This is a genomic window from Polaromonas sp. P5_D5, from assembly GCF_054049435.1.
Genome location: NZ_JBFUMJ010000004.1, coordinates 280,017 through 337,687, shown reverse-complemented (window position 1 = coordinate 337,687; position 57,671 = coordinate 280,017). Strand labels below are relative to the sequence as shown.

42 protein-coding genes and 1 riboswitch (1 of these 43 only partly in view) are annotated in these 57,671 nt (G+C 64.2%); of the genes, 20 read left to right on the top strand and 22 right to left on the bottom strand.

The window, feature by feature from the left end; genetic code table 11:
- Positions 1 to 35 precede the first annotated feature (35 nt).
- The 4 genes from ACXJKE_RS17935 to ACXJKE_RS17920 form a co-directional block, all read right to left on the bottom strand.
- Positions 36 to 1,073, bottom strand: coding sequence for an SPFH domain-containing protein (locus ACXJKE_RS17935; RefSeq protein WP_457281947.1), 1,038 nt, complete (start codon positions 1,071 to 1,073; stop codon positions 36 to 38).
- 64 nt (positions 1,074 to 1,137) lie between these two features.
- Positions 1,138 to 13,221 carry a YDG domain-containing protein gene (locus tag ACXJKE_RS17930; RefSeq protein ID WP_457281946.1) on the bottom strand — a complete coding sequence of 4,028 codons (12,084 nt, stop codon included), beginning with the start codon at positions 13,219 to 13,221 and terminating at the stop codon, positions 1,138 to 1,140.
- A 32-nt stretch (positions 13,222 to 13,253) separates the two neighbouring features.
- Positions 13,254 to 14,993: a ShlB/FhaC/HecB family hemolysin secretion/activation protein gene (locus ACXJKE_RS17925; RefSeq protein ID WP_457281945.1), complete on the bottom strand. Its 1,740-nt coding sequence runs from the start codon at positions 14,991 to 14,993 to the stop codon at positions 13,254 to 13,256.
- Positions 14,994 to 15,643: 650 nt separating this feature from the next.
- On the bottom strand, positions 15,644 to 16,759 hold the full coding sequence (locus tag ACXJKE_RS17920; RefSeq protein WP_457281944.1) for a 5-methyltetrahydropteroyltriglutamate--homocysteine S-methyltransferase: 1,116 nt from the start codon (positions 16,757 to 16,759) through the stop codon (positions 15,644 to 15,646).
- Between the two features lie 144 nt (positions 16,760 to 16,903).
- On the opposite strand from ACXJKE_RS17920, the gene ACXJKE_RS17915 reads away from it, so the two are divergent.
- The 11 genes from ACXJKE_RS17915 to ACXJKE_RS17865 all read left to right on the top strand — a co-directional run bounded on the left by ACXJKE_RS17915 (position 16,904) and on the right by ACXJKE_RS17865 (position 28,440).
- A complete protein-coding gene (locus ACXJKE_RS17915) occupies positions 16,904 to 17,998 on the top strand; it encodes an aromatic ring-hydroxylating dioxygenase subunit alpha (protein WP_457281943.1) in 1,095 nt (364 codons plus the stop codon).
- 107 nt (positions 17,999 to 18,105) lie between these two features.
- Entirely contained in the window at positions 18,106 to 18,810 is a 705-nt protein-coding gene (locus tag ACXJKE_RS17910; RefSeq protein WP_457281942.1) for a GntR family transcriptional regulator, read from the top strand.
- Between the two features lie 109 nt (positions 18,811 to 18,919).
- Positions 18,920 to 19,906 (top strand): PDR/VanB family oxidoreductase, encoded by a 987-nt coding sequence (locus tag ACXJKE_RS17905; protein WP_457281941.1) that lies wholly within the window; start codon positions 18,920 to 18,922, stop codon positions 19,904 to 19,906.
- Positions 19,907 to 20,162: 256 nt separating this feature from the next.
- Complete coding sequence (locus ACXJKE_RS17900) at positions 20,163 to 21,335, top strand: ABC transporter substrate-binding protein (protein ID WP_457281940.1); 1,173 nt, start codon at positions 20,163 to 20,165, stop codon at positions 21,333 to 21,335.
- 128 nt (positions 21,336 to 21,463) lie between these two features.
- Positions 21,464 to 22,336: a branched-chain amino acid ABC transporter permease gene (locus ACXJKE_RS17895; RefSeq protein WP_457281939.1), complete on the top strand. Its 873-nt coding sequence runs from the start codon at positions 21,464 to 21,466 to the stop codon at positions 22,334 to 22,336.
- The gene (locus tag ACXJKE_RS17890; protein WP_457281938.1) at positions 22,337 to 23,305 is read left to right on the top strand and encodes a branched-chain amino acid ABC transporter permease; all 969 of its coding nucleotides are present in this window, start codon (positions 22,337 to 22,339) and stop codon (positions 23,303 to 23,305) included.
- Complete coding sequence (locus ACXJKE_RS17885) at positions 23,302 to 24,081, top strand: ABC transporter ATP-binding protein (RefSeq protein WP_457281937.1); 780 nt, start codon at positions 23,302 to 23,304, stop codon at positions 24,079 to 24,081. The genes ACXJKE_RS17890 and ACXJKE_RS17885 overlap by 4 nt, the downstream gene beginning before the upstream one ends.
- Complete coding sequence (locus tag ACXJKE_RS17880; protein WP_457281936.1) at positions 24,074 to 24,790, top strand: ABC transporter ATP-binding protein; 717 nt, start codon at positions 24,074 to 24,076, stop codon at positions 24,788 to 24,790. The genes ACXJKE_RS17885 and ACXJKE_RS17880 overlap by 8 nt, the downstream gene beginning before the upstream one ends.
- A 241-nt stretch (positions 24,791 to 25,031) precedes the next feature.
- Positions 25,032 to 27,362 (top strand): NADP-dependent malic enzyme, encoded by a 2,331-nt coding sequence (locus ACXJKE_RS17875; protein WP_457281935.1) that lies wholly within the window; start codon positions 25,032 to 25,034, stop codon positions 27,360 to 27,362.
- Positions 27,363 to 27,540: 178 nt separating this feature from the next.
- A complete protein-coding gene (locus ACXJKE_RS17870) occupies positions 27,541 to 27,936 on the top strand; it encodes a ribonuclease domain-containing protein (RefSeq protein ID WP_457282089.1) in 396 nt (131 codons plus the stop codon).
- A 54-nt stretch (positions 27,937 to 27,990) separates the two neighbouring features.
- A complete protein-coding gene (locus tag ACXJKE_RS17865; protein ID WP_348050784.1) occupies positions 27,991 to 28,440 on the top strand; it encodes a barstar family protein in 450 nt (149 codons plus the stop codon).
- A gap of 270 nt (positions 28,441 to 28,710) precedes the next feature.
- Here the strand turns inward: ACXJKE_RS17865 and ACXJKE_RS17860 are convergent, their stop codons facing one another.
- From ACXJKE_RS17860 to lptD, 4 genes are all read right to left on the bottom strand, one after another.
- Positions 28,711 to 29,412 (bottom strand): glycosyltransferase family 25 protein, encoded by a 702-nt coding sequence (locus tag ACXJKE_RS17860; protein WP_457281934.1) that lies wholly within the window; start codon positions 29,410 to 29,412, stop codon positions 28,711 to 28,713.
- 18 nt (positions 29,413 to 29,430) lie between these two features.
- On the bottom strand, positions 29,431 to 30,210 hold the full coding sequence (gene rsmA / locus ACXJKE_RS17855; RefSeq protein ID WP_457281933.1) for a 16S rRNA (adenine(1518)-N(6)/adenine(1519)-N(6))-dimethyltransferase RsmA: 780 nt from the start codon (positions 30,208 to 30,210) through the stop codon (positions 29,431 to 29,433).
- Positions 30,211 to 30,337: 127 nt separating this feature from the next.
- Complete coding sequence (locus tag ACXJKE_RS17850; protein ID WP_457282088.1) at positions 30,338 to 31,756, bottom strand: peptidylprolyl isomerase; 1,419 nt, start codon at positions 31,754 to 31,756, stop codon at positions 30,338 to 30,340.
- The gene (gene lptD, locus ACXJKE_RS17845; protein WP_457281932.1) at positions 31,749 to 34,205 is read right to left on the bottom strand and encodes an LPS assembly protein LptD; all 2,457 of its coding nucleotides are present in this window, start codon (positions 34,203 to 34,205) and stop codon (positions 31,749 to 31,751) included. The genes ACXJKE_RS17850 and lptD overlap by 8 nt, the downstream gene beginning before the upstream one ends.
- Before the next feature lie 117 nt (positions 34,206 to 34,322).
- Between lptD and ACXJKE_RS17840 the strand changes: the two genes are divergently transcribed.
- From ACXJKE_RS17840 to ACXJKE_RS17830, 3 genes are all read left to right on the top strand, one after another.
- The gene (locus tag ACXJKE_RS17840; RefSeq protein ID WP_457281931.1) at positions 34,323 to 35,504 is read left to right on the top strand and encodes an aminoglycoside phosphotransferase family protein; all 1,182 of its coding nucleotides are present in this window, start codon (positions 34,323 to 34,325) and stop codon (positions 35,502 to 35,504) included.
- Between the two features lie 102 nt (positions 35,505 to 35,606).
- Positions 35,607 to 36,371 (top strand): 16S rRNA (uracil(1498)-N(3))-methyltransferase, encoded by a 765-nt coding sequence (locus ACXJKE_RS17835; protein ID WP_457281930.1) that lies wholly within the window; start codon positions 35,607 to 35,609, stop codon positions 36,369 to 36,371.
- Positions 36,368 to 37,537 (top strand): MFS transporter, encoded by a 1,170-nt coding sequence (locus tag ACXJKE_RS17830; RefSeq protein ID WP_457281929.1) that lies wholly within the window; start codon positions 36,368 to 36,370, stop codon positions 37,535 to 37,537. The genes ACXJKE_RS17835 and ACXJKE_RS17830 overlap by 4 nt, the downstream gene beginning before the upstream one ends.
- A gap of 152 nt (positions 37,538 to 37,689) precedes the next feature.
- Here the strand turns inward: ACXJKE_RS17830 and ACXJKE_RS17825 are convergent, their stop codons facing one another.
- Complete coding sequence (locus tag ACXJKE_RS17825; RefSeq protein WP_457281928.1) at positions 37,690 to 38,619, bottom strand: alpha/beta hydrolase; 930 nt, start codon at positions 38,617 to 38,619, stop codon at positions 37,690 to 37,692.
- A gap of 73 nt (positions 38,620 to 38,692) precedes the next feature.
- Positions 38,693 to 40,168, bottom strand: coding sequence for a M20 family metallopeptidase (locus ACXJKE_RS17820; RefSeq protein WP_457281927.1), 1,476 nt, complete (start codon positions 40,166 to 40,168; stop codon positions 38,693 to 38,695).
- A gap of 211 nt (positions 40,169 to 40,379) precedes the next feature.
- On the opposite strand from ACXJKE_RS17820, the gene ACXJKE_RS17815 reads away from it, so the two are divergent.
- On the top strand, positions 40,380 to 41,246 hold the full coding sequence (locus ACXJKE_RS17815) for a DUF72 domain-containing protein (RefSeq protein ID WP_457281926.1): 867 nt from the start codon (positions 40,380 to 40,382) through the stop codon (positions 41,244 to 41,246).
- On the opposite strand, the gene asd is transcribed toward ACXJKE_RS17815, so the two are convergent.
- A complete protein-coding gene (gene asd / locus ACXJKE_RS17810; protein WP_457281925.1) occupies positions 41,243 to 42,097 on the bottom strand; it encodes an archaetidylserine decarboxylase in 855 nt (284 codons plus the stop codon). The two genes, ACXJKE_RS17815 and asd, sit on opposite strands and share 4 nt — an antisense overlap.
- A gap of 74 nt (positions 42,098 to 42,171) precedes the next feature.
- Positions 42,172 to 42,360, bottom strand: a complete 189-nt coding sequence (locus ACXJKE_RS17805) for a heavy-metal-associated domain-containing protein (RefSeq protein WP_457281924.1) — start codon at positions 42,358 to 42,360, stop codon at positions 42,172 to 42,174.
- A gap of 167 nt (positions 42,361 to 42,527) precedes the next feature.
- Here ACXJKE_RS17805 and ACXJKE_RS17800 point away from each other — a divergent pair, with 167 nt between their 5' ends.
- From ACXJKE_RS17800 to alkB, 4 genes are all read left to right on the top strand, one after another.
- Positions 42,528 to 44,969 (top strand): heavy metal translocating P-type ATPase, encoded by a 2,442-nt coding sequence (locus ACXJKE_RS17800; protein WP_457281923.1) that lies wholly within the window; start codon positions 42,528 to 42,530, stop codon positions 44,967 to 44,969.
- Entirely contained in the window at positions 44,962 to 45,375 is a 414-nt protein-coding gene (cueR, locus tag ACXJKE_RS17795) for a Cu(I)-responsive transcriptional regulator (protein ID WP_457281922.1), read from the top strand. The genes ACXJKE_RS17800 and cueR overlap by 8 nt, the downstream gene beginning before the upstream one ends.
- Before the next feature lie 100 nt (positions 45,376 to 45,475).
- Complete coding sequence (locus ACXJKE_RS17790; RefSeq protein ID WP_457281921.1) at positions 45,476 to 46,219, top strand: 2OG-Fe(II) oxygenase; 744 nt, start codon at positions 45,476 to 45,478, stop codon at positions 46,217 to 46,219.
- Between the two features lie 10 nt (positions 46,220 to 46,229).
- Positions 46,230 to 46,883 carry a DNA oxidative demethylase AlkB gene (gene alkB / locus ACXJKE_RS17785; protein WP_457281920.1) on the top strand — a complete coding sequence of 218 codons (654 nt, stop codon included), beginning with the start codon at positions 46,230 to 46,232 and terminating at the stop codon, positions 46,881 to 46,883.
- A gap of 15 nt (positions 46,884 to 46,898) precedes the next feature.
- On the opposite strand, the gene otnI is transcribed toward alkB, so the two are convergent.
- From otnI to ACXJKE_RS17750, 7 genes are all read right to left on the bottom strand, one after another.
- Positions 46,899 to 47,732: a 2-oxo-tetronate isomerase gene (otnI, locus tag ACXJKE_RS17780; RefSeq protein WP_457281919.1), complete on the bottom strand. Its 834-nt coding sequence runs from the start codon at positions 47,730 to 47,732 to the stop codon at positions 46,899 to 46,901.
- A 5-nt stretch (positions 47,733 to 47,737) separates the two neighbouring features.
- Positions 47,738 to 49,615: a SulP family inorganic anion transporter gene (locus ACXJKE_RS17775; protein ID WP_457281918.1), complete on the bottom strand. Its 1,878-nt coding sequence runs from the start codon at positions 49,613 to 49,615 to the stop codon at positions 47,738 to 47,740.
- 51 nt (positions 49,616 to 49,666) lie between these two features.
- Complete coding sequence (gene chrA, locus ACXJKE_RS17770; protein ID WP_457281917.1) at positions 49,667 to 51,058, bottom strand: chromate efflux transporter; 1,392 nt, start codon at positions 51,056 to 51,058, stop codon at positions 49,667 to 49,669.
- Complete coding sequence (locus ACXJKE_RS17765; protein WP_457281916.1) at positions 51,055 to 51,936, bottom strand: chromate resistance protein ChrB domain-containing protein; 882 nt, start codon at positions 51,934 to 51,936, stop codon at positions 51,055 to 51,057. The genes chrA and ACXJKE_RS17765 overlap by 4 nt, the downstream gene beginning before the upstream one ends.
- 116 nt (positions 51,937 to 52,052) lie before the next feature.
- Entirely contained in the window at positions 52,053 to 52,661 is a 609-nt protein-coding gene (gene metW, locus ACXJKE_RS17760) for a methionine biosynthesis protein MetW (protein WP_457281915.1), read from the bottom strand.
- A complete protein-coding gene (gene metX, locus ACXJKE_RS17755) occupies positions 52,658 to 53,818 on the bottom strand; it encodes a homoserine O-succinyltransferase MetX (RefSeq protein WP_457281914.1) in 1,161 nt (386 codons plus the stop codon). Before metX ends, metW begins: the two co-directional genes overlap by 4 nt.
- A 135-nt stretch (positions 53,819 to 53,953) precedes the next feature.
- Positions 53,954 to 54,511 carry a TMEM165/GDT1 family protein gene (locus tag ACXJKE_RS17750; protein ID WP_457281913.1) on the bottom strand — a complete coding sequence of 186 codons (558 nt, stop codon included), beginning with the start codon at positions 54,509 to 54,511 and terminating at the stop codon, positions 53,954 to 53,956.
- Positions 54,501 to 54,703, bottom strand: a riboswitch (yybP-ykoY riboswitch). Its footprint overlaps the gene before it by 11 nt.
- Before the next feature lie 159 nt (positions 54,704 to 54,862).
- Here ACXJKE_RS17750 and ACXJKE_RS17745 point away from each other — a divergent pair.
- Positions 54,863 to 56,065 (top strand): ammonium transporter, encoded by a 1,203-nt coding sequence (locus ACXJKE_RS17745; protein ID WP_457281912.1) that lies wholly within the window; start codon positions 54,863 to 54,865, stop codon positions 56,063 to 56,065.
- Between the two features lie 45 nt (positions 56,066 to 56,110).
- Here the strand turns inward: ACXJKE_RS17745 and ACXJKE_RS17740 are convergent, their stop codons facing one another.
- The 3 genes in view from ACXJKE_RS17740 to bufB are tightly spaced (at most 42 nt apart) and all read right to left on the bottom strand, a layout consistent with a single transcriptional unit that may run on beyond the window.
- Positions 56,111 to 56,599, bottom strand: coding sequence for a DoxX family protein (locus ACXJKE_RS17740; protein ID WP_457281911.1), 489 nt, complete (start codon positions 56,597 to 56,599; stop codon positions 56,111 to 56,113).
- A gap of 42 nt (positions 56,600 to 56,641) precedes the next feature.
- Positions 56,642 to 57,499: an HvfC/BufC family peptide modification chaperone gene (locus ACXJKE_RS17735; RefSeq protein ID WP_457281910.1), complete on the bottom strand. Its 858-nt coding sequence runs from the start codon at positions 57,497 to 57,499 to the stop codon at positions 56,642 to 56,644.
- Positions 57,496 to 57,671 carry the end of an MNIO family bufferin maturase gene (gene bufB / locus ACXJKE_RS17730; RefSeq protein WP_457281909.1) on the bottom strand. The gene runs 709 nt beyond the window's last position, so only the last 176 of its 885 coding nucleotides appear in the window; its start codon lies off the right edge, out of view; the stop codon is at positions 57,496 to 57,498. Before bufB ends, ACXJKE_RS17735 begins: the two co-directional genes overlap by 4 nt.

The window sequence follows — 57,671 nt, the reverse complement described above, 5'->3', positions numbered from 1 at the left end:
CAGTACACGAAGTGACAAGCGTGGGGGCCACATACTTAAACTAACTTTTTGAGCAGCTCGGCCTTCTTGGCGTCGAACTCTTCCTGTGTGAGGATGCCCTTGGCCTTGAGCTCCCCGAGCTTCTCGAGCGTTGCCATGACATCGTCGGGCTTGACCGCCGCAGCCGCCGCAGCCGAAGCCGCCTGGGCTGTGTTGCCCTGCAAGCCCTGCTGCAGGTTTTGCGCCAGCACCTGGCCCAGCGCCACACCGGCACCCAGGCCCATGGCGTCACCGGCAATACCGCTGCCGCCCCCGCCGCCTTCGGCGAACTTCGGGATGGCCTGCGCCGTCTGGTACTGCATGAACTTGCCCATGTCGTTGCCGACCATGCCCATGCCGATTTTCTGGTCGAGGATTTTTTGCAGCTCTTCGGGCAGCGAGAGGTTCTGCACCGTCATGCCCTCGAGCTTCAGGCCGATCTTGGCAAATTCGGGCACAAGCTGCGCCGCCAGCGCCTGGGCAAACACGAGCTGGTTCGCGGCCAGGTCGAGGAAGGCAATGTCGCTGGCTGCAATGGCGGCGGAAATATTCTGCAGCACCAGGCCCCGCAGCTGTCCGTCAAGGTCGGCCGTGGTGTAGCGGTCGCGTGTGCCTGAAATTTCGGTGTGGAAAAGCTTGGGGTCGGCAACACGGAAGTTGTAGTTGCCGAAGGCGCGCAGCCGGACAGCACCGAAGTCCTTGTCGCGAATGGTGATGGGCTGGGGCGTGCCCCACTTCTGGTCGATCTGCTGGCGGGTGCTGAAGAAGTAGACGTCGCTCTTGAAGGGAGACTCAAACAGCTTGTCCCAGTTCTTGAGGTAGGTCAGCACCGGAATGGTCTGCGTCGTCAGCTTGTACATGCCGGGACCGAACACATCGGCGATCTTGCCCTCGTTGACGAAGACCGCCATTTGCGATTCGCGCACGGTGAGCGAGGCGCCGTACTGGATCTCCATGTCGGCCATCGGGAAACGCCAGGCCAGTGTGCCGTCGTCGTCCTCGGTCCACTGGATGATGTCGATGAACTGTTTCTTGATGAAGTCCATTAAGGCCATAGCGCGCTCCCTTGAGTGGTTGTCGGCCACATGATACCCGCCGATAACGACGTTTTTACGTTATTTACTGGCCCTGACCGCCTCCAGCGCAGTTCAGGCCGCGGCCCTGCTCCGCGCAGTCCTGCAGGACCAGCCCGGCACTGCGCGGATCAGGGAACCCAGCCAGGCGGAAAGTCGGCACATCGGCCGCAACGCCGCCTTCGGCATCCTTGATGCCGGCGGCGCGCAGGGACTGCTGACGGCGCTCATCGCCTTCCAGGACTGGCAGCGCCGTACCGTTCACAATCCGCGCGTCACCGGTACGCTCCGCGGTACTGGCAGGGGCCGGCGTGATATTGGCTGTCGTGGCGGCCGTCGCATTCTGCAAGGTGTAATTGCCGGCGTCGGCACCTGACAGGGTGATGCCGGTAATGCTGACGGGCTTGCCATTGCCGACGGCAGGCGAATCGAAGTTTCCGGTAGCCGCCCCCACGGTGAGAACGTCCGCGCCTATGCGCCCGGTAAACGCAGCACCGCCCGTTGCCAGCGTAGCTGATGTGGTGCCGTCCTGCACCTTGTTCGCGGCGGTGATGCCGCTGACATTCGCAATCGAAGCCGGCGTGATATTGGCCGTGGTGGCGGCCGTGCTGTTGACGCTGTAGTTGACCGCATCGGTGCCGGTGATGGCAATACCGCCGACGTTGACGGTTTTACCCACGCCCGCATTCTTGTCGGCAAAGCTGGCCGAGGTGTTGCTGGCCGTGAGTACATCGCCGGCGACCCGGTTGTCGGCCAGTGTCACGGTTGCGGCAGTGCCGCCGTCGTACACCTTGTTTTGGGCCGTGGCACCCACCGTCAGGGCGCGTTGCGTGATGTTGGCGGTGGTGGCGGCCGTGGTGTTAAACGTGTAGTTTCCGGCGTCGGTGCCGGTGACGGCTATGCCGCTGACGTTCACCGTCTTGCCGGTGCCCACATTCTTGTCGCCAAAGCTGGCAGCCGTGTTGGTGGTGGCGAGCACGTCGCCGGCAACACGGTTGTCGGCAAGCGTCACGGTGGCGGCGGTTCCGCCGTCATAGACACGGTTTTGGCCTGTGGCGCTGACCGTGAGGGCTCGCTGCGTGATGTCGGCCGTGGTGGCGGCCGTGGTGTTGTACGTGTAGTTCCCGGCGTCGGAGCCGGTCACGGCAATGCCGCTGACGCTCACCGCCTTGCCTGTACCCACATTCTTGTCGCCAAAGCTGGCAGCCGTGTTGGTAGCCGTGAGCACATCGCCGGCGATCCGGTTGTCGGCAAGCGTCACGGTGGCAACGGTTCCGCCGTCATACACACGGTTCTGGCCGGTTGCGCCGACCGTGAGCGCGCGCTGCGTGATGTTGGCAGTGGTGGCTGCCGTGGTGTTGGCGCTGTAGTTGCCCGCATCGGCGCCGGTGAGGGCAATGCCGCTGACGTTCACGGTCTTGCCGGTGCCGACGTTCTTGTCGATAAAGCTCGCGGCGGTATTCGTGGCGGTCAGCACATCGCCGCTGAGGCGGTTGTCGGTCAGCGCGACGGTGGCCGCAACGCCGCCGTCATAGACACGGTTCTGGCCGGCGGCGCTGACCGTCAACGCGCGCTGCGTGATGGTCAGCGCGCCATTGGTCAAGGCCAGGGTGTAGTTTTCGCTGTTGGTACCTACGCCGGCAGTGATAGCCACCGGTCCGGCCGCCACGGCCGTCCGGTCAACGGCTGTGGTGGTGTAGTTCACGCCCAGGCTGGCGATGGTGTCGCCGTCGATCAGCCCGCTTACCACCCCGGTCAGCAGCGGGTTGGTGTCGCCATACACCTTGGTCTTGTTGTCGGCCGTAACCGTCAAGGTCGGCGCGACGCGGTAGAGGAAAGTATTTGCGCTGCCGGCCGGTACATAGCTGGCGTCGCTGTTGTAGCGCTTGCTGTAGCCGGCAACGCCCTCAAGCGTGGTGCCGGGGTCGCCGCTGTAGACCAGGTAGCGGCCAGATGCGGCCACGATGCCGCCCGCGCCCACATTGTTGACGAGCTGGCCGCCGGTGCTGACGCCGGCTGCATTGGCGCTGCCGGCCTTGAGGACGACGGCATCGCCGGTGGCGGAAGAATTCACGGCATTGTTCAACGTGAGATTTGACGCCGCGCCGGTGGTTTCAATTTTGACCGCGCCGGTGGCCGTTACGCCTGCTGTCGCGCCGACCGTGCCCACAACCAGTGCGCCGGCCTGCCTGTAGTCCACGCTGCCGGTGCTGGCGGCGAGCGTGGTGACGGCATTGCCCGCGTTTGCCAGGGTATAAGCACCCGTTCCCCCCGTCAGCGCGAGCCCTGAAGCCAGGATGGCGCCAGACTGGCTGACAGCCCCGCCTGCAGACAGGGTGGCATTGCCGGTTGTCGCAACGGCAGCCACGTCGAATCCGGCCGCGCTGCTGTACTGGATGGCCCCCGCCGCATTGGCCGTGTCTGCGGCATTGCGGGCCTGCAGGTTGATGGCGGTGCTGGTGTTGCCGCTGTTGTTGAGCGTGATGCCACCGCCGGCGTTGACCAGCGTTTTGACCTGCAGCGTGCCGGCCGTGATGTTGCCGGTACCTGCCGTCTGGGTGACCGCGCCCAGTGCTGTCAGGTTCAGTGTGCCGCTGCCGAGGTTTGAGGCCGTGCTGCCCACACCCAGGTTGACGGCGCCCGCGCTGCGCACGAAGGCGTTGGCATTGCCGGTGGTGTTGACGCTCAGGTTGCCGGCCCCCACGTCGATGCCGTTGCTGGCGTCGGTGCCGATCTGGCCGTTGGCATTGAGGGTGAGGTTCTGCGCGGTGATGGTTTGCACGCCCACATCGGTGATGGAGCCGGCATTGAGCGTCAGGGTCTTGCCGGCCAGGCCGACCGCGCCGCCTATGGTCATGGCGCCAGTGCTGGCCGTATCGCCGATGACGATGGGGCCGGTGGCGCCCGTGGCGAAGGCGCTGACTTCCGCGGCCGTGAGGTCAAAGCCCGAAGCGCCCGACAGGGACATGGTGCGGCTCGCGGTTTTGGCCTTGAGCGTCAATGCGCCACTGGTCGCCAGCGCGTTGTTGCCTGTGTTCGCGGCGATGGCGACCGTGTCGGCCGTGATCGTGATGGGCCCGCTGCCGGCAACCACGTCGACGTTGTTCTGCGTGTACGTGCCGGTGCCGGTGTCTATGGCGACAGCGTTGTTGACGGTGCTGATATTGCCAGCCACCGTTGTGCTGTTGTTGCCGTTATTCAGCGTGAAGCCGCCCGCCGCCGTGATGGCATTGAGGGTGGCGATGTTGTTGGCCTGGGTGCCGAGGTTCAGCGAGCCTGCACCCGTGCCGGCCACTGCCAGTGAGGCCGCCGTCACAGCGCCCGACTGCGTGATGTTGCCGCCGGATTGCAGCGTCAATGCCCCTGTGGTGTTGACAGCGGCCACATCGAAGCCGGTGGCGTCGCGATAGCTGACTGCCCCATTGGCATTGGCCGTGTCGGCGGCATTGCGGGCCCGTAGATCGACCGTGGCGACCTCGTTGCCGGCATTGTTCAATGTGATGTTCGCCGTGCCGGCGGACAGCGTTTTGGCCACCAGCGTGGGCGCGGTGATGGCGCCCGTCTGGGTGATGGTCGCGCCGGCCACCACTGTCAGGCTGCTATTGGCAACGGAGGTACCCAGCACCACGGCATTGGCATCGCGCAGCGAGACGTTGTTGCCGCTGGTGACGGCCACGCTGGAGAAGTTGTTGGCCGCATTGGCCAGCGTGATGTCGTTGGCTGCGCCGGCGGCCAGCGTGGTGGCACCTGTGACCGTCACCGCGCCGGTCTGTGTGATGGCGCCGGCCGTATTCAGCGCCAGAGAACCCGACACCACTGAGGTCCCCATCACCAGCGCATTGCTGTCGGTGATGCTGACGTTATTGCCCGTGGTGACAGCCACCGCCCCCGTGAAATCGTTGCCGGCGTTGGTCAGCGTGATGTTGTTGCCGGCGCCGGCCGCCAGGGTGGCGGTGGTCGCCTTGATGGCGCTGGTTTGCGTGAGTGCGCTTCCGGCCGTCAGGGCCAACGCACTGACGTTGAGCGCGCCATTGAGACTGATGTCGCCAGTGTCGGCGCCGGCGGTGGTGGCCGTCAGCGAGGTGGAACCGGTAACGCCCACCGAGGCACCGCCCATGGCGCCCACGGCGATGTCGTTGGCGGTCACGGCCAGCACCGACAAGGCCAGGCTGGCGCCCGTGGTGCCGGCAATGCTCACGTCGCCGTTGCCCGCCTGCAGGATCAGCGTACGGCCCGAGGCCTGGCTGTTGACCGCTCCGTCGAACTGGATATTGGCGCCGGCACCCGCGCCGGCATTGCCGCCGCGTGAGTCCACAGTGATGCTGGCCGTATTGAGCAGTGCGTCATCCTTGATACGGACAACGCCGCCAGCACCGGAGACCGCGCCGCCGACCTGGTTGCCACCCAGCGCAGTAAGCCCGCCGGCAAGGGTGATGGTGGGCGTGGCGCCCGCTGCGTCGAGTGTGATGGCGCCTGCGTTACCGCCCGCCGCCACGCCTGTGCCGCCGTTGCCGCCGGTGGTGGTGATGGCGGCGACCGATACATTGCCGCCGGTGGAAGCCATCGACACCGCGGCGCCCTGACCGCCGGCCTGGTTGCCGCCCGCACCGTTGCCGCCAACGGCGCTGATTGCACCGGTGCTGCTGATGGCCCCCGTGGAATTGACGGTGACCGCGCCACCATTGCCACCCGAGCCGACGGTGCTGCCGTTGGTGCCGTTGGCCGTGATGGCCGCCGTGGTGACGCCCGCGCCGGAAATGTCTACCGTGCCGGCATTGCGTCCGTTGGCCGGGCCGGCAGTCGTGCCGCCGCTGGTGACTATGGCGCCAACCGCCACTGCGCCGCCGGATCCGCTAACGCTGATGTTGCCGCCATGGCCCGAAGTGCCGCCCGTAGTGGTCAGCGTACCTGCCGTGAGGTTGCCAGCCGTGTTGCTTAGGGTAATGCTGCCTGCCGAGCCGCCTGCGCCCGTGCCGGCTGCATTGCCGCTTTGCGCAGCCAGTGCACCCACCGTGACAGCACCCGCAACGGTGTTAGCCACGCCGATGCTGCCCGCATTGCCGCCGTCGCCGTTGGTGGTTCCGCCCGCACCCCCGCTGGCCGTCATGCCTGCGGTAGTGACCGCCCCCGTGGAGGTGATGCTGACGGCGCCGCCGCTGCCGCCCTTTTGACTGGACGTGGCCGCCGCCGCGCCGCCGCTGGCGGTGATGGTGCCGGTGCCCATGTTGAGGCCGGCGCCGCTGATGGTGACCGTGCCGGCATCACGGCCTGCCAGACCGCTGACCGTGGTGCCGCCGCTGGCGATGATGTTGTTGTTGAGCACCGACACCTGGCCGGCAGCAGAAAGGCTGACGTTGCCGCCGTTGCCCTTGGCACCACCGGTGGTGGTGACGGCCCCGGTGGACAGCGTTCCCGCTGCGGCGGTGTTGCTCACGGAAACACCGCCGGCCGTGCCGCCCGCGCCGGCGCCCAGCGCGTTACCGGTTTGCGCCGTCAGCGTTCCGGTGGTGATATTGCCGCTGCCGCTGTTGTTGACCGTGATGCTGCCGGCATTGCCACCGGCCGCATTGGTGCCGACCGCTGCGCCGCCGCTCGCCGTGAGATTGGTGAGCGTGAGGCCGTTGTTGCCGGTAATGGAAATCGCCGCACCGTTACCGCCGGCCTGGTCACCCGTCAGCGTGCCATTCGTGCCGCTGGCGGTCACGGTGGTGCCGGTCAGCAGGCCTCCTGTGGCCTGCAGCGTGACGGAACCTGCGTTGCGTCCCGCCGTGCCCGCGTTGGCGGTGCCGCCGCTGGAAACAACCGCGCCTGTCGTCAAAACGCCGGCCGTCGAGGTGACGCTGATGTTGCCGCCGTTGCCGTTGGCGCCACCCGTGGTGGTAAGCGCACCGACTGTCAGCGCCGTTCCGTTCAGCGTGATACTGCCGGCCGTGCCGCCGGCGCCCGTTCCGGTGGCGCCACCCGTTGAGGCCGTCACTGCCGCGGTGCCCAACGTGCCGCTGCCCGTGATGCTCACCACACCGGCATTGCCGCCGGCCTGGTTGGTGCCCAGGCCCGCGCTGCCACTGGCGCTGACCAGACCCGTGACCGAGCGGTTGACGCCCGTCACCGTGATATTGCCCGCATTGCGGCCAGCGCCGGTGCCACCGGCCAGCGCCGTGCCGCTGGTGTTCAGCGTGCCGGTGACCGTCACGCCGCCCTGCGAGGCCAGTGCGACCGAGCCGCCGTTGCCGCCTGCCGCGCCGCTGCTGTCTATCGCACCGGTCCCGATGTTGGCGCCTGCCGCGTTGTTGGTCACGCTGATGCTGCCGGCCGCGCCACCGGCGCCGGTACCCACTGCCGCGCCCGTACGTGCCGCGAGCCCACCCAACGCAATCGCGCCTGCCGTTGTGGAATTGTTCTGCACCGTGATGCTGCCGGCATCACCACCGTCACCGTTGGTGGTGCCACCCGCGCCGCCGCTGGCGGTGAGGGCGCCGGTGGTCACGGCATCGGTGGTCGTGATGCTGACGGCCGCGCCGCTGCCGCCTTTCAGGTTCGACGTGGCAGCTGCCGCGCCACCGCTGGCCGTGATGGTGCCCGTTCCCATGTTGAGGCCACCGCCGCTGATGGTGACGGTGCCGGCGTTACGGCCGGCCTGGCCGCTGACCGCAGTGCCGCCGCTGGTGGTGATGTTGTTGTTGACGATGGACACCTGGCCCAGCGCCGACAGATTGACATTGCCGCCGTTGCCCTTGACACCACCGCTGGTGAGAATGGCCGCGGTGGACAAGGTACCGCCGGCCGCCGCGTTGGCCACGCTGACGCTGCCGGCCGTGCCGCCTGCACCTGTGCCCACCGCATTGCCGGTTTGCGCCGTCAGCGTTCCAGTGGCGATATTGCCGCTGCCGCTGTTGTTGACCGTGATGCTGCCGGCATTGCCGCCGGCCGCGTTGGTACCCACGCCTGCGCCGCCGCTGGCCGTGAGGTTGGTCACCGTGATGCCGCCGGTGCCGGCAAGGGAAATCGCCGCGCCATTGCCGCCGGCCTGGTCGCCCGCCAGTGCGCCGTTGGTACCGCTGGCCGTAATGGTCGTGCCGGTGAGCAGGCCGCCCGTGGCCTGCAAGGTGACCGCTGCTGCGTTGCGACCCGCCGTGCCGGCATTGGCCGCGCCACCGCTGGTATTGATGACGCCGGCCGTCAAAACGCCCGCCGTGGACGTGACACTGACGGCGCCGCCGTCGCCGTTGGCGGTGCCTGTGGTCGTCAGCGCGCCAGCTGTGACGGCGCTGCCCGTCAGCGTGATGCTGCCGGCGTTGCCGCCGGCGCCCGTTCCTGTTGCGGCACCTGTTTGGGACGTGATGCCGACCGCGCCAAGTGTGCCGCTGCCGGTGATGCTCACCGCGCCGGCGTTGCCACCCGCCTGGTTGGCACCCAGCCCCGCGCCGCCGCTGGCGGTGATCAGGCCCGTGACCGAGCGGTTGACGCCGCTCAGGGTAATGTTGCCGGCATTTTTTCCTGCGGCGGTCACCCCGGCGCCGATAGCACCGCCGCTGGTGTTGATCGTTCCGCCGACCGTGAGAGCGCCCTGCGAACTCAGGACGACGTCGGCGCCGGCGCCGTTGGTGCCGCCATTGGCCGTCACAGCCCCTGCGATGGAGAGGGCTTGCCCGGCCGCGCTGTTGGTCACCTGCACAGCGCCGGCGGTGCCGCCCGTGCCGGCGCCGAAAGCAGCCCCGCTGTTGGAGCTCAGTGCTCCCAGCGAGATGGCGCCAGTGGTGGCCGAATTGTTGATGACGGTGATGCTGCCCGCGCTGCCGCCGTTGGCCGGCGTGGCAATGCCCGCACCGCCCGTGGTGTTGATGGCGCCGGCGGTGATGCCGCCCGCGGCAGCCGTGATTTGCACATTGGCGCCGTTGCCGCCGCTTTGGCCGGCGCCTATGCCTGGCGTGCCGTTGGCCGTGATGTTTCCGGTACCGGTGCTCACGCTTGCGCCTGAGAGCGTGACGGTGCCGGCATTGCGGCCTGCATTGCCCGTCAAGGTGACGCCGCCGGCCGTATTGATCGCGCCTGCAGCACCAGTGGACAGCGCACCCTGGGCACTCAGGGTGACGGCACCGCCGTCGCCTTTGGTGCCGCCGGTGGTGGTGATGCCTGCCGTCGTGACATTGCCGGCCGCTGCCGTATTCGTGACGGCGACGCTGGCCGCGGTGCCCCCTGCGCCCGTGCCGATTGCATTGCCGGTTTGGGCCGCCAGGGTTCCGGTGGTGATGTTTCCGCTGCCGCTGTTGTTGACCGTGATACTGCCGGCATTTCCGCCGGCAGCATTGGTGCCCACACCCGCGCCGCCGCTGGCCGCGAGATTGGTGACGCTGATGCCACTGTTGCCGGTAATGGAGATCACCGCACCGTTGCCGCCGGCCTGGTCGCCCGTCAGAGTGCCGTTCGTGCCGCTGGCGGTCATGGTGGCGCCGGTCAACAGACCACCCGTGGCCTGCAGCGTCACCGTTCCGGCATTGCGCCCGGCCGTTCCCGCATTGGCTGTGCCGCCGCTGGAGACGATCGCGCCTGTCGTCAAAACGCCGGCCGTCGAGGTGGCGCTGACAGTGCCGCCGTTGCCGTTGGCGCCGCCCGTGGTCGTCAGGGTACCAGTGGTCACTGCCGTGCCGTCCAACATGATGCTGCCTGCTGTGCCGCCCGCGCCGGTGCCCGTCGCTGCACCGGTTTGTGCTGCGATGTTGTTCGTGCCCAGGCTGCCGCTGCCGGTGATGCTCACCACGCCGGCATTGCCGCCGGCCTGGTTGGTACCCATCCCTGCACCGCCGCTGGCGGTGATGGCACCGGTGACGGCGCGGTTGACGCCCGTGATCGTGACGTTGCCGGCGTTCTTGCCTGCTGCGGTCATACCGGTACCCAACGCGCCGCCGCTGGTGGTGATCAGCCCGCTGACGGTAAGGGCACCTTGTGAGCTCAGGGTGACATCGGCACCGGCGCTGTTGGTGCCGCCGTTGGCCGTGATGGCCCCCGTGGTGAGGCCTTGCCCGGCCGCATTGTTGGTCACCTGCACGGCACCGGCCGTGCCGCCAGCGCCGGTCCCGAAGGCCGCTCCGCTGCTGGAGCTCAGCCCTCCCAGTGAGATGGCGCCCACCGTCGCCGAGTTGTTGATGACGGTGATCGTGCCCGCATTGCCGCCGCTGGCCAGGGTGGCAATGCCCGCACCGCCCGTTGTATTGATGGCACCGGCTGTGATGGCGCCCGTGGCCGTGACTTGCACATTGGCGCCATTGCCGCCATTTTGGCCAGCGCCTATACCCGGCGTGCCGTTGGCGGTGATGTTGCCCGTGCCGGTGCTTACGCTTGCACCCGAGAGTGTGACGGCGCCAGCATTGCGGCCGGCATAGCCTGCCAGCGTGACGCCACCGGCCGTGTTGATGGTGCCAGCAGCGCCGGTGGACAAAGCGCCCAGCGCACTCAGGTTCACGGCGCCGCCGTCGCCTTTGGCTCCGCCGGTCGTGGTGACTCCCGCGGTCGTCAGGTTGCCCGCGGCAGCCGTATTCGTCACCGAAATGCTGCCGGCCGCACCGCCGGTACCGGTGCCCGTGGCCGTGCCGGTCTGTGCGGCCAGCGCGGCGGCAGTGATGTTGCCGGTACCGCTGTTGGTAACCGTGATGGTTCCTGCATTGCCGCCCGACGCATTGGCGCCCACACCGGCCCCGCCACTGGCGGTCATGGCTGCGCCTGCGATGCCGCCCGCGGCGACTATGGAGACTGCGCCCGCGTTGCCGCCGTTGCCGGCCGTGTTGCCGGCCGTGCCGTTGGCCGTTACAGCGCCCAGCGCGGTGATGGCGCCGGCCGCCGTGATGTTGATTGCACCGGCATTGCGGCCTGCAGTGTTGGCCAGTGCCGTGCCGCCGGTGCTGGTGACGGTGCCCGCGCTCAGTGCACCGGCGGAATTGAGCGTGATGGCGCCGCCGTCGCCGTTGTTGCCGCCCTGGGTGGTGATGTTGCCGGTGCCCAGGCTGGCGCTGGCCACGCTGTTGGTCACGGAGATGCTGCCGGCCGTGCCGCCGGCGCCGGTGGTGACCGCATTGCCGGTGCTGGCGGTCAACCCGCTCACAGCGACGTTACCGGTGCCGCTGTTAGCCAGGATGATGCTGCCCGCGTTGCCCCCGGCCGCGATGCCCGTCGTGCCAGCGGCACCGCCGCTGGCCGTGAGGGTGCCTGTGCTGGAGATGCCGCCGGTGGAGGTAATGTTGATACTGCCGCCCGTACCACCGGCCTGTCCAGCCCCCAGCCCGGCGGAACCGCTGGCGGTGATGGCGGCGGTGGTGACACCGGCGCCCGAGATGCTGACGGCCCCGCCGCTACGGCCTGGGTTGCCGGTTGTGGCAGGGCCTCCGATGGCGTTGATGGCCCCGAGCAGGTTGACAGTGCCCGTGGCGTTGAGGGTGACGTTGCCGGCATTGGTATTGCCGGCGCCTGTGGTGGTGATGCTACCGGCCGCGGTGCTGGTGATATTGGCCGCCGAAAGATTCACGCCGCCGGAAGCCGTTAGTGCGGCATTGAGGGCAATCGTATTGCCAGCTTCAAAGCGGACCTTGTTGCCCGCCGTCATGGCCAGTGCGCTGGCCAGCGTGATGTTGCGCGAGGCCTGGAGGTACAGCTCGCTATAGCCGGTAATGTCGGCGATCTGGATGGTGTACGTGCCCGTCGGGCTCGGTGGATCGAAGAGGGCCACGTCGGGCGTGCCATCGGCATTGTTGGGCGGTGAGGACTGTATGGTGGTGTTGATGTCGATGTCCTGCGGATCCAGCAGCACCCTTCCGCCAGTGCCGGCCGGCGCGGCCACGTCGATACTGCCGCGCAGGTCCAGCTGCTGCTTGCCCGAAACCTCGACAAAGCCGCCGTCACCACCGTTGGCGCCGCCGCGCGCGCTGATGGCGCCGCTGTGGCGCGTGTCACCGTCGGCCCAGACCACCACTTTTCCGCCTTTGCCGCTGTCTGTCGCGTCGGCCCGTATCGATGCGCCTGTGGCCACATAAGTGCGTGAAGCATTCTGGACGGCCGCATTGCCGCCCTGGTAATCGCCGCCCACCAGCGCGGTGCCGCCGCCGGCTGCGCCGGAGACGTCAATGGCAGCACCGGTGTCCAGCGCCACCTTGTCGCCCAGCACCTGCACCGTGCCGCCGCTCTGGCCCGGGGCGGTGCCGCTGGCATCGAGTGTGCCGGAGACCTGGACAACACCTGTGCCACCGCCGCTCAGCACAATCGTGCCGTTGCGCTCCACGGCTGAGTTGGCGCGGATGACGCCGGACTGGTTGATGACGGTCGCCATGGCATCGCCCATGGCACTGGCCAGCACGGCAACCCGGCCGCCCGTGGCCGTGATACTGCCGCTGTTGGTGATCGCGGCCTGCGCGGCCGCGGCGTCCACCGAGAAGCGCACCAGGCCCACACCCGAGGTGTCGACCGACACACGCGAGCCTGCCAGCAGGCCGACGGAGCCGGCTTCGGCGCTGACGGCGCCGGTGTTGGTGACCTGCGGCGCAGCCAGCAGCACATAGCCGCCGCGCGCGGCGGTGATGCTGCCGTGGTTGCTGACGGCGCCCGCGCCGCTGCCGCTGAAGCTGTAGCGGCCGGCCATGAAGTCGCCGTTGCCGATGTCGAGACTGGAGGCGACGAGCCCACCCACATTGACCTGCGCCCCCGGGGCGAACATCACGCCGGACGGATTGATCAGGAAGACCTGGCCGTTGGCGCTCAGCGAACCGAAGATGGATGAGGCACCGTTGCCGATGACGCGGTTCAGCGCGACGGACGAAGCGCCGGGCTGCACGAACTGCATCGATTGCCCCACGCCGATGTTGAAGCTTTGCCAGTTCAGCACCGCCTTGTCGCTGGTCTGGTTGACCACCATGGCGTTGGCCGACGGCGTGCTGACGCTGGCCTGGCCTCCCACCACCTGCGCGCCTTCAGGCAAGGCGATGGCCCAGGGCGAGACAGCCGCCAGCAGGGTTGCAAGCAGGCGCGACAGCCTGCGGTCGCTGCGGATGCGGTAAGTGGCCGAGAGCTTGCGCGACAGGCGGACCACCACCGTGCGCACGGTCCAAGGGCGATAGGCGGCGCGAGGGGAAGAAGTGGGGGCGGTCATGATGGGTATGCAGAGCAGGGGTTGGGGCCGGGCTAGAACCAGGCTTGGACCGACAGCCAGGCGCGCGGCGCACGGTCCGGGTCGCCGGTGGACGGCGGCGCCGTCGTCGTGCGCCATGCCAGGTAGGTCTTGACCAGGAATTTGCCAGGCTGGCCCAGCGTGGCGCCCACACCGACGGAACCGAGGCTCAGCGTATTGGCATTGCCCGGCACAGTGGGGCCGTTCTGGTTGAAGCGAATGCGCCCATGGTCATAGAAAGCCAGCAGAGTCAAAGGCTCACCCCAGACCGTTGGCGCGAGCTGGTAACGCGACTCCAGGTTCAACAGGAAACCGGCGTCGCCGACGCCTTCGCCCACCGGGTAGCCGCGCACGCCATTGGGCCCGCCCAGAACCATTTTTTCGGCCGAGCTGAGGTTTTTCGACGCCAGCTGGGCCTGTGCCGCGACGTGAAAGCTGTAAGCGGCATCAAAAAACTGGGAGCGCTGGAATTCCAGGTTCAGCTTGCTGAAACCGCCCGCTGTGCGCAGGCCGCCGAGGCCATCGTCAAGCGCCTGATCGGCCGCATTCAACGTGAGGCGGCCGAAGGTGGCGTTCACGGCATAGTTGTTCAGGCTGCTGCCGCCCGCCAGTTCGTCGATGAAGTTACCCGCCAGCCCCAGCCTGAGCGCGGCGATGTCGCGCTCGCTTTTGAGTGCGGGTGTGCGCGTTTCGTCAACGAGCTTTTTTTGCTCTGCACTGATGAGGCCGTACAAATTGTTGGCGCGCCCGCGCAGCAGGGGGTGGGACAGGTTGAGGCCGAGAATGTCGGCCCGGCCGCTGGCCCCCAGAGGCTCGAATTGCTTGCCCAGCGCGTAATCCAGGCGCACCGCGCTGACACCCACCCGCGTGCCATAAGCGCCGACCGGCACGGTGTAGCCGGCGCGGTACAGGGTCGAGCCAGCCTGGTCGCTTTGCTGGGTGCTCAAGGCCAGCACGTCACCGCGCCCCAGCAGGTTGTTGAGATTGGCACTTAAAGTGACACGCGCGGCACCAGCGGCGCGCGCGCCATGGTTGTCTACGCTGACCGAGCCGTCGGCGCGCGGCCCTTTGCCCTGCACGGTGATCAGGACATCCGCCAGGCCCAGGCGATCTCCAGGCTCAACCGTAGCGCCGGCGTCATATCCCGCCAGGTCGCGCAACAGCAACACGGGCTTGTCGAGTGCGTATTCGGTAACGGCGTCACCGGACCGCAGCTGGCTGCCCACCAGTTCTTCCGCGAACGCCTTTGAGATGCCGGCGCCGTCGACACGCACAGAGACGCGGCCGACCCGCGCTTCAATGATGGTGATGGCGACAGTCCCGCCCTCTGCGGGAAACGCCTGCTCGGGCAGGTACGCCTGCGTGAGCAGATAGCCGTTCTGCCGGTAAAGCGCGCTGATGGCATTGGCGGCATCTGTGAGGCCGGCCAGATCCGTGGGCCGGTGGAGCCGGCTCGACAGCAAAGCCGCAAGTGCTTCACTGGAGAAAACGCTGTTGCCGGAAAAGCTGAACGCCGCTGGCGTAATGCGCGCAGTTCCCGCCGCTGGCTCCGCAACCCGGGGCGGTGCCAGTTCGGGCAGTGGCCCGCTACGCAAGGGCAGCAACGGTAACGAACCTTGCGGCTCCAGCAGCGTTCCGGCATCGGGCCGCACGTCTGCCCGGACCTGCGCCAGCGCAGGGACGTCCAGGGCGATGCATACGCCCAGAACCCCCCAGGCGACAAGCCTGGATGCCAGAAAGACTGAACTGCTCAAGAAGCGACCCTTTCGGTGTACAAATGCAACAAAATGTTTTAGCGGTTGTAGCGCTTTGCTCTTACGCTGTCCAATATTTTTTGTTAAAACACTTCCTATTTTCGCTGTAAGTGTTTGTTTTTGCACAGTTATTTAAAGATCCTGGAAAAATAAGCCGGCACGCCGATGGCTCTTTGCCAAATGTAAGTAAATGTTCATTGCCCTATTCCCACGGACAGGCAGACAGAAGTGGTCGTCGTCCGCACGAAGGAGCACCGGTCAATAGGGATAAGAAGAGGAGGCAAAGAAGAGGGGCGGCACTCATGGGGTACGCGCCGGCCGGCAGCGCCCGTACTGGCGAGGGCTGCGCCAGAAGCCTGCGGGCGGCATGCCCAGGCCATGCTTGCTATCTTTTTGAGAGCTGCTTGCGCACGTCCAGTGGGAATGGTGAGCCGTTTGATGCCCAATCGTGGCACCGACCCGTTGGCCGGGGTTGCCCACGGGATCGCCGCCAACCGGGAGCCACCAAGCCACAGCGAAACTACCGACGCAGCAGAAGGCGCCGGTTAACGGCCCCCAAAAAAACAGGCTGGAGTCAGCCAGGCCCCCTCGCTAAAGATACGAGAAGGGGATACGAGAAGGGGAGGATGAGTGCCAGTCCCGGGGTCAGCTCAGGCTGTGCCCCACACCTCGCGTGCGGTTTCGACCACCAGGCGCAGCTTGTTGCGTTGCGCTTCCACGGCGATGTTGTTGCCGTGCACGGTGCTGCTGAAGCCGCACTGCGGTGACAGCGCGAGCTGCTCCAGCGGCGCGTATTTCGCAGCGTCTTCAATGCGGCGCTTCAGGTCGTCCTTGCTTTCCATTTCACCGAACTTGGTAGTGACCAGGCCCAGCACCACGGTCTTGCCCTTGGGCAGGTAGCGCAGGGGTTTGAAGTCGCCGCTGCGGCTGTCGTCGTACTCGAGGAAATAGGCGTCCAGGTCCATCTCCTTGAGCAGCGCCTCGGCCACCGGCTCGTAGTTGCCGGCCGCGGCGTGGGTGCTCTTGAAGTTGCCGCGGCACAAATGCATGGCCAGCGTCATGCCGGCGGGCTTTTGCGCGACCACCTTGTTGATGAATTTGGCGTAGCGGTGCGGCAGCTCGTTGGGATCGTCTCCGCGCTGGCGCGCCGCTTCACGCATTTTCTCGTCGCACAGGTAGGCCAGGTTGGTGTCGTCCATCTGCACATAGGTACAGCCGGCCGCGGCCAGGCTGCGCAGTTCGTCGCCATAGGCCTTGGCTACGTCGTCGTAAAAAGCCGGGTCGAGTTCGGGATAGGCCTCTTTGCTGATGCCGGCGCGGCCGCCGCGAAAGTGCAGCATCGTTGGCGAGGGAATGGTGACCTTGGGCGTGTTGCCCGCACTGACCTGGCTTTTGAGGTACTGGAAGTCGGCGAGCTGGATGTCCTTGACGTGGCGCACCTTGTCGATCACCCGCATCACCGGCGGCGCCAGTTCCATGCTGCCGTCGGGCCGCTGGATGGTGACCGGGATATCGGTCTTCACGCCGCCGATCTGCTCGAGGAAGTCGATGTGGAAGTAGGTGCGGCGGAATTCGCCGTCAGTGATGCTTTTGAGGCCCACGTCTTCCTGGAACTTCACGATTTCGGTGATGGCCTGGTCTTCGACCTTGCGCAGTTGTTCGGGCGTGATCTGGCCCTTGGCCTTTTGCTCGCGGGCTTCCAGCAGGTACTGCGGGCGCAGAAAGCTGCCGACATGGTCATAACGGGCGGGTAGCTTGGCGGTCATGGGAAAGTCTCCATCGGTTGCAGGCACAAACCCCCATGGTATTCCAGCAAAATCACCCCTTATTGAATACAGAAATTCCGTATTTACCCTGAATTTCCCTATTTTTCTTGGCTTTATGGCAATTTATGTATACATTGCGTATCCATGAATGCCCAGAAATCGACTTTCCCCCTGAACGCCTGGTATGCCGCCGCTTATGACGTGGAGGTGGGCCGCACGCTGCTGGCGCGCACGATTTGCAAACAGAAGGTGGTGATGTTCCGCCGCACCGACGGCCAGGTCGCCGTACTGGAAGACGCCTGCTGGCACCGGCTGCTGCCGCTGTCCATGGGCACGCTGAACGGCGACGAGGTGACCTGCGGTTACCACGGCCTGGTCTATAACGCCCAGGGCCGCTGCACCCACATGCCCAGCCAGGAAACGCTGAACCCTTCGGCCTGCGTGCGTGCCTTCCCGGTACTGGAAAAGCATCGCTTTGTCTGGATCTGGCCCGGCGACCCGGCCAAGGCCGACCCGGCGCTGGTGCCCGACATGCACTGGAACGACGACGCAGACTGGGCCGGCGACGGCAAGCTGATCACGGTGAAGTGCGACTACCGCCTGGTCGTCGACAACCTGATGGACCTGACCCACGAAACCTTTGTGCACGGCTCCAGCATCGGCCAGCGCGCCGTGGCCGAGGCGCCCTTTGTCGCCACGCATGGCGACCGTACGGCCACCGTCACGCGCTGGATGGAAAACATCGACGCACCGCCGTTCTGGGCCGGGCAGATTGAGCACGCGCGCGGCTACAGGGGCAAGGTGGACCGCTGGCAAATCATCAAATTCGAAGCGCCCTGCACTGTGAACATCGACGTCGGCGTGGCCGAAGCCGGATCGGGTGCGCCACCCAAAGACGGCCAGCCGGGCGACCGCAGCAAGGGCGTCAATGGTTTTGTGCTGAATACGGTGACGCCGGAAACAGACGGCAGCTGCCACTACTTCTGGGCTTTCGCACGCAATTACTGCCTGGGTGAACAGCGCCTGACGCACCAGCTGCGCGAGGGCGTGGCCGGCATCTTCCGCGAGGACGAACATGTGCTGGAGGCCCAGCAAATCGCCATCGACGAACACCCGGACCACCAGTTCTACAACCTCAACATCGATGCCGGCTCGATGTGGGCCCGGCGCCTGATAGACGGACTGATCGCGAAAGAAAAACCACCGGCGCCTGTCATCACTATCCGGCTGGCGGCCTGAGGCGGGGATCATTTTTTATGCGAACCACAATCAATGCTATCAATTCAGTAGCTTCCAGCGCAGATTCCGAAAGGGCTACAGGCCAAAATAGCCTTGAAAGCGCGCAGGTGCGGGCGCAGCTTCAGCTTCGCGAGATGATCCTGGCCGGCGAGTTGCCCGGCGGAGCACGCATTGCCGAGCTGTCCATCGTTGAAAAACTCGGCTTCTCACGCACACCCATCCGCGCGGCATTGATGCGGCTGGAGCAGGAAGGCCTGCTGGAGTCGCTGCCCAACGGCGGCTACGCCGTGCGCACGTTTTCCGAACGCGATGTGTCCGAAGCGATCGAACTGCGCGGCACCATTGAAGGGCTGTCGGCGCGGCTGGCCGCCGAGCGCGGCGCACCCACCGTGGTGCTGAACGAAGCCCGCGAATGCCTGGGCAAGATCGATGCGGTGCTCAGCCAGCCTGCGCTGGACGATGAGGCTTTCTCTTCCTACGTCGCGCTGAACGAGCGGTTTCATGAACTGCTGGGTGAAATGGCCGGTAGCAGCGTCATTGCCAAGGAGCTCGAACGCGTGTTCAGCCTGCCGTTTGCGTCGCCTTCGGGTTTTGTGGTGGTGCAGGCCAATTCCCCGGGCGCTCGCGACATGCTGGTCGTGGCGCAGGACCAGCACCGACAGGTGCTCGACGCCATTGAGCAGCGCGAGGGCTCGCGCGCCGAAGCGATCATGCGCGAGCACTCACGCCTGGCCCAGCGCAACCTGCGCGCTGCCGTGGCCAGCCACAACCTGGACCAGATGCCCGGCGTGCGGCTCATACGGAAGAAATGACGTCCCCCCAAAGCGGCCTGCGGCCGCCTCCCCCCAAGGGGCGCCACCAGTGGCCCGGCAAAGCCGGTTCCACGGCGGCCCTCGAATTTAAGAGATCACGGAAAACTGAATGAAAGCCACCTCCAGCTGGACCGATGCGGTCATTGAATCTTTTGACGAACTCACGCCCACCGTGCGCGAGTTCCGCATCCGGCCCATGGGTGACGCAGCCACCGTGCAGCGCCACGAACCTGGCAGCCACCTGCAGGTACAGCTGCTGGTGGACGGCAAGCCGCAGCTTCGTTCTTACTCACTGGTCAGCGAGACCGATGGCCAAACGTATCGCATCGCGGTGAAGCGGCTGGACGACGGCCGCGGCGGTTCGCGCGCGATGTGGCAGCTGGCCGCTGGCGACCGGTTGCAGGTGAGCGGGCCGCGCAACCATTTCCCGCTGGACTTCAATGCCCCGGCTTACCTGCTGGTGGCCGGCGGCATAGGCATCACGCCGCTGGTGGGCATGGCCCAGGCGCTGGCCGACCGCTGTGCGCAGTCGGGCCGGCCGCTGCGCATGCTGTATGGCGTGCGCAGTGAATCTGAACTGGCTTACGGCGAAATGCTGCGGGCTTGCCTGGGCGAGCGGCTGCAGGCGGCCGTCGACGCGCGCATCGATTTCGCCGGCGAGATCGCAGCGCTACCGGCCGGCGCGCAAATGTATGTCTGCGGCCCGGTGCCCATGCTGGACGCGGCGCGCCATGCCTGGGAAGCCTCGGGCCGGCCAGCGACTGACCTGCGTTACGAGACCTTTGGCAACAGCGGGCGGTATGCGCCGCAGGCTTTCCGGGTGCTGATTCCGCGCCACGCGCTGGACATCACCGTGCCGGCCGGTTGCAGCCTGCTGGACGCGCTGGAGCAGGCGGGCGTGGAAGCGGTGTCCGACTGCAAGCGCGGCGAATGCGGCCTGTGCACACTGGACGTGCTGGCGGTCGACGGCGAGATCGACCACCGCGACGTCTTTCTGAGCGAGCACGAGAAACAACAAAACACGCGCTTGTGCGCCTGTGTCTCGCGCGTGGTCGGTTCGGTGACGCTGGATTCTTCCTACCGGCCCGACGCGTGAGGGGACAACTTGTGTGCGATCACCGGGTCATGCGCGCGATGATCGCGCAACCGACCGCGAACCAACAGCAACCCCGTGAGCGGCAACCCACACAATGAAGCCATGGAGGGCATGGCCGATGTGTTCACATATCGAACATTTGTGCTGATACCGCACTCATACTAGACTCGCACCGTTTTACGGCCGGATGCCGGCGACCTGAACTCCGCCGCGTTTAACGCAGCAGCAAGAACTGAAAACCACCCAGGAGACAAGCATGAAAAAACGTACCTTCCTCACCGCCGCCGCGCTGTCGGCCGCGGCACTTGCCGCCGCCCCGGCACTGGCCCAGGACAACACCTTCAAGATCGGCCTGATCCTGCCGATGACGGGCCAGCAGGCCACCACCGGCCGGCAGATCGAGGCGGCCGTGCGCCTTTACATGGCGCAGAACGGCGACAGCGTGGCGGGCAAGAAAATCCAGCTGATCGTGAAGGACGACACCTCACTGCCGGACACCACACGGCGCCTGGCGCAAGAGCTGGTGGTCAACGACAAGGTCAACGTGCTGGCAGGCTTCGGCATCACGCCCTCGGCCCTGGCCACCGCGCCCATTGCGACGCAATCCAAGACGCCCATGGTGGTGATGGCGGCGGCAACATCCAGCATCACGCAGGCTTCCCCCTACATCGTGCGCAGCAGCTTCACGCTGCCGCAGGTTTCGGTCGCCCTGGCCGACTGGGCGCCCAAGAACGGCATCAAGACGGTGGTCACGCTGGTGTCCGACTACGGCCCCGGCATCGACGCGGAGAAATTCTTCAAGGACCGCCTGACCTTTAATGGCGGCCAGGTGACCGACGCGCTGCGCGTGCCGCTGCGCAATCCCGACTTCGCGCCCTTCCTGCAAAAAGTGCGGGACAACAAGCCCGATGCGCTCTTCGTCTTCGTGCCTTCGGGCGCAGGCGCCGCGGTGATGAAGCAGTTTCTTGAGCGCGGCCTGGACAAGGCCGGCATTCGGCTGATCGCCACCGGCGATGTGACGGACGACGACCAGCTCAACGACATGGGTGACGGCGCGATTGGCGTCGTTACTTCGCACCACTACTCGGCGGCGCACCCCTCGGCGATGAACAAAAAATTCGTGGAAGCGTTTGCCAAAGCCAACAAGGGCCTGCGCCCCAACTTCATGGCGGTGGGTGGCTATGACGGCATGCGGGTAATTTACGAGGCGCTCAAAACCAGCAAGGGCCAGGGTGGCGGCGACGCGCTGCTCGAAGCCATGAAGGGCCAGCTGTTTGAAAGCCCGCGCGGCAAGATTTTCATCGACGCACAGACGCGCGACATCGTGCAGGATGTCTATCTGCGCAAGGTCGAGAAGAAGGACGGGCAACTCTACAACGTGGAGTTTGATGTGATCAAGGACGTCAAGGATCCCGGGAAGAACAAGTAACCCCCCGAAGCGCCGCTTCGCGTCGCCTCCCCCCTGCTGGGGGCAACACCAGCGGCCCGGCGAAGCCGGTTCCGCGGTATTCCTGGCACGGACCTCTCTCAAGCAAACACTGATCCTCTGGCCAAAGCATGCTGACCCTTCTTTTTGACGGAATCGCCTACGGCATGCTGCTGTTCATCCTGGCGGTGGGCCTGGCGGTGACCATGGGCCTGATGAATTTCATCAACCTCGCGCATGGCGCTTTCGCGATGGCCGGCGGCTACATCACCGTGTTGCTGATGCAGCACTTCGGCGTGCCTTTTTTGCTGTGCCTGCCGCTGGCCTTCGCCGGCTCAGCGCTGCTGGGCGCTGTGCTGGAGCGCACGCTGTACCGGCCGCTGTACAACAAGCCGCACCTGGACCAGGTGCTGTTTTCGATCGGCCTGGTGTTCATGGCGGTGGCCAGCGTGGACTACTTCGTCGGCTCGACGCAGCAGATCGTGCAGCTGCCCCAATGGCTCAAGGGCCGCACCGAGATCGGCAGCGGCGCCTGGATGCTGGGCATGGGCCACTACCGGCTGTTCATCATTGCGGTGTGCGCCGCGCTCACGCTGGGCCTGCAATACGTGCTGACTCGCACGCGCTTCGGCAGCCGCTTGCGTGCCTCGGTGGACGACCAGCGCGTGGCGGCCGGCCTGGGCATCAACGTCAACATCGTGTTCCTTTCGACCTTCGCCGTCGGCTCGGGACTGGCCGGCCTGGGCGGCGCGCTGGGCGCCGAAGTGCTGGGGCTGGATCCGAGCTTTCCGCTCAAGTTCATGATTTACTTCCTGATCGTGGTGGCCGTGGGCGGCACCACGTCGATCACCGGGCCGCTGCTGGCCGCGCTGCTGCTGGGCATTGCCGACGTGGCGGGCAAGTACTACATCCCCAAGCTGGGGGCCTTCATCGTTTACAGCCTGATGATCGTGATTTTGATCTGGCGGCCGCAGGGCCTCTTTGTGCGCAAGGGCGGCAGATAAATGAACACTCAAACGTCCCTGCTTAAAAACAGCCGCTGGAAGCTCTGGGAACCGGTGCTCTGGCTCGCCGCCTTCGCCGCGCCAGTGCTGATGCCCAGCCACGCGTCCATCATCAATGAGATCGCCATCGTCGCGCTGTTCGCGGTGTCGCTGGATCTGGTGCTGGGTTACACCGGCATCGTCTCGCTGGGCCATGCAGCCTTCTTCGGCATAGGCGGCTATGCGGCGGCGCTGTTCGCCAAGCTGGTCATGCCGGACCCGCTGGTGGGCCTGGCGGTGGGCATCGCCACCGCCACACTGCTGGGTGCTGTGTGTTCACTCACCATCCAGCGCGGCAGCGACCTGACACGGCTCATGGTGACACTGGGGGTGGCGCTGATCCTGCTGGAGCTGGCCAACAAGCTTGACTGGCTGACCGGCGGCGCCGACGGCCTGCAAGGCGTGGTGATGGGCCCGCTGCTGGGCCGCTTCGAGTTTGACCTGTCGGGCCGCACCGCCGCCTATTACTCGCTGGCCGTGCTGCTCATTTTGTTTGTGCTGATGCGTCGCCTCGTGCATTCGCCGCTGGGCGCGACACTCAAGGCGATACGCGACAACCGCCTGCGCGCCATGGCCATCGGCATTCCGGTCGCTTCGCGGCTGACCGTGGTCTACACGGTGGCGGCCGGCGTCGCGGGCGCCGCGGGAGCGTTGATGACGCAAACCACCGGCTTTGCCTCGCTGGATTTGTTTGAGTTTCATCGTTCGGCCGATGTGCTGCTGATCCTGGTGGTCGGCGGCGCTGGCTGGCTGTATGGCGGCGTAGCCGGGGCCATCGTGTTCAAGCTGATGCAGGACGCGCTGTCGTCCATCACGCCGCAGTACTGGACCTTCTGGATAGGCCTCTTCCTGGTGGTGCTGGTGCTGGTGGGGCGCGAGCGCCTGGTCCGGCCCTGGGCATGGTTGCCTAAGCGCGGAGGCCACCCATGAGCGCGGCGCCGCACAGCGACGCGGTGCTGTCCGCGCAAGGGCTGGTGATGCGCTTCGGTGGCATTGCCGCCACCAACAACGTGAGCCTGAACCTGCGTCGCGGCGCGCGCCATGCGCTGATAGGGCCGAACGGTGCGGGCAAGACCACGCTGGTCAACCTGCTGACGGGCGTTCTGCAGCCGACCGAGGGCCGCATCCTCCTCGACGGCGAAGATATCACGCGGCTGGCGCCGCACCAGCGCGTCAAGCGCGGGATGGTGCGTACCTTCCAGATCAACCAGCTCTTCGATTCGCTCACGCCGCTGGAAACGCTGGCACTGACCGTATCGCAACAAGCGGGGCTCGGCGCGAAATGGTGGCAGGCGCTGGGGCGCAACCGGCGCGTGGCCGAGCGCTGCGAACAGTTGCTGGAGCAGTTTCACCTGACCGGAGTGATGGATCAACCGACACGCATGCTGGCCTACGGAAAGCGCCGCTTGCTGGAAATCGCCGTGGCGCTGGCCTGCGAGCCGCGTGTGCTGCTGCTCGACGAACCCGTGGCGGGTGTGCCGGCCGGCGAGCGCGAAGAACTGCTGCAGACCGTGGCCGCACTGCCCGCTGACGTGTCGGTACTGCTGATCGAGCACGACATGGACCTGGTGTTCAGCTTCGCCACCACCATGACGGTACTGGTCAACGGCACGCTGCTGACCGAGGGCACGCCTGAGGAAATCGCGGCCGACCCTCAGGTCAAGGCGGTCTATCTGGGCCATGGCGAAGAGGTGGCTCATGGCTGAACTGCTCAAGGTCGACAAACTGCGCGCCGGCTACGGTGAGGCAGTGGTGCTGCACGAGGTGTCGTTCGCACTGGGCGAGGGACAGACGCTCGCGCTGCTGGGCCGTAACGGCACCGGCAAAACCACGCTGATCAACACACTGGCAGGCGCGACGCGGCAGCACGGCGGCGCCATCTCGTTCGGGGCGGGCACATCCATGGTCGCGTTGCACCATTTGCCCTCGCACGAACGCGCGGCGGCCGGCATAGGCTGGGTGCCGCAGGAGCGCAATATCTTCAAGTCGCTGACGGTGCACGAGAACCTGACGGCGGTGGCGCGTCCGGGCAAATGGAACCCCGAAGGCGTGTACGCCATGTTCCCGCGCCTGGCCGAGCGAAAGGGCAACCTGGGCACGCAGCTGTCGGGCGGCGAGCAGCAGATGCTGGCTGTGGGCCGGGCGCTGGTACTCAACCCGAAGCTGCTGCTGCTCGACGAACCGCTGGAGGGCCTTGCGCCCATCATCGTGGAGGAGCTGCTGCGCGCCATACGCCGCATCACGCGCGAAGAGGGCCTGAGCGCCATCATCGTGGAGCAGCACCCGCAAGCCATTCTGGCGATTTCCGACAGCGCCGTGGTGCTGGACCGCGGCATGGTAGTCCACACCGGAACGGCCCAGGCGTTGCGCGAGCAGCCCGAGCGCCTGGACCATTTGCTGGGTGTTGCGCGCTGAGCGGCGCAGGCCCGCCAACCTGGCTTTTTTTATTTCGCGCTTAAAGCGCTCAAAAAACGGCTACGCGCCGCCATCGTGAATGAGCTCCGCGGCAAAGCGGCTTTCTGTGCTGAAAAGTCAAAAGCAATACACCTTTTTGCGTAGATTCACTTACTAGGGTTTTCCCCTCCGACGGCCTACAATCGCAGACCTTACAAGAAATTGACGGTCGACCCGACCGTTTCCGCTGGAGACCTTGCTGATGCCGACACCCCCCACCGCGACGCCCAATAGCACTGAAGCCAATCGCGAAGAAAAACGCGCCGAATTGCGCCTCGCCGCACTTGAATACCACGAGTTTCCGACCCCGGGCAAGATCGCCATCGCAGCGACCAAACAGCTGACCAACCAGCGCGACCTGGCCCTGGCTTATTCGCCAGGCGTCGCCGCACCTTGCGAAGAAATTGTCAAGGACCCGAATAACGCCTTCAAGTACACCAGCCGCGGCAACCTTGTGGCTGTCGTGACCAACGGCACCGCCGTGCTGGGCCTGGGCGACATCGGCCCTTTGGCCTCCAAGCCGGTCATGGAAGGCAAGGGCGTGCTGTTCAAGAAGTTCGCCGGCGTGGATGTGTTCGACATTGAGATCGACGAAAAAGACCCGGCCAAGCTGGTCGACATCATTGCTTCGCTGGAGCCGACCTTCGGCGCCATCAACCTTGAAGACATCAAGGCGCCCGACTGTTTTTATATCGAGCGTGAGCTGCGCAAGCGCATGAAGATCCCGGTCTTCCATGATGACCAGCACGGTACCGCCATCACCGTAGGTGCGGCCGTCCTGAATGCGCTCAAGGTTGTCGGCAAAGGTCCGGGGCAAGTCAAGCTCGTGACGTCCGGCGCGGGCGCGGCCGCCCTGGCTTGCCTGAACCTGTTGCTCAAGCTGGGCATCCAGCGCGAAAACGTGTTCGTGACCGATCTGGCCGGCGTGGTCTATGAAGGCCGCACCGAGCTGATGGACGAAGACAAGATCCAGTTCGCGCAGAAGACCGATGCACGCACGCTTGCCGACGTCATCGCTGGCGCGGACATCTTCCTGGGCCTTTCCGCCGGTGGCGTGCTCAAGAAAGACATGGTCGCCAAAATGGCCGCCAAGCCCATCATCCTGGCGCTGGCCAATCCCAATCCCGAGATCACGCCGGAGGACGTCCGGACCGTGCGCGACGACGCCATCATGGCGACCGGCCGCACCGACTACCCGAATCAGGTCAACAACGTCCTGTGCTTTCCCTACATCTTCCGCGGCGCACTGGATGCCGGGGCCTCCACCATCACCATCGAGATGGAAATCGCGGCTGTACACGCCATAGCCGAGCTGGCGCAGGCCGAGCAAAGTGAAGTCGTGGCAGCCGCCTACGTGGGTGAAAAGCTGGCGTTCGGGCCCGAATACCTGATTCCCAAGCCTTTCGATCCGCGCCTCATGATGAAGATCGCGCCCGCCGTCGCGCAGGCGGCGGCCGACAGCGGGGTGGCCCTGCGGCCCATTCAGGACATGAACGCTTACCGCGAGCGGCTGCAAAGCTTTGTCTACGCCTCGGGCACGGTGATGAAACCGATTTTCGCGGCCGCCAAGGCCGCCAGCCGCAAGCGTGTGGCCTATGCCGAGGGTGAGGAAGAACGCGTGCTGCGTGCCTGCCAGATCGTGGTGGATGAAGGACTCGCACGCCCGACACTGATCGGCCGGCCCGCCATCATTGCCCAACGCATCGAAAAATTCGGCCTGCGCCTTAAGGAGGAGCTCGACTACGACGTCGTCAATGTCGAGCAGGATCATCGCTACCGCGACTTCTGGCAAACCTATCACCGCCTCATGGAACGCCGTGGTGTGACGGTGCAGATCGCCAAAATCGAAATGCGCCGCCGCCTCACATTGATCGCCGGCATGTTGCTGCACAAAGGCGACGTGGACGGGCTGATTTGCGGCACCTGGGGCACGACGGCCCATCATCTGGACTATCTGGATCAGGTCATCGGCAAGCGCGAAGGCGTCAACACCTATGCCTGCATGAACGGCTTGTTGCTTCCGGGGCGCCAGGTGTTCCTGCTCGATACGCACGTCAACTGCGATCCGACTGCGGAACAGCTCGCGGAGATCACCACCATGGCGGCCGAGGAAATGATGCGCTTTGGCATCAAGCCCAAGGCGGCTCTGCTGTCGCATTCGAATTTTGGCTCTTCCAACCTGCCCAGCGCCCTGAAAATGCGCCGCACGCTGGAGTTGCTGCGCGAGAAAGCGCCATGGCTTGAGGTTGATGGGGAGATGCATGGCGACATGGCATTGGACGCCGATGCGCGCGCCCTCATCATGCCGAACAGCACCCTGACGGGTGAGGCCAACCTCCTGGTACTGCCCAATATTGATGCAGCGAACATTTCCTACAACCTGCTGAAAACAGCGGCGGGTGGCAATATCGCCATCGGCCCGGTTTTGCTAGGAGCAAACAAGCCCATGCACATCCTGACCGCTACGGCAACGGTGCGCCGTATTGTCAACATGACCGCACTGACGGTAGCGGATGCCAATGCGAGTCGATGAGCCAAAATTAGATAGCCAGCACTAACTTAGTGCATCAATGACCCCTCTCTTTACTGCCTAAATTTTCAGCATCCACTTGCGTTTTTTAGCCACATGCGGCAAACTACCTCTCTTGAAATTTAAGGGTTAACCCGAAAAATCGGTGGGTAACTCTGGATTCGAGAAAAAGGTTTTTTTCATGTTGCGCAATGGGTGGGCGGCCAAAACGGCCATGTTGCTGGTTTTGGCAACCGGTCTGGCCGGGTCAATCCCCAGCATGGTGCAGGCAAAGGGCCCGGTTCCGATCGGGACCATAGCGACCGTCCAATTGCCCCCCCAGGGACGCGACATGATGGTGCTGATCTACCAGGGCGGGCCTTTCAAGCATGAAAAGGACGGCGTGGTGTTTGGGAACCGGGAACGACTTCTACCGGCTCAAAGTCGCGGTTACTACCGCGAATACACCGTCAGAACGCCCGGTGAGCGCAGCCGGGGAGCCCGGCGCATCGTTTGTGGTGGCTTGAAACCTGTCGCACCTGATGCCTGTTATTACACCGACGATCACTATGCGAGTTTTCGCAAAATCGTTCAATAAATTGAACTGTGATCGTTATTTTGAGTTTTTGACTTAAGAGAAAGAGTAGCGGAGATGGATACACCACTTCGTCGGGACAACGAAACGCCTTTGCGCAAGGACGGTGAAACGCCCTTGCGCGGCGTACGTCCCAATATCGTTCAATCCATACGGGCCTTCCGGGTGCAAGACCTGCAGGATGCCGCGACACATTTAAACCAGCATTTCCTGTACGCCAACCTGGGCAACGCCCAGAGCAAGCAGGACGTGCTGGACATGATTGCGGCGCAGTACACCTTTCCGGCGCATTTCGGCAAAAACTTCGACGCACTGTACGACTGCATGACGGACCTGGTCCACAAGTCAGGCCCGCAACCCGGCTTTATTGTCGTGCTCGAGCAAATTCCGGCCAACGCCAAATTTGACAAGGAAGCGCGCGAGCAGTTGCTCGACATCTTCCGGGATGCCTCTGATTACTGGGCGGATCGCAAGATACCGTTCAGATGTTTCTATTCTTTTCTGTAGCCCGCTCCCCAGACATTGGCCAAGGGGATCGGGCGAATGAGGCCCAGCAAGCAACCGCGGAAGGCGAAGAAATCATGCCGACCGACAAATTGGTAGACGTGTCGCCACTGGCGTTGCGCATGAGCAGCCCGTTTAATGCGGGTTACTGGCTGGCAGCTGCCTGAAAAAAGGCGCGCTGTCCGGTTCACAAAAGGCCCGCTTGTTGCGGGCTTTTTTTCGCCAGGCCGGAAGTTAAGACAACGGCCGCATCCGACAGCACCGCGCCGCGACTTAAAACATGTAGTAAAGAATGCGGTGAAAATATTTGCTGATATCAATCGGGATGCGCACCAGCATCAGCTGAAGACGCGCGATGCCGGACAATCGCGGTCGAACCCGATGGCCGATTTGCGTGTCGGTTCCCGCCTGGCGGACCGGATAGGGCAACAAGGCATAGGTGTTGATACCGTGTAAATGCCTCGCCTCCATAAAGTCGTCAACGGCCATGTAAAACCGCGTTGATCGCCGTATCAGCTCCGCGGCCTCTCGCGGTCCCAGCACATAAGCCGCCGCGCCGGAAGGGTCACCCCAGTACTTTGCGTAGGGTGTGTCGCCGATGAATTTGTGCCGTTTCTCAAAGACGCCTGCGAGCCTGACCATGGGATACGGTGCCAATTCAAGCTGGGCGAGCAACGCCGTACTTAGCGTTGGAATTAATACGTCATCTTCCAGCACCAGGCATTTTTCGCCCTCGGCCAGCACTGCTCTCCAGGCATCCTGATGCGCCAGAAAACAGCCGACCTCCCCGGGCGACATGCTGTAACCATAACGAATCCGACGCGCACTTTCGCTGTAGCCTACCTCGGCCAGCCGTTCTGGGTCGACTCGCACACCATCAATCAGGCTATAGCGCAGCCCCAGCGTCATCATTTGCCGGTCAATAGTCGCTCGCCTGGTGGTCGCCTCGGGAAGTGAGATGACAAATATCTTCATATCAGGTGTACCGAACAGCTAATTGCGCAGTTGCGCTACGCTCCGCGCCAGGGCCACATACTCGGTCACCCCGACTTCTTCAGCGCGCCGCTGGACATCAAACTGCCCGCCAAAACCGTGGCTGTCCAGCCACTTTCCCAAGGTGTGGCGCAGCAACTTGCGGCGCTGGCTAAAGGCGACCTGCACCAGCTCACTCAGGAGTTTGACGTCCAGCGCCACAGGCGCTGCATGCGGCACCATGCGCACCACGGCGCTATCGACCCGCGGCGGCGGATCAAAACTGTGCGGCGGCACGAACAGCACGTTTTCCATCGCGTAGCGCCACTGCAGCATCACGCTGAGCCGACCGTAATCGCTGGTAGCTGGCACCGCCACCATTCGGTCTATCACTTCTTTTTGCAACATGAAGTGCTGGTCTTCTATGACCTCCACGGCATCCAGCAAATGAAACAGGATGGGTGTGGAAATGTTGTAGGGGAGATTGCCGACCACCCGAAGTTTTTGCCCTTCGGCACAGGCCGTTCGCGCCAGCTGGCGGACATCCACTTTCAACACGTCGGACTCAACCACGGCAAGCTGGGGGTGCAATCGCAACTGGCGGGCAAGATCGCGGTCCAGCTCAATGACCGTCAAGTGCCCCACCCGTTCAACCAAGGGTTGGGTCAGCGCAGCCAATCCAGGCCCGATCTCCACCATGGCCTGTCCTGGACGTGGAGCAATCGCCTGCACAATCCCCTCAATGACGCCTTGGTCCGTCAGGAAATGCTGGCCAAAACGCTTGCGCGGAATATGTTTCACATTGGGGGCGACCTAAAGCCGCCAGACTGGCATACAAACAAGACTGCCTTTTTTTGGAGAAGTCAGCCGGAAAGTTGACCCGCCCACGCAGCGCGAATGGAACCTTAAGGAAGGCCTGAGGCGATCTTCACAGCTGCGGTGCGTCACGGTACTCCACATAGGCGCGGCCCCGAATCTCCTGGATCCACAGTGCATAGGCTTCGTTTTGCTTTTTCTCGCGCAGCACACCGCGTGCCATCTCCCGCTGTTCACGTTGCGATAGCTGGGTCTCGCGGCGTTCAAGCACCTGAATAAGATGGACGCCAAAACGGGATACCAAGGGATCCGAGACCTGATTGGGCGCCAGGCCGTTCATGACTTTCTCGAACTCAGGCACAAACATGCCGGTACTTGCCCAGCCGAGGTCACCGCCTTCCTTTGCGGAGGCATCGTCGCTGTTCTCACGTGCGAGTGCTGCGAAATCAGCCTGCCCGGCCTGGATGCGTCTTTTAAAACCCGCCAGCTTCTCCACTGCGGCGGCTTCACTGAGCTGTGGCGTCAACCGGAGCAGGATATGCCTGGCATGGGTTTGTGCCACCATCATGCTGGGCATGCCGCCTTGCCGTTTTTCGATGACTTTGAGGATGTGAAATCCCGCCCCGCTCCGAACCGGCCCCGCCAGGCCCCCCGCCTGCAATTTGCTTGTCGCCTCAACAAAGAGATCCGGATAGCGGTCTGCAGTCCGCAACCCCATCAGGCCCCCCGAAGCGCGCGTGGGAGACGCCGAAACTTCGGCGGCCAGTGCCGTGAAGTCTGCACCGTTGCGGGCACGGTCCATCACCTGCTGGGCCTTGGCCTGCAGCGCTGCGACTTGATCGGGTGTGGCATTTTCCGGCACGGCCACCAGAATTTCCGCGAGGTTGAGCGCCAGCGAAGACGATGGGGTGCCGCCATCCTGGTCACGCAGAAATTGGTCGACTTCCTGCTCCGTGACCGTTGCACGAGTCTCCAGCTCGCGTTGGCGCAAACGGCTGACCAAAAGCTCGTCCCTCAATTCCGAGCGGAATTGGGCATAGTCAATCCTGTCCGCTTTCAGGCGATTGCGCAGCTCGTCGACCGTGATCTGGTTTTGGCTGGCGACGGTCTGGACCGCAGCTTCGACGGCATTGTCATCGACCCGCAGACCCGAATTGCGCGCCATTTGCAGCTGCGCCTTGTCGCTGATCAGGCGTTCCAGAATTTGTCCGACCATTTCACTGCGCGGCGGCACTGTCGCGCCCATCTGAAGCATTTGTTGCTCGGTCCGAATCAACTTGCTTCGGACCTCGTTGTTGGTAATGGGTTCGGAGTTGACCACGGCAACAATGAAGTCAGCCTGCCGCTGCGCGCTTCCTTGCGCCGACGCAGTCCGGGAGCCCGTGGCCGCGTCGGGCAGGCGCAATGTACCCGATGGCCGCAACCCCTGCGCCTGAGCACCCACCATCAGCACAATCGACAATGCCATGGCCGTTGTGGCGGCTTGAGTGGAGTTCAAAAAAAATCTTGGGACGGCGCGGTTATTAGTCATAAGTAGTAAAGCGGCTTGGCGTGCTGGTATTCTCACGCAGATATTGGTAACGTGGAACATTCGACTTCAGGGTTTCCAGGGGGTTGGAACCGAGGCGCGAAAACCCCACAAGTTCAAGCTGAAACAGGATTTTCGTATCCGAGCTTCCGGTCCCGGTTTGAGAGCGCTGCAGAACCACGCGCCCTATCCAGCAGCAACCATCGTATTCAACACCGATGATCGAGTCGACCAGTTTTTTGTCCAGCACGCTGTAATTCAGGCGCCCAACGGCATAGTAGCGGCCGCCTCCCTGGCCCTGCCCAGCGCCCAGATCTTTTCCCTTGTCGCCCCACAAATCATTGATGGGCCACTGCCAGCCCACGTCAATTTGCTCGCTGACATTGCGCTGGCGCCGGAATGCGGCACTGATGACGCGGTAATTGCTGGGGTTGTAGCGCACGCCAATCGATGCACGCTCAGATTGCTTGGTCTTCGGGTTGTACTGAACCGTACTGTCGAAAGACCACTGCGGCACCCAATTGACGGAAGCCCCGACCAGCAAGTCGCTGATGCGGTCGGTGACCGGCAATACACCCGGCAGGGTCACCTTCTGATCCTCAAAACGAAAGCGCTGCGCAATGCCGACACGCACAGCTTCAGCACCGGTCGCAGGATCCAGCAGACGCGAGGTAACGCCCAGGGTCAGCAGGTTAGCGTCTGAAATACGGTCATTACCGACAAATGCGTTTTCGGTAAAGACCGTGGCGAAGTTGAAGTCGTTGGACCCGGAGTCGTAGTTGGGCAGCAGACTCTGGTCGCGATAGGGAGTACGCACATAAAAGGCCCGGGGCTCCAGTGTCTGGGTAAAGTTCCGGCCCAGGAACCCGGCATTACGTTCAAACTGCACGCCGCTGTCCAGGCTGAAGGTAGGCACAACACGCGACGCCGTTGTCGCACCATTGGGCAACGCTGAATCAAATTTGTAACTCGTGGCATGCAGCTGCACTTTGGGGGTGATGTACCCCGCAGGCAGCAGCCAGGGGCGGCTCAGTTGCAGCCGCGTGAATGCCCGGTCACTATTGGGCTGGTTGGTGAGCTGGCGATCTGCGGAAAAACGGGTGAAGTCGCCCTCCACCGACCAGTCAAAGCCATTGCCCAATCCCACCACCGGCGCATCCACACGGGTGTACGCCGCTGCAAACTGGGGCAGGCGGTCGTAAGGCGGAACGATGGGCGAAGTGACATCCTGCAATGTCTGCCATTTGAGCGTTCGCATGGACGAAGAAAAGAACCCGCGGGTCCACGACAAACTCGCGTCCTGGGGCAGAAGGCGCTGGGTGGTCGCCCCCTTGAGAGCTGGAAAGTCACGCCAATAATCGTTGTCACTCACCCGGTTCAGGTTGAGGTTGATGCCCAGGTCGCCGACGGATGACAGGCCGCTGCTGATGGCACCAACGTGCTGATAACTGTAGGACCAGCGGTCACGGTTGCGCAACTTGTCGCCGGGCAGGAAGTTTCCCTGCAGTTCGCCTGTGTACTTCGGCTCCAGGTAGCGGAATTCGCCGGCGAGGTCCACCCCGCGTTTGGTCATGATCGCCGGTGAAAATGTCGCGTCCCGATTGGGCGCAATATCAAAGTAATAAGGTTGCCGATACTCAAACCCGTTGATTGAGCCCATGCCGATGGAGGGCGGCAGAAGACCCGACTTGCGCTTGTCGCTCAACGGAAAACTCACCCGGGGAAAAGCCAGGATAGGCACATCCTTGAAACGCACAACGGCTCCATTGGCAACGCCAACTTCGCGGTCCAGGTCAAACTCGAAGCTTCTGGCGCGCAATACCCATGAGGGCTCCCAGCTGGCCTCGTCATTGCGCTCGCAGGTGGTGTAGCTGGCGCGCTGGGCCGTCAAATGGCCTTCATCGATGAAATCGATCCGCTCCGCCTGGCCGTTGCCGCTGTTGCTGAGGAAGCGGTAGGCCGGCGTCGTGAAAAAGCCTTCAAACCGGTCCAGCTTGATCTCCAGCTCGGGACCCTCAAACCTGTTGCCCGCCCGGTTGATGCGAACATTGCCGCGGCTTTTAAGTTGGTCTTCGGGCTGGTAGTACTCAATGCGGTCCGCGCGGATGGCGGTAGACCCGCGGCGCAATTCCGCATTGCCGTCAATCACGGTTTCAAGATCGGGGCGGCCGGAAATCCGGTCGCCAAAAACAAATGTGGGGCCCTTGTCCTGGGGATCGCTGGAAACCTGCTCGGCCAGCTGGGGCGAAGACTTGAGTTTCGGGGTGTCGCCTGCGGGCCGGTCCGCGGGGGGAACAGCGGAAGGGGCCTGAAAAGGAGCAGGTGACGCAGCCGGAGTTTGGGCGTGCGCCGTCCCGGCACCCGTCATCCCCAGTGCTGCGCAAACCACCAGCGTGGAGACAGCTTGAGCTATCGGGGAAAGAATAAAGGGCGAAGGGGATGCGCGGCGCATCGTTTATGTGAGATAAACCCGTTTGTAAAATCAGGCCTGATTATCCATGACCCTCCACCCCGTCCCCACAATGTCGAACCAGCGCCCAATTGCAGGGCTGGCAGGGACTCCAGAAACATGACCACCCCTTCCATTGCCTGGGCCGACCCGGCACGTGCCATGACCTTCGAAGCCTGGCTGACTGCCGCTGCCCGCCAGCACAATCTGCGGGTCGACACCATCAGGCCGGCATCAGCTGACGCAAGTTTTCGCCGCTACTTCCGGGTGGACGCAGCAACAGGCGATGGCAGTTACATCGTCATGGACGCACCACCTGCGCAGGAAGATTGCAGACCTTTCGTCAAAGTCGCCGGCCTGATGAGCGGCGCCGGCTTGATTGCCCCGCGCGTACTGGCCTGGGATGAGCCAATGGGCTTCATGCTGCTAAGCGACCTGGGTGCGCAGACCATGATGGAAGCGATTAGACCGCCCGCCGAGGTTGATGCTATCGCCAGCCCCACTCCGGCGCACTACGACCTGTATGTAGATGCGGTGGAGGCCTTGGTGCGCTGGCAACTCGCCTCCACGCCCGGCGTGCTTCCGCCCTACGACGATGCACTCCTGTCGCGCGAGCTGTCGCTCTTTCCGGACTGGTATGTCGCCAGACATCGCGGGCTGGCGCTGGACACCGGCCTTCAGGACAAGCTGAACGTCATCTTCGAACAGATCAAGGCCAGCAACCTGAATTCGCTCAATGGCGCACGGGTGTTTGTGCACCGCGACTTCATGCCCCGCAACCTGATGATCACCCGGCCCAGCAACGCAGGGGGCATGCAATTTTCCGACGGGCCGCCCCTAGGAAAATTAACCCCCTCGGGGGGCAGCGCAGTACGCGAAGCGACAAGCGTGGGGGCTCCACCTTTGGGCGTGCTGGACTTTCAGGACGCGGTCTACGGCCCCATCACCTACGACATCGCCAGCCTGATGCGCGACGCCTTCCTGAGCTGGGAAGAAGATTTCGTACTGGACATCACCGTGCGCTATTGGCAAAAAGCCCGCAAGGCCGGCCTGCCGGTCGGTGACGATTTTGGCGAGTTTTACCGGGCCGTGGAATGGATGGGCCTGCAGCGCCACCTCAAGATTCTGGGCATCTTTGCGCGCCTCACGCTGCGTGACGGCAAGCCCAAATACCTGGCCGAAACGCCCCGCTTCATCAAATACGCCCGCAACACCGCTGCGCGCTACCGGCAGCTCGGGCCGCTGATGGTGCTGCTCGACGAGATTGAGGGCAATGAAACCCGTGTGGGCTACACCTTCTGATGCACAATCAGGCCATAGCGCCCACTGGCTCTGCGCAAGCAGCTATTATTTTTATAGCATTCACAGCAAGCACCTAACAATGCATCTTCCTGCACCAGCACCATGACCGCCCGGTTTTTCGCTGACATCGCGCTGGCGTCTGGCAGCATCGTCAGCCTGCCGCCATCCACTGCGCGCCACGTCCAGGTCTTGCGGATGCAGCCCGGCGACGCCCTGACAATATTCAACGGCCAAGGCAACGGCCAGCCCGGCAGCGAAGGGGAATTTGCAGCCACCGTCGAGCGCATGGGCCGCAGCGATGTGGAGGTCCTTATCGGCGGCTACACCGCCACGGCACGCGAAGCCAGCCGTTCCATTCACCTGGCCGTCGGCATGCCCGCCAATGACCGCATGGACTGGCTGATTGAAAAAGCCGCCGAATTGGGCGTGGCCAGCATCCAGCCCTTGATGAGCGAGCGCAGCGTGCTGCGCATCAAGGGTGAGCGAGCCGACAAAAAAATCGCGCACTGGCGGGGCGTCGCCGTCGCGGCCTGCGAGCAATGCGGCCGCAGCCGCATACCACCCGTTCACGACGTCGCTAACCTGTCTGACTGGCTCAAAGGCGCGGGGCAGGGCGCAGCTGGCGGCACCCGGCTGCTACTCTCATTACAAGACGGCAGCCGGCCGCTGGCCGAAGCGGTGGCCGCAGCTGGTGCCGGCGCACTGACCTTCCTGAGCGGTCCCGAGGGCGGCCTCAGCGCGGCTGAAGAGGCTGCGGCCATGGCTTGCGGCTTTGCGGCCGTCACCCTCGGCCCGCGCGTGCTTCGGGCCGAAACCGCACCGCTCGCCTGCCTGTCGTTTCTCGCAGTGACAAGCGGCACGCCATGAACCGCAATCTCTGGCTGCTGGCCGTCTGCCAGGGCCTCTTTCTCACCAACAACGTCACCTTCATCGCCATCAACGGCCTGGTCGGCCTGAACCTGGCACCGCTGGGCTGGATGGCGACACTGCCCGTCATGGGCTATGTGGTGGGTGGCGCGCTGTCCACGTCCGTGGTGGCGCGCACGCAAATGCGCTTCGGGCGCAAGATTTCCTTCCAGCTGGGCCTGCTGGTGGCCGCCGCCTCGGCCCTGCTGTGCTGCTATGCGGCTTACAGCAAAAATTTCTGGCTTCTGGTGGCCGCCACAGTGGTGGCGGGCTACTACAGCGCCAATGCCCAGCTCTACCGCTTTGCCGCGGCCGAGCTCGCCCTGCCGGCCTTTCGCGAGAAGGCCATTTCCCTGGTCATGGCAGGCGGCCTGCTGGGCGCCGTCGCCGGGCCCAACCTGGCGGCCTCTACGCGGGGGCTGACCGACGTGCCCTTTGCAGGCGCCTACCTGGCGCTGGCCGGCGTGGCGCTGCTGTCGATGGCGCTGCTGGCATTCATCCGGTTTCCGCCGCCGCCCGAGGCGCATGCCAGCCGCGGTGGCCGGCCACTTCGCGAAATCATGCGGCAGCCGATCTTCATCGTGGCCGCCGCAGCCGGTGCCCTGGGCTTTGGCGTGATGAACCTGCTGATGGCGGCCACGCCAATTGCCATGCAGGTTTGCGGCCTGCCGTTTTCCAGCGTCGCGCTGGTGCTGGAGTGGCACGTGATCGGCATGTTCGCACCCGGTTTTTTCACCGGTCACCTGATCCGGCGCTTCGGCACTTTGCCCATCATGGCGGTGGGTCTGGCGCTCAACGTGGTGTGCGTGCTGATCGCGCTCTCGGGCGTGGAGCTCAAGGAATTTCTGGCGGCGCTCTTTTTGCTGGGTCTGGGCTGGAATTTTCTTTTCACCGGCAGCACCACCCTGGCGCTTGAGACCTATCGGCCGGAAGAAAAAGACAAGGCGCAGGGCGCGCTCAATTTCTGTATTTTTGCCGTGCTGGCGGTTTCCTCGCTGGCCTCCGGCGTGCTGGTGACCACCCAAGGCTGGGCGCTGTTGAACCTGGGGTCACTGCTGCCGCTGGGGCTCACCGCCGCCGCGCTGGCCTGGCTTGCACTCGGCCAACGCAAGGGACAGAAGGCCTGAGAACCTGGTTACGCCTCGCACCGTGTCCGACATTGCGGTCAGGCTGGGCATGGAACCCGGTGATGTCGCCAGTTACTGCTATTGTTTTTATAGCTGTTTGCGCCCGTTCTTATTGGGCCGAAGCCGAATTTCTCTTGAGATTTTCTTAACCGCTAGAAGCGGGCGTCCAGCCAGGCCTTGAGCGTGTCAAACACCGGCTCCGACTCGACTTCATTGAATATCTCGTGATAGAGGCCCTCAAAGCACCGCGACGTCACCGTACCGGCGGTCACGGCCGGTGAGTGGGCCGCGTTTTCCGAGAAAGCGCGGCTGCCGGCCGGATTGACAAGCCGGTCCGCACCCGCATACATCAGCAGCGTAGGCGTGCGCCATTGGGCGGCGGCCGCCACCGTCGCGGGACCCGCTGTTGCGATGAATTTGCCCAGGCGTGGCGAGATTCTGTCGTGCACCAGCCGGTCGGTGAAGTATTTTTTGACCACCTCTTCATCGTGCGAGATGTAGCGCGCGTCCAGGCCGTTGCCCACACACAGGTCGGGTGCCAGCCTCGGCATAAAGGCCAGCAGCAGCTTTTGCAAGACGTTGAGCCCCGGCTCCAGCGCGGGAGAAGACATCACGAGGCCATCCACGGGGCGAATGCCCAGTGCGACAAACCGGCTCACCACCAGACCGCCCATGCTGTGGCCAAGCAGAACCAGGGGAAGATGCGCAGGCGGCTGCGGGCTTCGTCCGTCCGCGTTGACCTCCTCCAGAAGGCGCACGCAACGCAGGCGCGTGTCGTCGACTATTTCGGCCAGGTCGTCCAGCAGTGCAGTCTCATTGGGCAGCACACCACGGACCCCGCCCGATTCGCCATGGCCGCGCTGGTCGTAGGCACGCACGGCAAAACCCCAGTCGAGCAATTGGCTGGCGACATGGTCGTAGCGGCTGGCGTGCTCGCCCAAGCCATGGACCAGCAGCACCATGGCGCGCGGCGGCAACGCATGTTGACCCCCTTCGATGGCCAAAGCATCCAGTGGCCACTCATAGAGAGCCAGGTTCTCGCCGTCGCGGGCGGTGAAAGGCGCTAGGACGGTGGAATGCATGCGGCAGCAAAAGCCTGGCTTGAAACAAGCGCTGCCGGCAAACCGCGGCGCAAAGAAGGGTAGCTCACCCGCATCAACCGGGAACACGGGCCATCACATGCGCGACCGCGGCGGTCAGCTTCTTCGCATAGGGCACGTTCAGGAACTCGTTAGGGCCGTGCGCATTGCTCTTGGGGCCGAGCACACCGCAAACCATCATCTGCGCCTTGGGGAAGCCCTTGCTCAGCATGTTCATCAGCGGAATGGTTCCGCCCTGGCCTATGGTGCCGCAGGGCGCGCCGAAGAAGCTTTGCGACGCATCGTTGAGCGCGTTCTCAAACCAGGGTACGGTGCTGGGCGCATTCCAGCCGGTGGCGCCGCCGTTGCTTTCAAACGTGACTTTGGCTTGGTAAGGCGCATTGTCTTCCAGCAGTGTCTTGAGTTCCTGCACCGCGGCGCCGGCGTCGATCAGCGGCGGAAAACGCAGCGAGAGCTTGAAAGCGGTGTAGGGGCGCAGCACATTGCCTGCATCCTTGAGGGCCGGAAAACCTTCGGCACCCGTCACGCTCAGCGTCGGCCGCCAGGTGCGGTTGAGCAGGGCTTCCACCGGGTCGGTCGTGGTGGGCAAGGCAAATGCGCTGGAGCCTTCACAGTCGTAGTGCGCCCAGGGAAAGCGCTTGTAGATTTCTTCGCCGAGGATTTTGGCGGTGGCCTGCGCCTGCGCCAGCCGGTCGGCCGGAACCTCACAGTGAAAGCTCTGCGGCAGCAGACGACCGGTCTTGCTGTCTTCCAGGCGGTCCAGCACCTGGCGCATGATGCGAAAGCTCGACGGCACCAGGCCGCTGGCGTCGCCGGAGTGCACGCCTTCGGTGAGGATTTCCACCTTGAGCACGCCCGCCGCGTTGCCGCGCAGGCTGGTGGTCAGCCACAGCTGGTCGTAGTTGCCCGCGCCGGAATCCAGGCACACCACCAGCGCGACGTCGCCCAGGCGCTCACGCAGCGCATTGACGTAAGGCAGCAAATCATAGGAGCCGCTTTCCTCGCAGGTTTCGATCAGGCCAACGATGCGCGGGTGCGGCACGTTCTGCGCTTTGAGCGCCTGCACCGCGGCAATGCTGGCGTAGACCGCATACCCATCGTCGGCGGCGCCACGGCCATAAAGCTTTCCATCTTCGTACTTGGCCATCCAGGGGCTCAAATCATTGCGCCAACCGGTGAACTCGGGCTGCTTGTCGAGGTGGCCGTACATCAACACGGTTTGCGTCGAATCGGCGCGCGTGGCCGGGATCTCAAAGAACAGCACCGGGGTGCGGCCTTCGAGTCGCACGATCTCCAGCTTGAGGCCTTCGACCTTCTGCGCCTCGACCCAGGCCGCCGCATTGCGCATGACGGTGTCGATGAAGCCGTGCTGCGCCCAGTCGCTGTCAAACGTGGGGGACTTGGCTGGGATGGAGATGTAGTCGGTGATCTGTTTGACGATGTCGCCGTCCCATTGGGCCGTGACCTGGGACAAGGCCTGGGCGGCGTTAAGGATGCTGGCGGGGATTTCGCGGTGCAGTGGGGCGTTCATTGGAAAGGCTCCGGGAACAAGGGTATCGGCTTTTTTAGGACAGCGTTTTGCTGCCGCACCTGCTACTGTACGCTTCCGACACAGACCGTGCCACCGGCCAAGGGAAGACCCGCAATTGGAGAACTCAACCTACAGCGCCTCGCAGGCGGCGTGGGCAAAGATAACTCCTCTAATTGGACGAGAAAGCAGACAAGTACGCCACGGAGCCGCCATGACACCAGCAAGCCGCGCACACGCGCCATCTTCCGCCGCCACGCCTTCCACGGCAGCCGATTCCCGCATCCGCGCTGGCGTGGGCGGCTGGACCTTTGAGCCCTGGCGCGACAACTTTTTCCCAGCCGGCCTGGCGCACAGCCGCGAACTCGAATACGCAAGCCGCCGGCTGAGCGCCATCGAGGTCAACGGCACCTACTACGGCACGCTCAAGCCGGCCAGCTTCAGGAAGTGGCACGACGAGACGCCGGACAACTTCATGTTTTCCCTCAAGGCCTCGCGCTACGCGACCAACCGCCGCGTGCTGGCCGAGGCGGGCGAGTCCATCCGGCGCTTCACTGAAAGCGGCATCAGCGAGCTGGGCGACAAGCTGGGCCCCGTCGTCTGGCAATTCATGCCCGGCAAGGTGTTTGAAGCAGGGGATTTCGAGGCGTTTCTGTCGCTGCTGCCGAAACAGGTGGACGGCCGGGCGCTGCGCCATGTCGTCGACGTTCGCCACGAGAGCTTTATGTCGCCCGATTACCTGGCCTTGGCGCGCCGTTACAAGGTCGCCACTGTATTTACCGACTCTGACAAATTTCCGTCTTTCGCCGACCTCACGGGTGACTTCGCCTATGCCCGCCTCATGATGAGCGAAGCAGGGCTGGAGACCGGCTACGAGGAAAGCGCGCTGAACGCGTGGGCTGAGCGCGCGCGGCAATGGGCTGACGGCTCCGCGCCGGCCGACCTGCCGACGCTGGAAGAAGCCCCGGCACAGGGCAAGGCGCGCGACGTGTTTGTGTATTTCATCAACGGTGCCAAGGAAAGGGCGCCGGCGGCGGCCATGGCACTTTTAAACCGCCTGGGCTTCACGCCTTCTGCCTAACCATAGACCGCCATGGCTTCGCCGAGCCGTATTTCGCGGCCGGGCGCCCACTCGGCATTGAACTGCAGCGGCCCTTTGGGAAACAGCATGACGACTGTGGAGCCCAGCAGGAAGCGGCCCATTTCCTCGCCCTGCTTGAGGCGAATGGCGGAGGCTGGCTCGTCGGGGTAATCCCATCGCCGCACCACCTTGCCGCGCGGCGGGTTCACTACGCCGTGCCACACCGTGGCCATGCTGCCAACGATGGTCGCGCCGACCAGCACCAGCACAAAGGGCCCGCGCGCCGATTCGAAAACGCAGACCACGCGCTCATTGCGCGCGAACAGCCCCGGCACGCCGCGTGCGGTAGCGGGATTGACGGAAAACAGGTCGCCCGGCACATAAATCATGCGCGTCAGCCGACCGCCTGCAGGCATGTGGATGCGGTGGTAGTCCCGGGGGCTCAGATAGAGCGTAGCGAAATGGCCGTCCTGGTAATGCGCCGCCAGCGCCGCATCCCCGCCCACCAACGCAGTGGTCGAATAACTGTGACCCTTGGCCTGAAAGATCTGGTCCTTCTCGATCGCACCGAACTGGCTGATCGCACCGTCCACCGGCGAAATCAGCTCGGCATTGGCCAGCGGCCGCGCGCCGGACTTGAGCGCACGCGTGAAGAAGTCGTTGAAGGTGAGATAGCTGCCGATATCGGAATTGAGCGCCTCGTCCATGTTGACCTGGTACTTGGCGACAAAGCGGCGGATGATTTCGGTGGTGACCCAGCCACGCTCGCGCGAAGCTACAAAACCGGCAAAGTTGGTCAGCGCCTGCTTGGGAAACAGGTATTGGGGGAGGACGGCGAATCGGTCGGACACTAGGCGGCTTGAATGGAAGGAGGAAGGGCCATTCTATCGACGCCGAAACGTCTTTTCCGCCGGATATCGGCGTGCTACTGTGCGGGATAACCCGCCTCGGCCAGCGCAGCCGCCACGGCTTGCCGGCCTTGCGAAGATTGCACCACAACCTTTTTGCCGGGCAAGTCCACACTGACCTGCGCCGCTGCATCCAGCGATTTGATGGCCTGGGTGACGGCGCCAACGCAGTGGCCGCAGCTCATGGCGGGGATATTAAATTCCATAAAGACTCCTTGGAAGCTGTCTGAGAGATTGGTACAGGGATTACCCAGAAGTCTGAACCTTCCCATGGGGGCAGGGTCAAGCGTAGCCCGGCAAGTCCTGCCTCGATTCAGGGCTATTACACCAAGGCGCTTGACCCTCCCATGGTGGTAAGGTTGAGACTACAGGCATGAACACCCCATCCACGTTAAAAACATCTCCCGTCATGCCGGCGCTGACCGAGTGGCAGTTTCCCGTCCAGGGCATGAGCTGCGCGTCCTGCGTGGCGCGTGTGGAACGTTCGCTGGCCAACGTCCCGGGCGTTGAGGACGTGAGCGTCAATTTCGCGACCGAACAGGCCAGCGTCAAGGTGCGCGCCGGTGTCGGCATGGACGCCCTGAAGACCGCCGTCGCCAAAGCCGGCTATAGCGTGGCCGAACAATCCTTGCGGCTCAAAATAGACGGCATGACCTGCGCCTCCTGCGTGTCGCGCGTCGAGAAGGCGCTCAAGCAGGTACCCGGGGTGCTGTCGGCCAGTGTCAACCTGGCCACTGAAACCGCGGAAGTCAGCGTGGCCGGCGACGGCGCCTTATTGCCTGCGCTGATGGCGGCAGTGGCCAAAGCGGGCTACCACGCGTGTGAAATCCCCGCTTCCGGCACTCCCGTGGACAAACCCGCCGCCGCCTGGTGGCCCATCGTGCTGGCGGCTGTCCTGTCTGCGCCGCTGGCGCTGCCCATGGTCGGGACGCTGTTCGGCAAGGACTGGATGCTGGGCGGCTGGTGGCAATGGCTGCTGGCCACGCCGGTGCAGTTCTGGCTGGGCGCACGCTTTTACCGCGCCGGCTGGAGCGCCTTGCGCGCCCGCACCGGCAACATGGATTTGCTGGTCGCGTTGGGCACCTCAGCCGCCTACGGCCTGAGCATCTATCAATTGCTGCGGCATGGCGGCCATGGCATGGCTCACCTGTATTTTGAAGCCTCGGCAGTCGTCATCACACTGGTGTTGTTGGGCAAATGGATGGAAGCGCGCGCCAAACACCAGACGACTGCCGCCATCCGCGCGTTGCAGGCGCTGCGCCCCGGCACCGCGCGCCGTCGGCGCGATGGAAGGGACGAAGACGTAGCCTTGCAAGACATACAGCTCGGCGACCTGGTGGTGGTGCGCCCTGGCGAACGCATCGCGGTCGACGGCGAGATCGTCGAGGGCTCCACGCAGGTGGACGAATCGCTGATCACCGGCGAAAGCCTGCCTGTTGCCAAGCATGCGGGCGACCACGTGACTGGCGGCGCGGTCAATGCCGAAGGCCTGATCGTGGTGCGCACCACGGCCATAGGCGCGGAGTCCACGCTGGCCCGCATCGTGCGCATGGTCGAATCGGCCCAAGCCAAAAAAGCACCGATACAGCGGCTGGTGGATCAGGTCAGCGCGGTGTTTGTGCCAGTGGTGATCACCATTGCCCTGGTGACGTTGCTGGGCTGGGGCCTGGCCACGCAGGACTGGGAGGCGGCCATCCTCAATGCGGTCGCTGTGCTGGTGATCGCCTGCCCCTGCGCACTGGGGCTGGCAACGCCTACCGCCATCATGGTGGGCACCGGCGCCGCCGCACGCCAGGGCATCCTGATCAAGGACGCGGAGGCGCTGGAAGTGGCGCACAGCGTCAAGGTAGTGGCTTTTGACAAAACCGGCACGCTGACCGAGGGTAAGCCCGAACTGGTGGCGCTGGAGCCCAGCGCCATCGCTGCCGATGAGCTGCTGGCCTGGTCGGCCGCCATCCAGTCGGGCAGCGAACACCCGCTCGCCCGCGCGGTCACACGGCGCGCGGCGGAGCAGCAGCTTGAGATTCCCGCGGCGACAGAGTTGCGCGCCGTCGCCGGCCGCGGCATGGCCGCCGTGGTGGCAGGCCGCGAACTGCGACTCGGAAGCCCGCGCTTCATGCAGGAGCTGGGTCTGGACTTGAACAACCTCGCCGCACTGAACGCTCGCGCAAAAGAACTCGAAGCCGAAGGCCGCACGGTGTCATGGCTGGCCGAAGTCACCGGAACACCGCGGCTTCTCGGGCTGATGGCGTTTGGCGACACGCTCAAAAGCAGCGCGGCGCCGGCGATTGCCCGCCTCCACGCATTGGGCATTCAAACTGCTTTGGTGACCGGCGACAACCCCGGCAGCGCCGAAGCCGCGGCGCAGCAACTCGGAATAGACCTTGTACATAGCCAGGTGTTGCCGCAAGACAAAGCCGCCATCATCGGCCAGCTCAAGGCTGGCGTGCAAGCGCAAGGCGGGCGTGTGGCCATGGTGGGCGACGGCATCAACGATGCGCCGGCCCTCGCCGCGGCCGATGTGGGCATCGCGATGTCCACTGGTACCGACGTGGCCATGCACGCAGCCGGCATTACGCTGATGCGCGGCAACCCGGCTCTGGTGGCGGACGCCATCGATATTTCGCGCCGCACCTACGCCAAGATCCGCCAGAACCTGTTCTGGGCCTTTATCTACAACGTGGTCGGCATCCCGCTGGCTGCACTGGGGCTGCTCAGCCCCGTCATCGCCGGCGCCGCCATGGCGCTGAGCAGCGCCAGCGTGGTGATGAACGCCTTGCTGTTGCGCCGCTGGAAAGGAAGCACCCATGACTGACACCATTGATACAGGCCCGCTCAACATCGGCCAGGCCGCTGCGCACTCGGGCGTGTCGGCCAAGATGATTCGCCACTACGAGTCGCTGGGCCTGCTGCCCACGGTGCACCGCACCGACGCGGGCTACCGCCAATACGGCGAAAAAGAAGTGCATACGCTGCGCTTCATACGCCGCGCCCGCACCTTGGGTTTCAGCATGGCCGAGATCACCGAACTGCTAAAGCTGTGGCAGAACAAGCGCCGCGCCAGCGCGGACGTCAAACGCATCGCACTGGCCCATGTGGCCGATCTGGAGCGCCGCATCGCGGAGATGGAGGCGATGAAGCAGACCCTGGGGCACCTGGCGCATTGTTGCCAAGGCAACAGCCGGCCCGACTGCCCTATCCTGACCGAGTTGGCGGCTTGATCGCGGCTGAATGAAATGTCCGGTTCTGGCGAGCGTCAGCGAGCCGTCGGATTTATCCTGAGCTGTTGATGGACGCTCCATCGCCCTGACGAATTGCAGCATGCCACTTGTTTCTGAAGCACCTATCCTGTTGCCCGACCCAACTGAAGCCGGCGCTGGCCCGGATGACTGGGCGCACATCACAGCCACACTGAACCGCCACGGCAGCGCTGTGCTGCCACAGCTGCTGAGCGCGCAGGAATGCGAAACCGTGGCCGGGCTGTATGCCGGTGCATGCCATTTCCGCAGTCGCGTGGTGATGCAGCGCCACGGCTTTGGCCAGGGCGAATATCAGTACTTCAATTACCCGCTGCCGGACATCGTGGCGCGGCTGCGCACCATGCTTTACCCGCAGTTGGTCGGCGTAGCCAACGCCTGGAACCAGGCCATGGGAGTCGATGTACGTTACCCGGTTGCCCATGCTGACTTCCTCGCGCGCTGCCACAAAGCCGGCCAGGAGCGGCCTACGCCGCTGCTCTTGCAATATGGCCCCGGCGACTACAACTGCCTGCACCAGGACCTGTATGGCGAGCACGTGTTCCCGATCCAGGTCGCGGTGCTGCTGTCGCGCCCGGGCGAAGATTTCACGGGCGGCGAATTTGTGCTGACCGAGCAACGCCCGCGCATGCAGTCGCGGCCCGAGGTGGTGCCGCTGCGGCAAGGCGATGCCGTGGTGTTTGCCGTGCACCATCGCCCGGTACAAGGCAGCCGGGGGTTTTACCGGGTCAATATGCGGCACGGCGTGAGCACGGTGCGCAGCGGGCACCGGCATACGCTGGGCATTATTTTTCATGACGCGCAGTAAAGGAAATGATTTGACCTTGGGGCTTTTCGATGAAGTGCCGACACCTTATGCGGTGCCCGAGCTGATCGCGCCGGGCGCCGTGTTGCTGCGCGGCTTTGCCCGCGAGGTGGATGAAGCCTTGCTACAAGCCGTGGAAGACGTGGTCGCGGCCGCGCCACTGCGCCATCTGGTCACACCGGGCGGCTACACCATGTCGGTCGCGATGAGCAACTGCGGCGCGCTGGGTTGGGTGTCCGACCGCAGCGGTTACCGCTACGACACCAAAGACCCGCTCTCTGGCAAGCCCTGGCCTACGATGCCAGGCAGCTTCTCCGAACTCGCTCTGCGCGCCGCAGCGGAAGCGGGCTTTGACCACTTCCGCCCGGACGCCTGCCTGATCAATCGCTATGAACCCGGCGCGCGGCTGTCGCTGCACCAGGACAAAGACGAAGGCAACATGGACGCACCGATTGTGTCGGTGTCGCTGGGCCTGCCTGCCGTGTTCCTGTTCGGCGGCTTGAACCGCAGCGGTCGCCCCGCGCGATACCGCCTGGTGCATGGCGACGTCGCGGTGTGGGGCGGCCCATCGCGGCTGGCCTATCACGGCGTGGCGCCGCTGGCCGAGGGTGAGCATGCGCGCCTGGGCCGGCAGCGCATCAATCTGACGTTTCGCTGCGCGCGCTGAACAGGCCGAACGCGCTCAGGCGCGTTCGCGAAATTTTTTCAACCAACCCAGACCGGCCGGCGTAGCACCGGCTTCTGCGCCGCGCAGCGGTTTGTACTCGCACCCCACCCAGCCGCTGTAGCCCAGCTCATCCAGCAACGCAAACAGATAGGGATAGTTGATCTCGCCAACATCCGGCTCATTGCGGCCAGGCGCACCGGCGATCTGCAGATGGCCCACATGGCCCGTGGGCAAGTATTTGCGCAGCTTCATGGCCAGGTCGCCTTCAACAACCTGGCAGTGGTAGAGGTCCATCTGCACCTTGACGTTGAGCGCGCCCACTTCACGGATGATTTCATGCGCGTGGTCTTGCCGGTTCAGAAAGAAACGCGGAATGTCACGCGTGTTGATGGGTTCGATCAGAAGATCCACACTCACCTTGGCCGCCAGCGTGGCGGCCTCACGCAGGTTGTTCACATAGGTGGGCTGCACTGCTTCCCGCTCCATCCCCTCCGGCAACACACCCGCCATCACGTGGATGCGCGGGCAGCCCAGCGCTTGCGCATAGTCGAGCGCAATGGCGATGCCGGCGCGGAACTCGGTCTCATGGCCCGGCAGGCAGGCCGTGCCTTTTTGCGAGGAGGCCCAGGCCTTTTCAATACTGGCCACATCCACGCCGCCGGGCGGAGCGTTGAACAGCACCAGCTGCTGGCCGTGCTGCTGCAGGATGGCTTTGAGCGCCGCTGGTTCCCATGCATACGGCGAGAGGATCTCCACAGCCGTGAAGCCGTCACGCGCAGCGGCGGCAAAGCGTTCGGCCATGGGTAGCTCGGTGTACATCCAGCTGAGGTTGGCGGCAAATTGGGGCATGGGTTTCAGGGGCTAGGTGTGTCGGGGCCAGGCGCGGACTGGCATTCCCAGAATATCCGCGCGGTGCAGTGGCGGCAAATCTCCGGATCCAGCTTGTTGAAGATGGTGGCGATGGCGGTGAACTTGTCGGGGAACTGGTGCTCTGGCCCGAGCACGCTGGTAAAGCCGGTCTTGCGCCACATGCGGATCACCTCGGGCCGCGGCCGGTGAAAGTACAGATCGCCGCCCATGGCGCGGCGTGCGGCGAGTTCAGCCTCCCAGAGCTCGGCCCCAGCCAGGTCAATGAAGTTCATGCTCTTGCCCATGACCAGCAGGTGTTTTTGCGGCTGGGACTGGGTGCGCAATGCGTGCAGGATGTCGGCCACGTGCTGGGTCGCGCCGAAATAGACCTCGCCTTCCATGCGCAGCAATTTGAGCTGCGGGCATTCTGGCAAGGCCTGGGGCGTCGCTTCCACCGACGCGTCGGCCTTCTGCGCGGGAACGACGTCAACCCCTGCGTCAACGCTGTTGTCAACGACCACGAACTGCCGGTCCAGGCCGCGGCTGTCAAAGCCCATGGTGCGCATGGCGGGCTTTGACGTGCGGTAGAGAAAAGACATCAGCGACAAAATCATGCCCAGCAAGATCGCGATCTCCAGCCGTATCGTGACGGTGGCCACCATGGTGGCCAGCGCCACACCGAAGTCGCTGCGGCTCAAGGTGAACAGCTGGCGCCAGCGCGCGAAGTCCAGCAGCGCGAACGCCACCAGCACCAGCAGCGCCGCCAGCGCGGCCATGGGGATTTGCGCGAGTAGCGGCGCGCTCACCGCCACCAGCGCCAGCAGCAACAAAGCCGAAAACACCGAGGCCAGCGGCGTGCGCGCACCGGCCTCCAGGTTGGGCATGGAGCGGTTCATCGAGCCGCAGGAAACGTAGCTTGAGAAAAACCCGCCAACGATGTTGGACAGGCCCTGGCCGCGGAACTCGCGGTTGGCGTCTATGCGTTGGCCCGAGCGCAGCGCCACCGTCTTGGCGATCGAGATCGCCTGGCCCAGCGCGACGATGGTTAGCGCAAACGCCAGGCCGATAAGGTCGGCGGCCTGCGCCCAGCTGATGCGCGGCACTTCGAACCTCGGCCAGGGTATGGGGATCTGGCCCACAGTACGCAACGAGGCGGAGGGTGCGGCACCGGGATGAAGAAGGCCGCTCCACACCCAGGCCAGCGCAGTGGCCACCGCCAATCCGATCAACATGTACGGCCAGTTGCGGCGCAGGTGGCGCAGCAGCAGCGCGACGCCCAGGGTGATGGCCGCAACACCCAGCGCCATGGGCTGGGCGGAAGTGATCTGCGTGAGAACATGTCCAAGAACCGCGGCCGCGCTGTGCTCAGGCGCGGCCGGCAGGCCCAGCAGGTCGGGCAACGCATGCACGGCGATCAGCAGCGCCGCGCCCGAAGTAAAACCAAACAGCACCGCCGGTGAAATGAAGTTGGCCAGCACACCCAGGCGCAACGCGCCAATCAGCCACTGCATGACGCCCGCCATCACGGTGACGGCCAGCGCCAGCTGAATGTAGAGCGGGCTAAAGGCCATGGCCAGCGGCGAGAGCATGGCGAACAGCGCCAGCGAGTTGGCGTTGGTGGGCCCCGACATGACATGCCGGCTGGAACCGAAAAGCGCGGCGATGATGCAGGGGATCACGGCGGTGTAAAGGCCGTAGGCCGGCGGCAGGCCGGCCAGCGTTGCGAAGGCAATGCCTTGCGGCAGCACCAGCACTGCGCCCAAGAGACCCGCCATCGCATCGGCCCGCACAGTAGCAGGCGACACCTCGCGCACCCAGTCGCCAAAAAGGCGTTCCAGGAGCGGGATCGACGGCCGGGATGCGCTGGGGGCTGAGGGTTCCATCACGAGGGCCTGAGCATACCGCGCCCAGCCCCCGGTCATCCAGCGCCGCGATCAGGCCAGGCCGGACAAGCGCAGCAGCAGGCCGGCGAGCGCCGACGCCGCAATCACCTGAATCACGCCGCGCTTGTAGCGCAGCAGCGCCACGGCGGCACCCAAAGTAATGGCCAGCGCATAAAAGTCCACCCGGGCCAGCCAGGGGCCACCGGTGTTCGCGCGCAGGGCAATGTGCGCCAGGAAAAACAGCGCCAGGCTGGCGATCACGCCGACCACCGCGGCCGTGATGGCCGTGAGCGGCGCAGTGAAATGCAGCTTGCCGTGCGTGGACTCCACCAGCGGCCCACCTGCCAGAATGAACAGAAAGGAGGGCAGGAAGGTGAACCAGGTCACCACGCTGGCTGCCAGCGCCGCGCCCAGAAACAGCATGTCCGGGCCCAACACCTGCTTGGCCCAGCCGCCCATAAAGCCGACGAAGGCCACCACCATGATCAGCGGGCCGGGCGTGGTTTCACCCAGCGCAAGCCCGTCGATCATCTGCGGGCCGGTCAGCCAGTGGAACTGCTCCACCGCTCCCTGGTAGACATAGGGCAGGACCGCATAAGCGCCGCCGAAGGTGAGCAGCGCAGCCTTGGTGAAGAACCAGCCCATCTGCGTCAGCGTGGCATCCCAGCCCCGTGTCGCCATCAATGCCCCTATGGGCAATAGCCACAACACCGCGCCCACGCCCAGTACGGCGGCCAGGCGCGAAGGCTTGAAGCGGGCGTGCTCCGGTGTCGGCGTGTCGTCGTCGATCAGCGCCGGCCCATATCCAAGCCTGGCCTCGCCATGCCCCGCGCCACCGGAAAACTGTGCCGGCGAGAAGCGGGCCCCCAGCCACCCCACCACCGCCGCGCCAAGTACGATCAGCGGAAACGGCAGGTTCAACGCATAGATTGCTATAAAACTGATAGCTGCTATCGCCCATAGAACGGGGGCCTGGGCCGGTTTTCTTAATGAGCGTGAGCCGATGCGATGCACCGCCTGCAGCACAATGGCGGCGACCGCCGGCTTGATGCCGTAAAACAGGCCGGCGACCAGCGGCACATCACCAAAGGCCACATAAACCCAGCTGAGCGCGATCAGGATAAACAGTGAAGGCAGCACAAACAGCGCGCCTGCCACGATGCCGCCCCAAGTGCGGTGCATGAGCCAGCCGATGTAGGTGGCCAGCTGCTGTGCCTCGGGGCCGGGCAGCAGCATGCAGTAGTTCAGCGCATGCAGAAAGCGCCGCTCGCTGATCCAGCGTCTTTGCTCGACCAGTTCGCGATGCATGATGGCAATCTGCCCGGCGGGCCCGCCAAAGCTGATGAAGCCGAGCTTGAGCCAGAACTTGAGCGCGTCGGCAAAAGACACGGCCGACGGCCGTTCATGGGGCAAAGGGAGGGAAGAGGGCAAGGCGGTGGTCACTTGGCGGCTCCGGTCATGGCTTCTGGTTTCCAGTTGTGCGGCTCGCCTTGCGCACTGCGGCACCATGCGTAGAGCGCGTCGTATAGCGGCATGGCAGCCTCCAGCATGGCGTGGTCGTCGTCCGCGTGCAGGCGCGACAGGCCCAACGAGAACGCCAGCAGGCCGGCCGATTGCGGCGCGAGTTCGAGGCGGTCTGTATCGGCGCCACGCACGATGCGCGCCAGGGTGGCCAGCGCGGGATCTGTCAATCCAAAGGCCCGCATCAGAGTGTCAAAGCTGCACAGCTCGCCTTCATGCGAGACCGGCGCGCCAGGAATGTCGTAGGCCACGGCACCCAGCCGTTTTGCTTCACTCAGCACCTGCAGAGTCGGCACGTAGAAGAATTCCGCGCGCTCATCGATGAAGCGCCGTACCAGCCAAGGGCAGGCGATGCGGTCGATTTTGGGCCGCTCACGCGTGATCCAGCGCGAGGGCTGCTCGCCGGTGACGCCCCATTCGGGCCGCTTAAAGACGGTGGCGGGGCGCTGCGCGCGCCATTGGGCGATGTCTTGCGGCGTATCAACGCCGTCTTCACCACCTTCGATACCGCCGGCCAGCGCGTAAGCATTCCAGCCCGCGGCGCGCAGCTCGGCGACAGCATCCGCGCTGACGTTGTGTCCATAGACGCAATACACCACGACTTCGCGTGGCGGCTGTGACGCGGCAAAGGCCGCCACATTTTCCGGTGCGCAGCGCTGGGCACCTGCAATTAGACGGGGGCTTTCAAGGAATTTTCCTTTGCGCCTCACATCGAGCAGCAAAGGTGCATCGGCACGGCCCATGCGGGCGGCGAGTTCCTGGGGGGAAATGGAGGGAACGGAAAGGGTAGAGGTGTCCACGGAGTACTCCAATGAGTTGCCAGCGCTTGGACGGGACACCGTCTATCTGTGAAGATTCGGGAGGCTGAAATCCCGATGCGCGAATACTAACACCAGAGCGCGTCCTTGCGCCAATCCTAACTCCGCTGGAACTTGAAAACCGCCCGGCTGGCACGGGCATTCGGCCAAAAGCGGACTTCGCGGCCATCCTGCAAGCCGAAGGAATCCAGGATCTGCAACTGGTTTTGCAGCGCAAGCGCTTCAAAATCCTGCAGCGTGCCGACACGGATGTTGGGCGTGTCATACCACTGGTAAGGCAACACCTTCGTTACCGGCATGCGGCCGCGCGCAACAGCCAGGCGGTTGGGCCAGTGGCCGAAGTTGGGAAACACGACGATGCCGGCGCGGCCTACACGCGCGGTTTCACGCAGCATGGTTTCGGCGTTGTGCAGGTGTTGCAGCGTGTCGATCTGCAGCACCACGTCAAACGAGCGGTCGCCAAACAGCGCCAGGCCCGCTTCCAGGTTGAGCTGGATCACGTTGACGCCGCGCGCCACGCAGGCCTGGACGTTGGCGTCGTTGATCTCGACGCCGTAGCCCGAGCAGCCGCGTTCACGGATCAGGTAGTCCAGCAGCTCGCCGGTGCCGCAGCCCAGGTCAAGCACGCGGGAGCCGTGGGGCACCAGCCGGGCGATCGACAACATATCGGCCGAAGGCTGCACATTGAGTTCGACGGGCAGGTTCATACGGCCACCTTGCTCTGGAAGTAGGAACGCACCACACCGAGATAGCGGTCATCCTCCAGCAAAAAAGCATCATGGCCGTGCGGTGCGTCGATTTCGGCGTAGCTCACATCACGCTGGTTGTCGAGCAGCGCCTTAACGATTTCGCGGCTGCGCGCGGGGGAAAAGCGCCAGTCGGTGGTGAAACTCACGAGCAGGAACCTGGCTGTCACATGGGCCAGCGCCTGGGTGAGGTTGCCGCCATACACCCGGGCTGGGTCGAAGTAGTCGAGCGCGCGGGTAATCAGCAAATAGGTGTTGGCGTCAAAGTACTCGCTGAATTTGTCGCCCTGGTAGCGCAGGTAGCTTTCGATTTCGAACTCGATGTCTTGCGTCGTGTATTTATAGGGGGCATCGGCATTCACCGTCTCGGCTACCGCTTGCCGTAACTGACGGCCGAACTTCTCGTTCATCACGTCGTCGCTCAGGTAAGTGATGTGGCCGATCATGCGGGCGATGCGCAAGCCGCGTTTGGGCAGCACGCCGTGACGGTAGAAATGGCCGCCGTGAAAATCGGGATCGGTCACGATGGCGCGGCGGGCGACTTCGTTGAAGGCGATGTTCTCGGCGGTGAGGTTGGGCGCGCTGGCCACCACCACGGCGTGGCGCACGCGGTCGGGGTATTGCAGCGTCCAGGCCAGTGCCTGCATGCCGCCCAGGCTGCCGCCCATCACGGCGGCCAGGGTCTGGATGCCCAGGCGGTCCAGCAGGCGGGCCTGGGCGCTGACCCAGTCCTGCACTGTGACGACGGGGAAGTCGGCGCCGTAGAGCTCCTGCGTGTCGGGGTTGGGCTGCATGGGCCCGGTGGAGCCGAAGCAGGAGCCTAAATTGTTGACGCCAATGACGAAGAAGCGGTCAGTGTCGACCGGCTTGCCGGGGCCGATCATGGTGTCCCACCAGCCTTCGGATTTGGCTATCGGCTGGCCCTGCGCATCGAGGTACACGCCCGCCACATGGTGCGAGGCATTGAGCGCGTGGCAGATCAGCACGGCGTTGGATTTGTCGGCGTTGAGCTCGCCGTAGGTCTCATAGCTCAGGTCGTAGGCGCGTATTGACGCGCCGCTCTGCAGCGGTAGCGCCTCAACGAAATGCATGCTGAGCGGGGTGGCAATAAGTGTCAAAAAATCACCTGCTGAAAACAAAAAACCCGGCATCGCTAAAGCGAGTCCGGGTTTTTGGATGTCGTCTTTAGCTGTACTTTTTAAGCGCCCGCAAGCTGAGCAAATCGGCGCTGTGGACAGTATAGCAAGCCGGGGTCACATCAAAAGCGCAGCCAGGCCCAGGCCCGCAAAGATGATCGCCGACACAATGTGCACAGCGCGCAGCGGCACCAGGCGCGTGACGCGCTCACCGAGCCAGACCACCGGCGCGTTCGCCAGCATCATGCCCAGGGTGGTGCCCGCGACCACGCTGACGATGGCGTCGTAGCGCGCGGCCAGCATCACGGTGGCGATCTGTGTCTTGTCGCCCATTTCCGCCAGGAAGAAGACCAGCACGGTGGTGAAGAACACGCCGTAGCGCGGCGGCTTTTCCTCCTCGTCCGCGTCCAGCTTGTCGGGCACCAGCATCCACGCCGCCATTGCCAGAAACGAGGCGCCCAGGATCCAGCGCAGCATTTGAGGGCCGATCAGCGTGGTGACCCAGGCGCCGGCGGCGCCGGCCAATGCGTGGTTGACCAGGGTCGCGACAAAGATACCGGAGACGATGGGCCAGGGCTTCTTGAAGCGGGCAGCGAGGATAAGCGCGAGGAGTTGCGTCTTGTCGCCCATTTCGGCGAGGGCGACGATGCCCGTTGAGACGAGGAAAGCTTCCATTCAAAAAAACTCCGGCCGAAAACCCATGACTGCACGGCATCCCCGGCCTGAAGCGGAGGCTGTGTAGTCAAAGGTCTCGCGTGATCCGAAGACCGCTTGCGCCATGTCCAGAAGAACAGGTTCCAAGGACAAGTCTGTTGACGCAAGCCCCTTTCAGGATTGAAAGGCTGGCTACTCCCCAATGACAGCTTTCATTATATCGGCGGGCGTCCAAGCGCTTTCAGACTGAAATGGTGCGCACAGTTGTTCGCTCGCACACTTGAGGCGCATTTCTTGCTTGTATTTGGTGCGATTATGGGAATTTCTCTGGAATCGCACCAATAAATAGCAATTTCATTTGAAGAGGGACTTATGGAAGCACTAAAACAGGGCTCAGATGCCTTGTTCATCCTGCTGGGCGGCATCATGGTGCTCGCCATGCACGCCGGTTTTGCCTTTCTGGAACTGGGCACGGTTCGCAAAAAGAACCAGGTCAATGCCCTGGTCAAGATCCTGGTGGACTTCTCGGTATCCACCGTGGTGTATTTCATGGTGGGCTATGGCGTAGCCTACGGCACCCATTTTTTCGTTGGCGCAGAGCAATTGGCGGCCAAAAACGGCTATGAGCTGGTCAAGTTCTTTTTCCTGCTGACCTTTGCCGCAGCCATTCCAGCGATTATTTCGGGCGGCATCGCCGAGCGGGCGCGCTTTTATCCGCAGCTCATCGCGACCGCCGTCATCGTCGGTTTCGTCTACCCCTTCTTCGAAGGCATCGTCTGGAACCAGCACTTCGGGGTGCAGGCCTGGATCAAATCGCTGACCGGTGCGGAGTTTCATGATTTCGCGGGCTCCATCGTGGTTCACGCCGTGGGCGGCTGGCTGGCCTTGCCGGCGGTGATTTTGCTGGGCGCGCGCAGCAACCGCTACCGCAAGGACGGCGCAGTGTCGGCCCATCCGCCTTCGAACATTCCTTTTCTGGCCCTGGGTGCCTGGATCCTCACTGTGGGCTGGTTCGGCTTTAACGTGATGAGCGCACAGACCATCGACAAAATCTCCGGCCTGGTCGCCGTCAACTCCCTGATGGCCATGGTCGGCGGCACACTCGCCGCCCTGGTGTTTGGCAAGAATGACCCGGGGTTTGTGCACAACGGGCCGCTGGCCGGTCTGGTGGCGGTATGCGCAGGCTCAGACCTGATGCATCCGCTGGGCGCGCTGGTGACGGGCGGCGTCGCCGGCGGCGTGTTCGTCGTGATGTTCACGCTGACGCAGAACAAATGGAAGATTGACGACGTACTGGGCGTCTGGCCGCTGCATGGCTTGTGCGGCCTGTGGGGTGGCATCGCGGCCGGCATCTTCGGCAACCAGACCCTGGGGGGGCTGGGCGGTGTGAGCTTTGGCGCCCAGCTGCTGGGCAGCGCCATGGGCGTGGCCTGGGCGCTGCTGGCGGGCTTTACTGTCTATGGCGCCCTCAAGTCCACGATGGGCCTCAGGCTGAGTCAGGAAGAAGAATTTGAAGGTGCGGATTTGTCCGTCCACCGCATTGGCGCCACACCGGATCGCGAAGTCAACTGGTGAGAGGATGAAGCTGGGATAGAGCCCTGCGAGAGCCCTATTTCATTATTAATGTCCGCGTTGAAGGCGTTGTACCACCCAGCGGTCCAGCGACCATGGGCCCAGGCCGTAAATGGCCAGCCCCGCCAGCAGCGAGCCCCAGAACACATGCTGCTGCAGGGCGGCCGGCGCAATCTCGCTGAGCGAGATCACCGCCACGGCATTCACCACGAACAGCCCCAGGGGCGAAAACCGCCCTCCCAGGCCCAGCACGAGCAGAACCGGCAAGGCGATCTCGCCTGCAGTACCCATGGCTGCGGCCAAAGCGGGCGGCAGCAAAGGGACTTTGTACTCGTCGGTGAAGAGGGCTACGGTGATTTCCCAGTCCCTCAGCTTGGTCAGGCCCGAGAGAAAGAAGACCTGCGCGATGTACAACCGGGCCAGCAGGGCTGCAAGCGGCTGGAACGAATCCAGCAAGCGTGTCAGCAGGCGCCACAGGCCCAGGCCGCGCTGCAAAACGCTTGCTCGACTTGCATGGGCGGTGTTGACGGTGTTCATGGATGTTCCCCTTGGGTTGTTATGAAAATTAAAAGAACTGCGCTAAGCGGCACGAACCGGCCGGGAATTCAGATGCGTCAATCGGTACGCCCCCGTGACAAGGCCATCTTGCACGGCCGGGCCCAGCCAGTTTTCGAAGCTGAACGCCGCTGTGGATTCCATCGCGCCGCTCGGCGCACATTCCAGTGCACTCCCCAGCACAGCTTCCAGCGAGCGCCCGGCTTGAAGCGCCGCCAGCAAGGCATATTCAGCCGCAGTGACGGCGCACGCACGAGGCTTGAAGCCTTGCCGCCAGATCAGCGCGTGCTCCGCCGCGCCGGCGCGCAGCAACGCAGCCGCCTCAGCCAACGCAGGCTCGCCCAGCAGGTGGGCGTTGACAATGCTGGCCACCGGATAACCGCTGGCCAGCAGAAAAACACCGGCGCCCAAGGTCAGCGTGATCTCTGCAGGATCAGCCTCTGATAGCAGGGCAAAAGAACGCGGATCGGGCCGGGCGTCGGCGGCTGTCGCTGCCTGGTGCAGCGCCCACTCAACGCGGGCGACGTCGCCCAGGTAGGGTTCGTCCGCCAGTTGCGGGGCGGCCTCCAGGAAAGCCGCGAGCGCATCGCCCCAGCAAGCCATGTCGCCCCGGCAGGGAGGATGGCGCAGCCAGAAATGCCGCGCCAGCGCCGCAAAACTCTCGCCCCCGATCAGCTGCGCCAGCACCGGATAGGCCGCGCCCAGCGCCCGTTCCGCCAACGCCAGCCCGTTGGCCTGGTAGGCCTGCAAACCCCGGCGCGCCAGCGGTGCATAAGCCCCTCCTGGCTGAAGGTGAGACCAGAGGCCGCTGTCGTCGCGCTCGCCCAGCAGGGCGTGCAGCAATGCTTGCTGTTGCCGGGCCAGCATGTCGATTCCGTTCATGCGCTCACCGCCTGCGGAGCGCCTGCCGTGATGCTTCGCGCGTGTACGGCTTCCTCCAACAGCACCTGCAACGGCGGAATGTCGGTGTCCCATTCCACCAGCGCCGGCACGCTGCCAAAGCGCTGCCGGGCGCGACGATAGATCTGCCAGACGTCGGCGCACACGCGGCTGC

Bases quoted from the DNA above. Each gene is read 5' to 3' on its own strand.
- ACXJKE_RS17815 (WP_457281926.1), top strand. From the start codon at position 40,380: ATGACACCAGCAAGCCGCGCACACGCGCCATCTTCCGCCGCCACGCCT.
- ACXJKE_RS17820 (WP_457281927.1), bottom strand. From the start codon at position 40,168: ATGAACGCCCCACTGCACCGCGAAATCCCCGCCAGCATCCTTAACGCC.
- ACXJKE_RS17805 (WP_457281924.1), bottom strand. From the start codon at position 42,360: ATGGAATTTAATATCCCCGCCATGAGCTGCGGCCACTGCGTTGGCGCC.
- ACXJKE_RS17920 (WP_457281944.1), bottom strand. From the start codon at position 16,759: ATGACCGCCAAGCTACCCGCCCGTTATGACCATGTCGGCAGCTTTCTG.
- ACXJKE_RS17800 (WP_457281923.1), top strand. From the start codon at position 42,528: ATGAACACCCCATCCACGTTAAAAACATCTCCCGTCATGCCGGCGCTG.
- metW (WP_457281915.1), bottom strand. From the start codon at position 52,661: ATGAACCTGCCCGTCGAACTCAATGTGCAGCCTTCGGCCGATATGTTG.
- ACXJKE_RS17775 (WP_457281918.1), bottom strand. From the start codon at position 49,615: ATGGAACCCTCAGCCCCCAGCGCATCCCGGCCGTCGATCCCGCTCCTG.
- otnI (WP_457281919.1), bottom strand. From the start codon at position 47,732: ATGCCCCAATTTGCCGCCAACCTCAGCTGGATGTACACCGAGCTACCC.
- ACXJKE_RS17895 (WP_457281939.1), top strand. From the start codon at position 21,464: ATGCTGACCCTTCTTTTTGACGGAATCGCCTACGGCATGCTGCTGTTC.
- ACXJKE_RS17740 (WP_457281911.1), bottom strand. From the start codon at position 56,599: ATGAACACCGTCAACACCGCCCATGCAAGTCGAGCAAGCGTTTTGCAG.
- ACXJKE_RS17825 (WP_457281928.1), bottom strand. From the start codon at position 38,619: ATGCATTCCACCGTCCTAGCGCCTTTCACCGCCCGCGACGGCGAGAAC.
- ACXJKE_RS17865 (WP_348050784.1), top strand. From the start codon at position 27,991: ATGGATACACCACTTCGTCGGGACAACGAAACGCCTTTGCGCAAGGAC.
- ACXJKE_RS17930 (WP_457281946.1), bottom strand. From the start codon at position 13,221: ATGACCGCCCCCACTTCTTCCCCTCGCGCCGCCTATCGCCCTTGGACC.
- ACXJKE_RS17750 (WP_457281913.1), bottom strand. From the start codon at position 54,511: ATGGAAGCTTTCCTCGTCTCAACGGGCATCGTCGCCCTCGCCGAAATG.
- ACXJKE_RS17880 (WP_457281936.1), top strand. From the start codon at position 24,074: ATGGCTGAACTGCTCAAGGTCGACAAACTGCGCGCCGGCTACGGTGAG.
- cueR (WP_457281922.1), top strand. From the start codon at position 44,962: ATGACTGACACCATTGATACAGGCCCGCTCAACATCGGCCAGGCCGCT.
- ACXJKE_RS17905 (WP_457281941.1), top strand. From the start codon at position 18,920: ATGAAAGCCACCTCCAGCTGGACCGATGCGGTCATTGAATCTTTTGAC.
- ACXJKE_RS17790 (WP_457281921.1), top strand. From the start codon at position 45,476: ATGCCACTTGTTTCTGAAGCACCTATCCTGTTGCCCGACCCAACTGAA.
- ACXJKE_RS17935 (WP_457281947.1), bottom strand. From the start codon at position 1,073: ATGGCCTTAATGGACTTCATCAAGAAACAGTTCATCGACATCATCCAG.
- ACXJKE_RS17915 (WP_457281943.1), top strand. From the start codon at position 16,904: ATGAATGCCCAGAAATCGACTTTCCCCCTGAACGCCTGGTATGCCGCC.
- ACXJKE_RS17835 (WP_457281930.1), top strand. From the start codon at position 35,607: ATGACCGCCCGGTTTTTCGCTGACATCGCGCTGGCGTCTGGCAGCATC.
- ACXJKE_RS17875 (WP_457281935.1), top strand. From the start codon at position 25,032: ATGCCGACACCCCCCACCGCGACGCCCAATAGCACTGAAGCCAATCGC.
- ACXJKE_RS17900 (WP_457281940.1), top strand. From the start codon at position 20,163: ATGAAAAAACGTACCTTCCTCACCGCCGCCGCGCTGTCGGCCGCGGCA.
- ACXJKE_RS17840 (WP_457281931.1), top strand. From the start codon at position 34,323: ATGACCACCCCTTCCATTGCCTGGGCCGACCCGGCACGTGCCATGACC.
- ACXJKE_RS17735 (WP_457281910.1), bottom strand. From the start codon at position 57,499: ATGAACGGAATCGACATGCTGGCCCGGCAACAGCAAGCATTGCTGCAC.
- ACXJKE_RS17885 (WP_457281937.1), top strand. From the start codon at position 23,302: ATGAGCGCGGCGCCGCACAGCGACGCGGTGCTGTCCGCGCAAGGGCTG.
- ACXJKE_RS17850 (WP_457282088.1), bottom strand. From the start codon at position 31,756: ATGACTAATAACCGCGCCGTCCCAAGATTTTTTTTGAACTCCACTCAA.
- ACXJKE_RS17870 (WP_457282089.1), top strand. From the start codon at position 27,541: ATGTTGCGCAATGGGTGGGCGGCCAAAACGGCCATGTTGCTGGTTTTG.
- ACXJKE_RS17830 (WP_457281929.1), top strand. From the start codon at position 36,368: ATGAACCGCAATCTCTGGCTGCTGGCCGTCTGCCAGGGCCTCTTTCTC.
- ACXJKE_RS17860 (WP_457281934.1), bottom strand. From the start codon at position 29,412: ATGAAGATATTTGTCATCTCACTTCCCGAGGCGACCACCAGGCGAGCG.
- ACXJKE_RS17745 (WP_457281912.1), top strand. From the start codon at position 54,863: ATGGAAGCACTAAAACAGGGCTCAGATGCCTTGTTCATCCTGCTGGGC.
- ACXJKE_RS17890 (WP_457281938.1), top strand. From the start codon at position 22,337: ATGAACACTCAAACGTCCCTGCTTAAAAACAGCCGCTGGAAGCTCTGG.
- lptD (WP_457281932.1), bottom strand. From the start codon at position 34,205: ATGCGCCGCGCATCCCCTTCGCCCTTTATTCTTTCCCCGATAGCTCAA.